Origin of the sequence: Agrobacterium sp. SORGH_AS_0745 (assembly GCF_030818995.1) — a bacterium.
GTDB lineage: Bacteria > Pseudomonadota > Alphaproteobacteria > Rhizobiales > Rhizobiaceae > Agrobacterium > Agrobacterium tumefaciens.
The window spans coordinates 1,960,096-2,017,766 of record NZ_JAUTBI010000001.1 but is presented as its reverse complement, the minus strand read 5'-3'; the positions used below and the strand labels follow the sequence as shown (position 1 = coordinate 2,017,766).

Annotated in this window: 51 protein-coding genes and 3 pseudogenes (2 of these 54 only partly in view); 30 read left to right on the top strand and 24 right to left on the bottom strand. The window is 58.7% G+C overall.

Annotated elements, in window-relative coordinates:
• The 5 genes in view from QE432_RS09140 to QE432_RS09120 are tightly spaced (at most 31 nt apart) and all read left to right on the top strand, a layout consistent with a single transcriptional unit that may run on beyond the window.
• Positions 1-237 carry the 3' portion of an IclR family transcriptional regulator gene (locus QE432_RS09140; RefSeq protein WP_306623862.1) on the top strand. Its footprint begins 627 nt before the window's first position, so 237 of the gene's 864 nt are visible here — the last part of the coding sequence; its start codon lies beyond the left edge, outside the window; the stop codon is at positions 235-237.
• Positions 234-1,403 (top strand): acetyl-CoA acetyltransferase, encoded by a 1,170-nt coding sequence (locus QE432_RS09135; protein ID WP_003517520.1) that lies wholly within the window; start codon positions 234-236, stop codon positions 1,401-1,403. The genes QE432_RS09140 and QE432_RS09135 overlap by 4 nt, the downstream gene beginning before the upstream one ends.
• Positions 1,400-3,040 carry an acyl-CoA synthetase gene (locus tag QE432_RS09130; RefSeq protein ID WP_306623859.1) on the top strand — a complete coding sequence of 547 codons (1,641 nt, stop codon included), beginning with the start codon at positions 1,400-1,402 and terminating at the stop codon, positions 3,038-3,040. The genes QE432_RS09135 and QE432_RS09130 overlap by 4 nt, the downstream gene beginning before the upstream one ends.
• A 31-nt stretch (positions 3,041-3,071) precedes the next feature.
• Positions 3,072-3,851 carry an SDR family NAD(P)-dependent oxidoreductase gene (locus QE432_RS09125; protein ID WP_306623857.1) on the top strand — a complete coding sequence of 260 codons (780 nt, stop codon included), beginning with the start codon at positions 3,072-3,074 and terminating at the stop codon, positions 3,849-3,851.
• Complete coding sequence (locus QE432_RS09120) at positions 3,848-4,741, top strand: DUF296 domain-containing protein (protein ID WP_306623855.1); 894 nt, start codon at positions 3,848-3,850, stop codon at positions 4,739-4,741. The genes QE432_RS09125 and QE432_RS09120 overlap by 4 nt, the downstream gene beginning before the upstream one ends.
• A gap of 38 nt (positions 4,742-4,779) precedes the next feature.
• Here QE432_RS09120 and QE432_RS09115 read toward each other — a convergent pair whose 3' ends face one another.
• Together QE432_RS09115 and QE432_RS09110 are read right to left on the bottom strand one after the other, a co-directional pair.
• Entirely contained in the window at positions 4,780-5,187 is a 408-nt protein-coding gene (locus tag QE432_RS09115; RefSeq protein WP_003508265.1) for a PPC domain-containing DNA-binding protein, read from the bottom strand.
• Positions 5,174-5,740 (bottom strand): DUF296 domain-containing protein, encoded by a 567-nt coding sequence (locus QE432_RS09110; RefSeq protein ID WP_306623853.1) that lies wholly within the window; start codon positions 5,738-5,740, stop codon positions 5,174-5,176. The genes QE432_RS09115 and QE432_RS09110 overlap by 14 nt, the downstream gene beginning before the upstream one ends.
• A gap of 160 nt (positions 5,741-5,900) precedes the next feature.
• On the opposite strand from QE432_RS09110, the gene QE432_RS09105 reads away from it, so the two are divergent.
• The gene (locus QE432_RS09105) at positions 5,901-6,419 is read left to right on the top strand and encodes an Lrp/AsnC family transcriptional regulator (protein WP_111802935.1); all 519 of its coding nucleotides are present in this window, start codon (positions 5,901-5,903) and stop codon (positions 6,417-6,419) included.
• A 156-nt stretch (positions 6,420-6,575) separates the two neighbouring features.
• Here QE432_RS09105 and QE432_RS09100 read toward each other — a convergent pair whose 3' ends face one another.
• The 3 genes from QE432_RS09100 to QE432_RS09090 are packed head-to-tail and all read right to left on the bottom strand — an operon-like array spanning position 6,576 to position 10,256.
• The gene (locus tag QE432_RS09100; RefSeq protein ID WP_306623850.1) at positions 6,576-7,253 is read right to left on the bottom strand and encodes a hydantoinase B/oxoprolinase family protein; all 678 of its coding nucleotides are present in this window, start codon (positions 7,251-7,253) and stop codon (positions 6,576-6,578) included.
• On the bottom strand, positions 7,159-8,166 hold the full coding sequence (locus QE432_RS09095; protein ID WP_306623848.1) for a hydantoinase B/oxoprolinase family protein: 1,008 nt from the start codon (positions 8,164-8,166) through the stop codon (positions 7,159-7,161). The genes QE432_RS09100 and QE432_RS09095 overlap by 95 nt, the downstream gene beginning before the upstream one ends.
• Positions 8,163-10,256 (bottom strand): hydantoinase/oxoprolinase family protein, encoded by a 2,094-nt coding sequence (locus QE432_RS09090; RefSeq protein WP_306623846.1) that lies wholly within the window; start codon positions 10,254-10,256, stop codon positions 8,163-8,165. Before QE432_RS09090 ends, QE432_RS09095 begins: the two co-directional genes overlap by 4 nt.
• Before the next feature lie 159 nt (positions 10,257-10,415).
• On the opposite strand from QE432_RS09090, the gene QE432_RS09085 reads away from it, so the two are divergent.
• Positions 10,416-11,090: a TetR/AcrR family transcriptional regulator gene (locus QE432_RS09085; RefSeq protein WP_003517531.1), complete on the top strand. Its 675-nt coding sequence runs from the start codon at positions 10,416-10,418 to the stop codon at positions 11,088-11,090.
• Here QE432_RS09085 and QE432_RS09080 read toward each other — a convergent pair.
• The 3 genes from QE432_RS09080 to QE432_RS09070 all read right to left on the bottom strand — a co-directional run bounded on the left by QE432_RS09080 (position 11,063) and on the right by QE432_RS09070 (position 15,697).
• The gene (locus QE432_RS09080; protein WP_013761249.1) at positions 11,063-11,827 is read right to left on the bottom strand and encodes an IclR family transcriptional regulator; all 765 of its coding nucleotides are present in this window, start codon (positions 11,825-11,827) and stop codon (positions 11,063-11,065) included. The genes QE432_RS09085 and QE432_RS09080 overlap by 28 nt on opposite strands.
• A gap of 169 nt (positions 11,828-11,996) precedes the next feature.
• Complete coding sequence (locus QE432_RS09075) at positions 11,997-13,649, bottom strand: hydantoinase B/oxoprolinase family protein (protein WP_306623844.1); 1,653 nt, start codon at positions 13,647-13,649, stop codon at positions 11,997-11,999.
• The gene (locus tag QE432_RS09070) at positions 13,646-15,697 is read right to left on the bottom strand and encodes a hydantoinase/oxoprolinase family protein (RefSeq protein WP_065688954.1); all 2,052 of its coding nucleotides are present in this window, start codon (positions 15,695-15,697) and stop codon (positions 13,646-13,648) included. Before QE432_RS09070 ends, QE432_RS09075 begins: the two co-directional genes overlap by 4 nt.
• Before the next feature lie 476 nt (positions 15,698-16,173).
• Here QE432_RS09070 and QE432_RS09065 point away from each other — a divergent pair, with 476 nt between their 5' ends.
• From QE432_RS09065 to QE432_RS26705, 4 genes are all read left to right on the top strand, one after another.
• Positions 16,174-17,703 carry an ABC transporter substrate-binding protein gene (locus QE432_RS09065; protein ID WP_174041101.1) on the top strand — a complete coding sequence of 510 codons (1,530 nt, stop codon included), beginning with the start codon at positions 16,174-16,176 and terminating at the stop codon, positions 17,701-17,703.
• A gap of 126 nt (positions 17,704-17,829) precedes the next feature.
• Positions 17,830-18,777: an ABC transporter permease gene (locus QE432_RS09060; protein ID WP_111782661.1), complete on the top strand. Its 948-nt coding sequence runs from the start codon at positions 17,830-17,832 to the stop codon at positions 18,775-18,777.
• Positions 18,774-19,616, top strand: coding sequence for an ABC transporter permease (locus QE432_RS09055; RefSeq protein ID WP_035199211.1), 843 nt, complete (start codon positions 18,774-18,776; stop codon positions 19,614-19,616). The genes QE432_RS09060 and QE432_RS09055 overlap by 4 nt, the downstream gene beginning before the upstream one ends.
• Positions 19,617-19,633: 17 nt before the next feature.
• Positions 19,634-21,457, top strand: coding sequence for an ABC transporter ATP-binding protein (locus QE432_RS26705; protein WP_306623840.1), 1,824 nt, complete (start codon positions 19,634-19,636; stop codon positions 21,455-21,457).
• 171 nt (positions 21,458-21,628) lie between these two features.
• On the opposite strand, the gene QE432_RS09045 is transcribed toward QE432_RS26705, so the two are convergent.
• From QE432_RS09045 to QE432_RS09015, 7 genes are read right to left on the bottom strand one after another with little or no spacing between them, the layout of a single operon-like run.
• A complete protein-coding gene (locus tag QE432_RS09045) occupies positions 21,629-22,957 on the bottom strand; it encodes an NAD(P)/FAD-dependent oxidoreductase (protein WP_111782660.1) in 1,329 nt (442 codons plus the stop codon).
• Between the two features lie 3 nt (positions 22,958-22,960).
• Entirely contained in the window at positions 22,961-24,421 is a 1,461-nt protein-coding gene (locus tag QE432_RS09040; RefSeq protein WP_306623837.1) for an aspartate ammonia-lyase, read from the bottom strand.
• A gap of 1 nt (position 24,422) precedes the next feature.
• Entirely contained in the window at positions 24,423-25,739 is a 1,317-nt protein-coding gene (locus QE432_RS09035) for an NAD(P)/FAD-dependent oxidoreductase (protein WP_306623834.1), read from the bottom strand.
• 45 nt (positions 25,740-25,784) lie between these two features.
• Positions 25,785-26,531: an amino acid ABC transporter ATP-binding protein gene (locus QE432_RS09030; RefSeq protein ID WP_306623832.1), complete on the bottom strand. Its 747-nt coding sequence runs from the start codon at positions 26,529-26,531 to the stop codon at positions 25,785-25,787.
• Positions 26,528-27,340, bottom strand: coding sequence for an amino acid ABC transporter permease (locus QE432_RS09025; protein WP_003517556.1), 813 nt, complete (start codon positions 27,338-27,340; stop codon positions 26,528-26,530). Before QE432_RS09025 ends, QE432_RS09030 begins: the two co-directional genes overlap by 4 nt.
• Before the next feature lie 2 nt (positions 27,341-27,342).
• The gene (locus QE432_RS09020) at positions 27,343-28,059 is read right to left on the bottom strand and encodes an amino acid ABC transporter permease (protein WP_003517557.1); all 717 of its coding nucleotides are present in this window, start codon (positions 28,057-28,059) and stop codon (positions 27,343-27,345) included.
• 18 nt (positions 28,060-28,077) lie between these two features.
• Positions 28,078-28,911: a transporter substrate-binding domain-containing protein gene (locus tag QE432_RS09015; RefSeq protein ID WP_013761261.1), complete on the bottom strand. Its 834-nt coding sequence runs from the start codon at positions 28,909-28,911 to the stop codon at positions 28,078-28,080.
• A 175-nt stretch (positions 28,912-29,086) separates the two neighbouring features.
• On the opposite strand from QE432_RS09015, the gene QE432_RS09010 reads away from it, so the two are divergent.
• Entirely contained in the window at positions 29,087-29,857 is a 771-nt protein-coding gene (locus QE432_RS09010; RefSeq protein WP_306623831.1) for an IclR family transcriptional regulator, read from the top strand.
• On the opposite strand, the gene QE432_RS09005 is transcribed toward QE432_RS09010, so the two are convergent.
• The gene (locus QE432_RS09005; RefSeq protein ID WP_306623830.1) at positions 29,851-30,552 is read right to left on the bottom strand and encodes an SDR family NAD(P)-dependent oxidoreductase; all 702 of its coding nucleotides are present in this window, start codon (positions 30,550-30,552) and stop codon (positions 29,851-29,853) included. The two genes, QE432_RS09010 and QE432_RS09005, sit on opposite strands and share 7 nt — an antisense overlap.
• 15 nt (positions 30,553-30,567) lie before the next feature.
• A complete protein-coding gene (locus QE432_RS09000) occupies positions 30,568-31,890 on the bottom strand; it encodes an NAD(P)/FAD-dependent oxidoreductase (RefSeq protein WP_306623828.1) in 1,323 nt (440 codons plus the stop codon).
• A 365-nt stretch (positions 31,891-32,255) separates the two neighbouring features.
• Between QE432_RS09000 and QE432_RS08995 the strand changes: the two genes are divergently transcribed.
• The 11 genes from QE432_RS08995 (at position 32,256) to QE432_RS08945 (ending at position 45,026) form a co-directional block, all read left to right on the top strand.
• Positions 32,256-33,044, top strand: coding sequence for a GntR family transcriptional regulator (locus QE432_RS08995; protein ID WP_003517566.1), 789 nt, complete (start codon positions 32,256-32,258; stop codon positions 33,042-33,044).
• Between the two features lie 30 nt (positions 33,045-33,074).
• On the top strand, positions 33,075-34,190 hold the full coding sequence (locus QE432_RS08990) for an ABC transporter ATP-binding protein (RefSeq protein WP_013761266.1): 1,116 nt from the start codon (positions 33,075-33,077) through the stop codon (positions 34,188-34,190).
• Entirely contained in the window at positions 34,187-35,116 is a 930-nt protein-coding gene (locus QE432_RS08985; RefSeq protein WP_013761267.1) for an ABC transporter permease, read from the top strand. The genes QE432_RS08990 and QE432_RS08985 overlap by 4 nt, the downstream gene beginning before the upstream one ends.
• 11 nt (positions 35,117-35,127) lie before the next feature.
• Positions 35,128-36,009, top strand: a complete 882-nt coding sequence (locus tag QE432_RS08980) for a carbohydrate ABC transporter permease (protein WP_013761268.1) — start codon at positions 35,128-35,130, stop codon at positions 36,007-36,009.
• 60 nt (positions 36,010-36,069) lie between these two features.
• Positions 36,070-37,599 carry an extracellular solute-binding protein gene (locus QE432_RS08975; RefSeq protein WP_003517573.1) on the top strand — a complete coding sequence of 510 codons (1,530 nt, stop codon included), beginning with the start codon at positions 36,070-36,072 and terminating at the stop codon, positions 37,597-37,599.
• A 70-nt stretch (positions 37,600-37,669) separates the two neighbouring features.
• On the top strand, positions 37,670-40,000 hold the full coding sequence (locus tag QE432_RS08970) for an alginate lyase (protein ID WP_306623826.1): 2,331 nt from the start codon (positions 37,670-37,672) through the stop codon (positions 39,998-40,000).
• 18 nt (positions 40,001-40,018) lie between these two features.
• Positions 40,019-40,768 carry an SDR family NAD(P)-dependent oxidoreductase gene (locus QE432_RS08965; protein ID WP_065660135.1) on the top strand — a complete coding sequence of 250 codons (750 nt, stop codon included), beginning with the start codon at positions 40,019-40,021 and terminating at the stop codon, positions 40,766-40,768.
• Between the two features lie 16 nt (positions 40,769-40,784).
• Positions 40,785-41,954 carry an SGNH/GDSL hydrolase family protein gene (locus QE432_RS08960; protein WP_306623824.1) on the top strand — a complete coding sequence of 390 codons (1,170 nt, stop codon included), beginning with the start codon at positions 40,785-40,787 and terminating at the stop codon, positions 41,952-41,954.
• Entirely contained in the window at positions 41,951-42,985 is a 1,035-nt protein-coding gene (locus QE432_RS08955; RefSeq protein ID WP_025596067.1) for a hydroxyacid dehydrogenase, read from the top strand. The genes QE432_RS08960 and QE432_RS08955 overlap by 4 nt, the downstream gene beginning before the upstream one ends.
• Positions 42,982-43,779 carry a sugar phosphate isomerase/epimerase family protein gene (locus tag QE432_RS08950; RefSeq protein ID WP_025596066.1) on the top strand — a complete coding sequence of 266 codons (798 nt, stop codon included), beginning with the start codon at positions 42,982-42,984 and terminating at the stop codon, positions 43,777-43,779. The genes QE432_RS08955 and QE432_RS08950 overlap by 4 nt, the downstream gene beginning before the upstream one ends.
• Entirely contained in the window at positions 43,779-45,026 is a 1,248-nt protein-coding gene (locus QE432_RS08945) for a glucarate dehydratase family protein (protein ID WP_025596065.1), read from the top strand. Before QE432_RS08950 ends, QE432_RS08945 begins: the two co-directional genes overlap by 1 nt.
• A 196-nt stretch (positions 45,027-45,222) precedes the next feature.
• Here QE432_RS08945 and QE432_RS08940 read toward each other — a convergent pair whose 3' ends face one another.
• The 3 genes and pseudogenes from QE432_RS08940 to QE432_RS08930 form a co-directional block, all read right to left on the bottom strand.
• A complete protein-coding gene (locus QE432_RS08940) occupies positions 45,223-45,522 on the bottom strand; it encodes a DUF982 domain-containing protein (RefSeq protein ID WP_019566350.1) in 300 nt (99 codons plus the stop codon).
• 73 nt (positions 45,523-45,595) lie between these two features.
• Positions 45,596-46,072: pseudogene (locus QE432_RS08935) on the bottom strand (Hsp20 family protein).
• A 319-nt stretch (positions 46,073-46,391) separates the two neighbouring features.
• Complete coding sequence (locus QE432_RS08930) at positions 46,392-47,618, bottom strand: benzoate/H(+) symporter BenE family transporter (RefSeq protein ID WP_306623821.1); 1,227 nt, start codon at positions 47,616-47,618, stop codon at positions 46,392-46,394.
• Between the two features lie 115 nt (positions 47,619-47,733).
• Between QE432_RS08930 and pdxR the strand changes: the two genes are divergently transcribed.
• The 7 genes and pseudogenes from pdxR (at position 47,734) to QE432_RS08900 (ending at position 54,444) form a co-directional block, all read left to right on the top strand.
• On the top strand, positions 47,734-49,224 hold the full coding sequence (gene pdxR, locus QE432_RS08925; RefSeq protein ID WP_025596062.1) for a MocR-like pyridoxine biosynthesis transcription factor PdxR: 1,491 nt from the start codon (positions 47,734-47,736) through the stop codon (positions 49,222-49,224).
• Positions 49,225-49,419: 195 nt separating this feature from the next.
• Positions 49,420-49,524: pseudogene (locus QE432_RS08920) on the top strand (hypothetical protein); the annotation flags it as partial.
• Positions 49,522-49,608: pseudogene (locus QE432_RS26700) on the top strand (transposase domain-containing protein); the annotation flags it as partial. The pseudogenes QE432_RS08920 and QE432_RS26700, both read left to right, overlap by 3 nt.
• Before the next feature lie 148 nt (positions 49,609-49,756).
• The gene (locus tag QE432_RS08915; protein ID WP_210248665.1) at positions 49,757-49,906 is read left to right on the top strand and encodes a hypothetical protein; all 150 of its coding nucleotides are present in this window, start codon (positions 49,757-49,759) and stop codon (positions 49,904-49,906) included.
• A gap of 832 nt (positions 49,907-50,738) precedes the next feature.
• Entirely contained in the window at positions 50,739-51,992 is a 1,254-nt protein-coding gene (locus tag QE432_RS08910; RefSeq protein ID WP_306623955.1) for a glycosyltransferase family 4 protein, read from the top strand.
• Positions 51,989-53,272 carry a glycosyltransferase family 4 protein gene (locus QE432_RS08905; protein ID WP_149916331.1) on the top strand — a complete coding sequence of 428 codons (1,284 nt, stop codon included), beginning with the start codon at positions 51,989-51,991 and terminating at the stop codon, positions 53,270-53,272. Before QE432_RS08910 ends, QE432_RS08905 begins: the two co-directional genes overlap by 4 nt.
• Positions 53,269-54,444 (top strand): glycosyltransferase, encoded by a 1,176-nt coding sequence (locus QE432_RS08900; protein ID WP_025596058.1) that lies wholly within the window; start codon positions 53,269-53,271, stop codon positions 54,442-54,444. The genes QE432_RS08905 and QE432_RS08900 overlap by 4 nt, the downstream gene beginning before the upstream one ends.
• Here QE432_RS08900 and QE432_RS08895 read toward each other — a convergent pair.
• The 4 genes in view from QE432_RS08895 to QE432_RS08880 are tightly spaced (at most 7 nt apart) and all read right to left on the bottom strand, a layout consistent with a single transcriptional unit that may run on beyond the window.
• Positions 54,408-55,016, bottom strand: coding sequence for an acetyltransferase (locus QE432_RS08895; RefSeq protein ID WP_025596057.1), 609 nt, complete (start codon positions 55,014-55,016; stop codon positions 54,408-54,410). The two genes, QE432_RS08900 and QE432_RS08895, sit on opposite strands and share 37 nt — an antisense overlap.
• Positions 55,017-55,019: 3 nt before the next feature.
• Positions 55,020-56,297 carry a hypothetical protein gene (locus tag QE432_RS08890; RefSeq protein WP_025596056.1) on the bottom strand — a complete coding sequence of 426 codons (1,278 nt, stop codon included), beginning with the start codon at positions 56,295-56,297 and terminating at the stop codon, positions 55,020-55,022.
• Entirely contained in the window at positions 56,294-56,995 is a 702-nt protein-coding gene (locus QE432_RS08885) for a YdcF family protein (RefSeq protein ID WP_035202464.1), read from the bottom strand. The genes QE432_RS08890 and QE432_RS08885 overlap by 4 nt, the downstream gene beginning before the upstream one ends.
• 7 nt (positions 56,996-57,002) lie before the next feature.
• Positions 57,003-57,671, bottom strand: partial view of an MraY family glycosyltransferase gene (locus QE432_RS08880; protein WP_025596054.1) — the 3' portion only. It continues 477 nt past the right edge of the window; 669 of the gene's 1,146 nt are visible here — the last part of the coding sequence; its start codon lies off the right edge, out of view; it ends in the stop codon at positions 57,003-57,005.

Sequence of the window (57,671 nt, the reverse complement as noted above, 5' to 3'; positions counted from 1 at the left end):
TCTAATTCCTGGGGTATTGGCGTTGCCATCCGCGCGCCTGATGGCGCTGTGGCGGGAGCGCTGAGCATTGCCGCTGTGGACAGCCGCATGCGGCCGGAGCGCCAGCCGGAACTGGCAGCGCTGCTGCGCGAGGAAGTAACCCGCATCGAGACACGCATCGCAGAAATGATGGCCAGCCGCGCCCGCACGCGCGGTGAAGGCGACACGAAACGGCAAACGAGGAGAACGAGCAAATGAGCAAAGCGCAGATCGTCGGCTGGGCGCATTCGCCTTTCGGCAAGTCGGCCCTTGAAAATACCGAGCAACTGATGGCTTCGGTCGTGGCGCCGGCCATAGACCATGCCGGCGTCGATGTCAGCGATATCGACGGCATTTTCGTCGGCGTGATGAACAATGGCTTCTCGAAACAGGATTTTCAGGGCGCCCTGGTGGCGATGGGCGATGAGCGCCTCGCCTATACGCCAGCTGTGCGTTTCGAAAATGCCTGCTCAACAGGATCGGCCGCCCTCTATAGCGCCATGGATTTCATCGAAGCCGGGCGCGGCCGCATCGCACTCGTTGTCGGCGCCGAAAAAATGACGGCGCTGCCGACCGCAGAGGTGGGCGAAATCCTGCTCTCCGCCTGTTACCGTGCGGAGGAGGCCAATATTCCAGGCGGGTTTGCTGGCCAGTTCGGCCGCATCGCACAGGCCTATTTTCAACGTTATGGCGACCGCTCGGAAGAGCTGGCGATGATTGCCGCAAAGAACCACGCCAATGGCGCGGTCAATCCCTATGCCCATATGCGCAAGGATTTCGGCTTCGATTTCTGCAATACGGTTTCGGACAAGAACCCCTACGTCGCAGGCCCGTTGCGCCGCACCGACTGCTCGCTGATTTCTGATGGCGCTGCCGCGATCATTTTGGCCGACGAGGAAACGGCAGCCACACTCAACCGCGCCATCGGTTTCCGGGGCCGCAAGCATGTCAACGACATCATGGCATTGAGCCGTCGCGATCCGTTGGCCTTCGAAGGCGCGCGCCGCGCCTGGGCCGGCTCGCTGGAACTTGCCGGCGCAACGCTCGACGACCTTTCTTTCGTTGAAACGCACGACTGCTTCACCATTGCCGAACTTATCGAATATGAGGCCATGGGGCTTGCGAAGCCCGGTGAAGGATATCGCGTTGTCCAGGATGGAACGGCCCTGAAGACCGGACGCCTGCCAATCAACCCATCGGGTGGATTGAAATCGAAAGGTCATCCCGTCGGGGCGACCGGCGTTTCCATGCATGTCATGGCGGCGATGCAATTGATGGGCGAGGCAGGCGACATGCAAATTCCCAATGCCTCCCTGGCTGGCGTGTTCAACATGGGTGGCACGGCGGTTGCCAATTACGTCTCGATCATGGAGCGTGTGAAATGACGATGCAAAGTGCCGTGCAGCATCCCGCGGGCGGGGTTGCGCCCTCCTCCACGCGGGTGATGAACCTCTCGCATTTCCTGACGCAGGCGGCACGCCGCAACCCGGACCATATCGGTTTCGTCTGGGGTGAAAAGACTTGGAGCTGGGCTCAAATGGAAGCCCGCGTCGACGCCATGGCCCATGCGCTGGAGACTGAATTCGGCGTCAGAAAGGGGGACCGCATTCTAGTGCAGTCCTCCAACAACAACCAGATGTTCGAATCCATGTTCGCATGCTTCCGCGTGGGTGCGGTGTGGGTGCCGACCAATTACCGTCAATCGCCTGATGAAGTTGCCTATCTGGCGAAGGCCAGCGGCGCGCGCGGCATGATTTGCGCCAGTGCTTTTCCCGATCATGCAAAAGCCAGCCATGAGGCGGGCACGATCGATTTCAGCATCGCCATCGGTACGGCTGAGTTCGGTGAGGATTACGATGCCATCGTGACCCGTCATATGGGGCACAAAGTCAAAAGCCAGGCAGTGGATCGGGATGACCCGTGCTGGTTCTTCTTCACCTCAGGCACCACCGGCCGGCCCAAGGCTGCAGTGCTTACCCATGGCCAGATGGCGTTCGTCATCACCAACCATCTCTGCGATCTGATGCCCGGCACCGGACCGGACGACGCCTCCATCGTCGTTGCCCCGCTTTCACACGGTGCGGGCATTCACCAGCTGGTGCAGGTGGCGCATGGCGCGAAAACCGTGCTTCCGGCGGCGGAAAAGCTCGATGTGCCCGCCGTCTGGGCGCTGATCGAAAAATGGCGTATCACCAACGCCTTCACTGTACCAACCATCCTTAAAATGCTCGTCGAAGACCCCTCTGTGGATCGTTTCGATCACTCCTCACTGCGCTATGTCATCTATGCCGGTGCGCCGATGTATCGCGCGGACCAGAAGCGCGCGCTTGCAAAGCTCGGCCCGGTGCTGGTGCAATATTTCGGCCTGGGTGAAGTCACCGGTAACATCACCGTGCTGCCGCCTTCGTTTCATAACGCCGAGGACGGTCCGGAAACGCGCATCGGCACCTGCGGCTTCGACCGCACCGGCATGGAAGTGCAGATCCAGAACGATGCTGGCGCGGAGGTTGGCGCAGGCGAAACCGGCGAAATTTGTGTAATCGGTCCCGCCGTTTTCGCCGGCTACTACGATAATCCCGAGGCCAATGCCAAAGCCTTCCGCAATGGCTGGTTCCGGACGGGCGACCTTGGTCATCGCGATGAGAACGGCTTCCTCTACATCACCGGGCGCGCCTCCGACATGTATATTTCCGGCGGCTCGAACATCTATCCGCGTGAAATCGAGGAAAAAATCCTCACGCATCCCGACATCAGCGAGACTGCGGTTCTGGGTGTGCCGGACGCGGTGTGGGGCGAGGTCGGTGTGGCCGTTTGCGTGGCCCGCGAGGGCGCGGATATCGCCGCTATTGATCTGAAGGCCTATCTGGAAGGAAAGATGGCCCGCTACAAGCTGCCGAAATCAGTGGTGTTCTGGGATGCCATGCCGAAATCCGCCTACGGCAAGATCACCAAGAAAATGATCCGCGAGGAACTGGAGAAACGCGGTCAGATGCCGGCTTTCGAAGAGAAGCGGACAGGCTGACAGGCGTGACATTCAATCGGGAGGAGACGGTATGACACAAGAGAAAACAGGTACAAAAGGGGCCGTCGCGATCACCGGCGGTGCATCCGGCATCGGTTTCTCCACTGCGCAGCTCCTGATGGCGCGCGGCTGGCAGCCATGGTTGCTGGATCTCAAGCGCGAGGCGCTGGATATAGCCTGCGAAAAGCTCGGTATCGATCTCTCGCGCGGCATCGTCTGCAACGTTGCGGACGAGGCATCGATAGAGATGGCTTTCGCCGTCCTGACCGCGGGAGATTCCGATCATGCGGTTGATCTGGTCGCCGTCGTCAACAGCGCGGGCATCGGTATCGACAAGCTGTCCGTCGACACAAGCGTCGAAGAATTTCGCCGTATCGTTGATGTCAATCTCGTCGGCAGCTTCGCGGTAGCGCGCACTGCCGCACGTTACTGGCTGGAGCGCGATCTTGCCGGCTCGATCGTGAATATCAGCTCTGTTTCCGGCATGTGTGGAAATCGTGGCCGCAGCGCCTATGGCGCTTCGAAGGGCGGCGTCAATCTTCTGACGATGGTAATGGCAAACGAGCTGGGGCAATCAGGCATTCGTGTCAATGCAATTGCGCCCGGTCCGGTCGATACCCCCCTCACCCAGGCAGTTCATACTGAAAATGTTCGCGACCAATGGCATAGCCGCGTTCCGATGCATCGCTATGGCAGGACGGACGAGATCGCCTCTGCCGTGGCCTTCCTCGTGTCGGATGACGCAAGCTACATCAACGGACAGGTGCTTGCCGTGGATGGGGGCTTCATTACCGCGGGGCTTGCGGTATGACGGAGACAGGCACGCAAGAGCTTCCCCGCCACATCGTCCATCCCGGACCGATAACGCCTGAACGCTTTCGCGCCGTCGGCTGCCATGCCTATCCTGTTACTCTGACGGTCCGGTCCGGCGTAAGCGCCAACCAAGCGATTGCCGATGCCTTCGCGGAGTTGGGGTTCGAAGGTGGTTACGTCAGACTGAAGAACGTACCGATGAAACGGTTGCATTATGTCATGCCGGCAGCCGCACCGGATGACGCACATGCCGCATGGTATAGCGAAACCTTTTCCATGCCGGGTGGCACAATCATCGATGCCGGCCTGCATATGGGCCGGCGTGATAGCGCGCCGTTTCTGCATTGCCATGGTTCATGGAAGAGTGCCGACGGCGTTGTCTCCATGGGGCATCTACTGCCTTTCGAGACCGAATTTGCTGTAGAAACAACGCTTGAAGCTCTGGCGCTGGATGGAGCGATCCTCGATGTGCAAAAGGATGAGGAAACCAATTTCCCCCTTTTCACACCCATCGCGCAACAGCGCCACCAAAAGGGTTCGGGTCTTCGGGCACTTTTATGCACAGTGCGCCCCAATACCGATATATGCACGGCACTCGAAGAGGTCTCTACCCGGTTTGGCCTGCGAGAAGCCGAAGTCAATGGAATTGGCAGCCTGGTCGGTGCGGATTATGACGACGGAACAATCCTCACTGCCTACGCGAGCGAAATCCTCATAAACAAGGGCCGTATCGGCACGGCCGCGTCGGGAGACCGACAAGCAATGCTGGATATTGCGATGGTGGACCTCACCACACATATCAGCGGCGGGCGGCTGGTGCGCGGCAAAAACCCGGTCTGCGTTACTTTCGAGCTACTTCTGACCGAAAGACAGGGGCACGCCGCATGAGTTGCGCTCAGCAACTCACCGGCCCGCCTGACGACAACTCACGCCGCCTGCGGCTTTTCCGCAGGCAACCACTCTTCCAGCGTCACTTCAAAAGTCATGCAAACCGGGTTAGCTCCGGCGATGAAGGGACCGCCATAAACCGAACCTTCGGTATCGGCGACGACACCGGTCAGCGAGGCGCGCAGCGAGCCGTCGGGCTGGGCACGCACTTCGCCGGCAATGGAGACGATTTCCACGGCGGGACCGCGTATTTGCAAGAACGCGCCGCTGCGGGTGCCGAGACAGGCATCGACCAGACTGCCCAGCGCGCCGCGCACAAAGGCATTTCTGAAACCTTCGGCAAGGCACAGTTTTTCGACACCGAGAACAAGGTCTTCATTGGGTGCGATGCGGGCATAGGCCACACGCCCCATGGATCCGATTTCGACAGTGTTATGCGTGTTCATCGGCGCGCTCCGTACGGTTCCTGGGTTGAAGAAGGGGAATGTTGGTTTCAGGGTCGAAGGACTGCTGCAGCACGAAACTGTCGAGTGACGTCACCAGGGCGGAAACGCCGCTCTCGCCAACAATACAGGATTCAGTCAGCAGATGGCCGCCCTTGACCACACCTGCCGCGGTGCGCATGGCGGCATGGCAATGAACAATCGGCTCGCCCTTCATGCTGCGCCCGAGCATAGCATTGCCGAAGACAAGCCAGGCCGCACCGGCGTCGATGGGTTTCGTATAGGCAATGACCGCCTTGCCGGAAGGGTCGGGCGGGGCGACGCAATAGGACAATATGTCGAAATAGCCGCCGAGAATGGTGAGCGAGGCATTCTCAATGCCGTTTTCGAAAAGCGGCTGCACGATTCCATTGTAAAGACTGCGGCCCGCCGCAATGAACAGCCGCACGTGGCGCGCGGATGGCGAGTGCAGGCTGTTGATGCGCACCGGCGAGGAAATGCCGGGGTGGATCAACGTTCTAGGCCTTGGAAAATGATGTTGTTCTACGGGTGCCACGCCTGCTCCTCCCTGCTGCCTGTACCTTGCAGTACGGTACTTAAAAATGAGCGGAAGGTGCTTTCGAATGCCAGCACCAAACCGCCCGTCTGAAAACATTTCTTTCGCAGTCTGCCGCAGTGACGGCAGATTTTTGCAACGTATTTTGTGGAGACCGGGGATGACGAAACCGCTGGACAGAATTGACCGCAAGATATTGCGCACCCTGCTGGAGAACGGCAGGTTGAGCAATGCGGAGCTTTCGGAAAAGGTGGGGTTGTCGCCCAGTCCCTGCTGGCAGCGTGTCAAGCGTCTGGAAGACGAAGGGGTCATTCGCGGCTATACCGCCATTCTCGATCAGGCCAAGCTTGGACTGACCGAAACTGTTATCATCGAGGTGATGCTGGAGCGCCACGACGACGAGGTTCTGGAACGCTTCGGGGAAGCGATGGCCGCTCTTCCGGAGGTGCTGGAAGCCTATCTGACGACAGGCGAATATGATTATCTCATCAAGGTGGCGGTGGCAGGAACCGCAGGCTACGAGCAGTTTCTGCGCCGGAAGCTCTACAAGATCGAGGGTGTACGCCACTCCCGATCCTGTTTCGCACTTAAATGCCTCAAACACACATTATCAGTCGTACCCGATCCCGAACCTCCTTCAATGGAAGCGACCGCCACCGGCCGCGCCCCGGCAAGATAGCGGCAGCCGATTGCTGGTAAAAAGGTAGTAGTCGCGTTTGCGCCCCCCCTTCGTTCCTCAGCTGGTGGCTGAACCGACTTGAAATTGTCGTTTCGGGGCAATGGCGTGCCGCAGAAGATCGCAGATGTCCAAGGTATACGGGAGACTGTAGCGTCTCTATTCGATCTGAACCGGAACCCTCCCCCAGCCGCCGCCGCCGGGCGTTTCCACGACGACCGTTTCTCCAGACGAAAGCGTTACCGAGCCTTTGCCGGCTAGCGGTGTCGCAATGCCGGCCGCATCTATGGCCGAGTTTTGTCCCGTCGCGCCGGCGTCACCGCCATGCAGACCGTAAGGACCAGTGATCCGACGGTCGGATTGAAGCGAAACACGCGCCTCGTGATCCACCGCTGTAATGGCGCGGATCAGGCCTTCGCCGCCGGCATGGTGCCCCGTCCCGCCCGATCTCTGGCGCAGCTCGTAACGTTCGATACGCAGCGGATAGCTGATTTCAAGCGCCTCGATCGGGGTGTTGAGCGTGTTCGACATATTGGCGTGCACGCCATGCATGCCAGCACCATAAGGACGGCCGCCCTGCCCCCCGCCAATCGTCTCGATATAGGTATAAGGCCTTCCGCTTCGGGGATCACGTCCACCGATGCCGATCAGGTTCATCGTCCCCTGACTGGCGGCAGCGATGCGATCGGGCGCGATAAGCGCAAAGGCGCGCAACACAGTGTCTGCTACGCGTTGCGTGGTTTCAGTATTGCCCGCGCAGACGGCGGCCGGCGGCTGGGCATCGAGGAAACAGCCCTGCGGAATGTGAATTTCGACTGGACGCAACACCGCCGGCATTTGGCGGAAGTGTTGCGTCGGTCAGTATCTTGATGGCGTAGAACACAGCCGAGTGTGTCATCGGCTTGACCGCATTGACATTGCCACGCCGCTGCGGCGCGGTTCCTGCAAAATCGAATACCAGACGGTCGGGCGCAACATCGACGGCAACCCTGATCAGGACTTTCTCCGGGCTTGATCCATCGTCATCCAGCCAGTCTTCGGCCTCGTAGCGGCCGGTCGGCAACTCAGCGAGGCGCTTCAGCATGCGCCGCTCGGAATAGTCAAGAATGGCCGACAGGCCCTGTTTGAACCCATCGACACCGAAACGCCCCACCATTTCCTGCAGGCGGGTCTCCCCGATCCTGAGAGCCGCCAACTGGGCATTGAGATCACCGCGCCTCTCTTCCGGCGTGCGCACATTGGCAAGCACCATGCGCATGATACCGGCCTGTTCCGCACCTCCGTCGTAAAGTAGGACTGGCGGAATGATCAGTCCCTCCTGGAATATCTCTGTTGAGCTGCCGGGCATCGAACCAGGCTCCATGCCTCCGACATCCGAATGGTGCGCGCGGCTTGCCACGTGCGCAACGAGTTCACCTGCGGCGAAAACGGGAGCTATCAACGTGATGTCGGGCAGATGCGCGCCGGCAACAAAAGGGTCGTTGACGATGACGACATCGCCTTCCTTGAGCGGTGGCAACTGTGCAAGTGTCGGCGCAACGGCCCTCAGCATGGAACCAAGATGCACCGGTACGTGCTCGGCCTGCGCGACCAGCTCCGCATTCGCGTTGAAGATTGCGCAGGATGCGTCCATGCGTTCTTTAATGTTGGGCGAAAAGGCAGTGCATTTCAGCACGACGCCCATTTCCTGCGCGGTTGCTTCCAGGGCATTTCGCAGAACTTCGAGACGGATCGGATCAAACATGGTCATTCTGCTACCTCAACGATCAGACTGCCTGATTTGTGAACCGTGAGACGGTCGGCAGGATAAAGAACGGTTGTCGAAGAAACTTCCTCGATAATGGCGGGGCCGAATATCATGTTGCCAGCCTTGAGCTTTTCCCGGGCGTAGACCGCCGCCCTATGGAAGGCGCCACGCGCGCCGCTATCGCCAGGCTCGTAATAGACCGGGCGTTCGCCGGTCAGGGCATCGTCGTCGGGCACCGGGCCTCCGTCGTCGAGTTCGGGAAGCACCGGCGTTTTGATGCGGCCGATACCTGTGACGCCGAAGCCGGCGATCTCGATTGCGGCGTTTTCGTCAGCATGACCGAAGCGGGCCCGGTGCGCGGCGTGAAACCGGCGAGGAAGGTCGGCCCACCAACAGGGTTCGCCCGGATTCACCGTCACTGACAGTTCAAACGACTGGCCCTGATAGCGCATGTCGATGCGTATTTCCACGTCGCGCCGGTCCGGCTCGACGCCATCATGATCGAGATGGCCGTCGGCGCGGTCAGTCAGGCGCTTGATGCGCAAAGCCGCTTCAGCTTCGCCATTGGCGGCATAGGGGACGACGTGTGTTTCGACGAAATCGTGGCGCAGGTCTGAAATCAGCTGTCCCAGCGCACAGAGAATGCCAGGGGTCGGCGGCACCATTACACGCGGCATCTTGAGTTCGCGGGCTACGGGGCTGCCATGCATCGGTCCCGCACCGCCGAATGGCACAAGCGCGAAATCACGTGGATCATAACCACGTTCCACGGAAACAACGCGGATGCCCCGAACAATGTTGGCATGGGCTACGCGCAATATTCCTGCCGCCGCCTCATAGACATCAAGACCAAGTGGTTGGGCAATGACATCGTTGATGGCTTTATGGGCCCCATCCAGATCAAGTGTCATCGAACCGCCCAGACGCGATTGCGGCGAGAACCGCCCCAGCACAAGATTGGCATCGGTAACTGTCGGCAACGTTCCACCGCGACGATAGCAAACGGGGCCCGGCACCGCCTCGGCGCTCATCGGCCCCGCACGCAACGCCCCACCGTCATCAATCCAGGCAATGGAGCCACCGCCCGCACCGATAGCATTAATATCGATAACCGGCAGGCGGATCGGCACGGTTTCGAGACTGGCCGAACGGGTAATTTCCGGCCGTCCAGCCCGGATGAGACTGATATCCGTGGACGTTCCACCAATATCCATGGTGATGATATCGGGAATACCTGCCAGCATAGCCACATGCGCGCTGGCGACCACCCCACCGGCGGGGCCGGATAGAACGGTATGGACGGGCTTGAGGCGCGCTCCTTCGAGGCTCATCAGTCCACCGGCCGCATCCATCACCATAACCGGACGGTCGCGGCCAAGGCCCAGCCCTTCCTTCTCATCCTGCAACATACCGGAGAGCGAAGACAGATAACGGTCCATGACCGGACGAAGATAGGCATTGAGCACCGCCGTCGAGCCGCGCTCGTATTCGCGGAATTCAGCATTCACCTCGACCGAAGCGGAAATTGCCACATCTGGGAGGACTTCAGCCAGAATATCGCGCGCCCGCAACTCATGGGAGGGATTGGCGTAAGAGTGGAGAAAAAGGATGGCGACGGCCTCGACGCCAGCCGCCTTCATCGCTTCACCAGCCGCGCGCACATCGGCCTCGTCGAGCGGCTGCAACTCTTTTCCTGTCGGCAGAATACGGCCCCGCGCCGTAAAACAAAGTTCGCGCGGCACCAACGGTTCAGGCTTCACCCTGGTCAGATCGAACAGCGTCGGACGGTTCTGGCGGCCGATTTCAAGGAGATCGCGAAAGCCGTGATTGGTGAGAAATGCCGTCTTTGCGCCATTGCGCTGGATCACGGCATTGGTTGCCGTTGTCATGCCATGGCCGACATACGCAACATCCGCACCGCTCGCGCCCTGCAGGCCCAGGGCGTTTCGCAGGCCTTCAAGCGTGCCGAGCGCACGGTTGACCGGCGTGGTCGATACCTTCGAGACGGTGATGGTTCTCGTCGTCTCGTCATAGGCAATGCTGTCGGTGAAAGTTCCGCCGACGTCGGATGCGACACGTATATGCGGGGTCATAACTGCCTCTTGTGTAACAGTACCGTTGTCGTTACAAAAACAGAAGCAACGGGAGCTGTAAAGAGGTGTTGGCGACAACGCTGCAAAATTCGTTCCCTGCCGAAGAGAGGACAAGACGAGGCAAAGATGATATTCACCGGCCACGGAAGGACGACATGAATGAACGACAGGCCGCAGGCAACAAAGGTGAAGGAAAAGCCGCCAGGATCACACGCGGCGCGCACTTCGCGCACCCGCAAGGCCATTCTTGTGGCTGCGGCAGGCGAATTCGTTGCGCACGGTCTGGAAGGTGCAAATATCGAGGCCATCGCCCATTCGGCTGGCGTTAACAAGGCACTTGTCTATCGGCATTTTTCCCGCAAGGAAGTGTTGTTCCGGCATGTGCTGGAAGACGCTTACCGGGCGATGCGCGATGCAGAGGAATCGCTGGCGATGCCTTCGGATCCGGTTGCTGCGCTCGACCGGCTTGTGGAGTTCACCTTTGACTACTACCGGAACAATCAGGGCTTCCTGACGCTTGTTGGCATCGAGAACCTGCACGGTGGCGAGAACATCCGCGAATCGGAGCCCGAAACGGTATATGCGGGAAATATTTCCCGGATGGTGGCGGGGATTCTGGAGCGTGGCGTCACAGCTGGCGTTTTTCGCCCTCGGTTGGACCCTGTCGAGTTATGGCTGTCAATCTCGAATCTGTGCTGGGCCACGGTCTCCACGGCACACACCATCCGCTTTACCTTCGGGCGGGACGTTCTTGCTGAACCGGCGCGCAGCGCGCGCCTTGCCCATATCCAGGAAATGATCCGGCGTTACGCGTTGAGGCCGGACCACTTGTAGGGCAGTGCTTCAGACATCAGCGCGACGCAGCGCTGTGCCTCGTCATCCGAAACGCTGTTGGCCAGCGCAAGCAGAGAAACCCCGGTTTCGCCATAACGATTGTCACCGGGCGCGGGCGCAAAGGAAAGCGTCCAGACCTCGTACCCCGCCGCCTTGCGCGTGCCGATCACATAGCCTTTTTCGAGGAACATCTCGATCTCGGCGCGGATGGTATCCGTTTCGATCTGCCATTGTTCGTAATGCGGGGCGTTGATTTCGAGGATGCGTTCGCGGGATTCCCTGTCCAGCCGCGCCATCATGCAAACCCCGGCATGGCCGATACCGAGCGGCAGACGCCCGCCCACGCCCGAAAGCAAGGGTTGGACCGGCGCCGCGCTCAGCTGGAAATCGAGGCAAACGGATTCGAAACCCGACCGCGCCATGAGAAAACTTGATATGTTTGTGCCGGCGGTGATGGAAATAAGCGCCGGACGGAAAAGATCGACCAGATCACCAATACCTGGCACGCGCTGCGCCAGCGCATAAATCGCGCTACCCAGCCTGTAGTTGCCGCGCCGACCGCTCTGCTCAACAAAACCGTAATGAGACAGTCCCGTCAGAGCCCGATGCACCGCCGATTTAGCATCACCGATCCCATCTGCGATTTCAGCAAGGCTCATGCCGCCGACACCCGCATTGCCTAGCGCCAGAAGAATTTCCGCACCGCGTTCGACATTGCTGGACGATTGCTTTGCCATGCTGTCCCCTGGGTTTCGGTGAACATATCATTCATTAAAATCCGATAATTGGAACTGGATTAGGCAATATGGCATGGGTAGTCAAGCGGGTTAAAAAATTGGAACCTCAAGCCGCTCGCCCAAAGAAGACCCGGCTCCCTATGGAGGGAAACCGGGCCAGCTTGGGAAATCAGAGCCCGTACACGGATTTGGCCGCTTCGGAGGAAATGCGTCCGTCACGGACGTCGGCTGCAATGGATGCCGGGTCGCGCATGGAGGGCTCGCCATATCCGCCGGCACCGGGCGTTACGATCTCGAGAATGTCACCCTTGAAGATGTCGCCGGCACCATTCACCAGCCGCTCGGGCGCACCGAGAATGGTAAAGGAGCCAAGACCACCTGCAAGACCACCGTCCAGACCCCAGGGGCGCGAGACGAAGCGGGAGCCACCGATGGAGACCCGGCAGTCTGCTTCTGCGCGATACACGCGGCGAAGCCCCATGCCACCCCTGAACTGTCCGCCACCACCGGAACCGTCGACCAGTTCATAAGCAACCAGCGTCAGCGGATACTCGGTTTCAAGCGATTCCAGTGGCAGGTTGGACGTATTGGTCATGTGGACATGCACGCCGTCCAGACCATCCTTGTTATGCCGCGCCCCGAAGCCGCCACCGATAGTTTCGAGATAGACCCAGAGGCTGCCGTCCGCGCGTGCACCAGAGAAGCTCGCAACCGCGACAGATCCGTTGCAGGCCGCGGTGACGCGGTGCGGAACCACCTTCGCGAGTGCGCCATGGATGAGATCGACCACGCGCTGGCATGCGGCAATGCGGCCATCGACTGCGGCCGGGTGAGCGCAATTGAGCAATGTGCCCTTTTTCGCCGTCACATGGATGGGCCGGGCCAGACCGGCATTCGGCAGGACGGTTGGATCAACAACGGTCTTCACCGCATAATAGACTGTGGAGAGGAGAGCGGTATAGACCACGTTCAGACCCGCGCGAACCTGCGGCGGGCTGACGAAATCAAGATGCATCTCGTCACCCTTGACTGTAATTGTCACCGAAAATTCGAGCTCGTCCCGCAGCGATTCCGCATCGAACATATCCGAAAAGCTGTAGGTGCCATCCGGAATGGAAGCGATGCCGGCGCGCATCTTGCGTTCGGCATAGTCCATCAGTTCGCGACCAGCTGCGAGAACCGTTCCGGTGGAATACTTGTCGCAGAGTTCCTTGAGGCGCGTCACGCCAAGGCGGTTCGCTGCCATCTGGGCGCGCAGGTCCGACATTCGCTCATGCGGTACCTGGCAGTTCAGGAGAAACAGCTTCTGGATGTCTTCCTGAAGAATGCCCTTTCGATAGAGGCGAACCGGGGGAATGCGCAGGCCTTCCTGATATATGTGGGCATGGCCGCGATCTGCGAAGTCGGAATGGTGCGCTGTATTGATCGCCCAGGCGATCAACTTGCCGTCCTGGAAAATCGGCTCCGCCAGAACGATATCCGGCAGATGGGTGCCGCCACCCTCATAGGCGTCGTTGCCGATAAACACGTCGCCGGGAGCAAGACTATCCGCGCCCACATGCTCCAGAATGTACGGAATAAAGCCGATAAACGAGCCGAGATGCATCGGGATATGTTCGGCCTGGCAAAGCATTGCCCCCCTGGCGTCGAACAGTGCCGTCGAGCAATCGCGGCGTTCCTTGATATTGGTGGAATAGCTGGCACGAACGAGCGCCTCTCCCATTTCCTCGACGGTGGAGGCAAATGCGCTGCCGATGACCTCGACAGTTATCGGATTGAGTGCTGCAGCAGGGTTCTGTGCGATGGCTGCATTCGTCATCATTTTCCCTCCACGATGAGGTTGAGATAGGCATCGACCGTAGCGACATATCCAGGCGGCAGAACCGTGGTCGAATCCATCTGGTCGATAATGGCAGGACCGGCGACGACGTTACCGGGTTTCAGAAGATCGCGGTTATAGAGCGTCGCCGCAGTAAAACCGCCGGCTTCGGCCATCCAGACATCACGCTTGCCGGAGATCGCAGCAGAGGAATCCTCGCCCTCCATCTCGCGGGCCTTGAACGCTGCTTTTTCGACGACGCCGCTTGCGACCAAACGATAGGTAACAAGCTGCACCGGCTCACCTTCGGCGATGAAGCCATAGAGCTGGCGATGCGCCTGCTCGAAACGCTCCTTGACGAGGCGGAAGGTTTCCTCGGTGATCGGGCCTTCCGGCAAGGCGACTGCGATCTCGTAATTCTGGCCGGCGTAGCGGCAATCGACGGTGCGGGTGACAACGCGGGCGGCTGGTGCGATTTTCTCACGCTCGAACCAGGCATTGGCTTGAGCAGAAATGCCATCATACAGCGTGGAGATCGTTCCCGACGCCACCTGGTCGAGACGATGCAGGACAGTTGCCGAGAAGTCCGTTCTCAGATCCGTCATCAAGAGGCCAAGAGCGCATAAGACGCCCGGGGTCTTCGGCACGACGATGCGCTTCATGCCCAACTCACGGGCCAGACGCACGGCATGCACCGGACCCGCTCCGCCGAAGGCGACCAGCGCGTAGTCACGCGGATCATGGCCACGCTGGACCGAAATCACGCGAATGGCCTTGGCCATGTTGGCCGTCACGATGTCGAGAATGCCGTTCGCGGTTTCCAGAACGCCCATATTGAGCTTTTCCGCAAGCCGCTCGACGGCCTTTACCGACAGCGAACGGTCAATCTTCATTCGGCCGTTGAGCAGATATTCCGGGTTCTGTGTCTGAAGTACGACATTGGCGTCAGTGACCGTCGGCTCGTCATTGCCAAGGCCGTAGCAGGCCGGACCAGGATTGGCGCCTGCAGAACGCGGACCGACTTTCAGGTGATTGCCGGAATCGATATAGGCGATCGAGCCACCACCGGCCCCGACCGTGTGTATATCGAGCATCGGAGCCTTGATCGGATAACCGTGGACCACCGACTCGTTCACCACTCGGCACTGACCATCAGCAAGCAGTGCAACGTCAGAGCTGGTACCGCCCATGTCAAACGTGATGAGGTTGTCGATGCCGGTCATGCGACCAACCGCCTGGGCAGCGACAACACCGGTCGAGGGACCGGACAGAACCGTGCGTACCGGCATTTCGGCAGCAGTATCAAAGCCGATAACGCCGCCATTCGACTGGGTGAGCTGCGGCGCAACCGTGATGCCGAGATCGGTGAGCTTGCCGGACAGCGATTTCACATAACCCTGCATGACGGGGCCGAGATAGGCATTGACGACCGTGGTCGACAATCGCTCGAACTCACGGAATTCCGGCGCGATACGGTGTGACAGCGAATGGAAGGCTTCAGGAAACTCATCTTCCAGAATGCGGGCCGCGATCTTCTCATGCTCGGCGTGCATGAAAGAATACAGAAAATTGACTGCGACCGCCTTGACGCCATCGGCCTTCAGAGCCCGCACCGCTTCGCGCAATGCGGTCTCGTCCAGTGGTGTTTCAACAGTGCCAGTGGCCAAAACACGCTCTTCAATACCGAAGCGCAGGTGACGCTCGACCAGAAGTTCAGGCTTATCTGCCTGGAGATCATAGAGGTCCGGGCGTTTCTGACGGCCGATTTCCAGCAGATCGCGGAAACCACCGGTCGTCAGAAGCCCTGTTTTTGCGCCACGACCCTGAATGAGCGCGTTTGTGGCAACCGTTGTACCGTGACCGACATAAGACACGTCCTCGGCCTTGATGCCTACGCGCTCGATGCCATCGGCCACCCCCTGCGTGATCCCGCGCGAAGGGTCATCCGGTGTCGATGAAACCTTCCAGATCACCACCTCGCCCGTCTCATCCTCAAACAGACAAACATCGGTAAAAGTACCACCGGAATCCACGCCAATCCGCCATGCCATGGCTCGCTCCTTCTTCTGGATGTCATAAGGCAACGCCTCATCTGGAGGTCGTGCGACACTGCCTTGATTGCATGCGCCGCCCGCTGCGAAAGCCAAGCCTTCGGCCCCGGAGAAACGGCTGCCGGGCAATCCGGGCCAGTTGTTCAGACCCTATGATCGGCTTCATTCCCTTGTCAATCTCAATTCCATTATTACGACCAGAATATTTCTGGTATTCCTATAATTAGATTATAAGACAAAATTACGCCGGACGTTAAAAAATTTGGGTTCTTATTCCGTTATTTGACACAAAGATTTCCCAATGAATTAATTAATGGAATTTCGCTTGACACCCGGAAAAGGCTCTCTTTATTGTTTTCGATATCGACGGGACCAGATCACGCCCACCGGGACCGACACTTTTCCGGAAAGGTGGCGCGCCGAAATCGTCCACGCCGGCTGGCAAGCATGTATCAACACATAATGGGGAACTAACCATGATACTCGATCGCCGTACCCTTCTGAAATTGACCGCCGCTTCAGGTGCCGCATTTGCCATCGGAGCGTCCAGAACCTTTGCGCAGGCCCCTTCCGACACATTGCGCATCGGCCTTTCCACCTATCCCGCTCATCTGAAACCGTGGGTGAATGTCGGCTATGCCGGCCAACTCGTTTCTTCGCTGATCAACCGTTTCCTCATGGCCTACACGCCAGAAGGCAAACTTGTGGGTGAATTGGCCGAAAGCTTCGACCGAGAAGGCGACCGCGCCTGGGTGATCAAGCTGAAGGATGTTAAATTCTCCGACGGCCAGCCCGTCACCTCGGCCGACATCGAATGGAATATCGAGAAGATCAAGGCGGAGGGCTCCGGTGCCTATACCCGTGATGCGATGCTCGAAGTCGAAAAGGTCGAGATTGTTGATGACCGCACCTTCAAGCTCCTGACGAAATCACCGAACGCGGCGCTGCCGGCGCTCTTCGCCAACCCCTTCCTGCAGATCATCGCCAAGGGTTCGACCGACAAACAGGACCATGGCATAGGCGCGGGCCCGTTCACGCTGGCCAATGCAGAAAAGGGCGTAGGCCTCGATTTCGAAGCCTCCCCGCATTATTTCAAGGACGGCTTGCCGCATTTCAAGAAGGTTCGCGTCACAGCCTACGCCGACGAAAACCTACGTGTTGCAGCGATCACTGCGGGCGATGTCGATGTGATCGATTACGTTCCGTGGAGCGCAATGGACCAGCTCGACAACGACGCCAGTGTTGCGCTTGAGACAGCTGCCACAGGCGCATTCATGTTCCTGTCGTTCAACGGAGCTGGTGCATTCAAGGACCAGCGCCTGCGGCGCGCCGTTTCCCTCGCCATTCGCCGCGAAGAGATCGTCAAGGGCGTGTTCTTTGGGCGCGGCGCGGTTCTCGAAGGCGTGCCGCGCTCGTCCGCGACGCCGTTCTACAACGCCGAACTTGCCAAGGGGCAGAGCTACGACCCCGACCGTGCCAAGGCGCTGATTAAGGAGGCCGGTGCAGAAGGTGTGACCGTCAATTTGCTCTCGACCGCGCAGTACGGCATGCACCGCGATACCGCCGTCATCGTCCAGGGCCATCTGGCCGAAGTCGGCATCAACGTGACACTGACGATGCCCGACTGGTCCACCCGCGTTACCATGGGTAACCGTGGCCAGGGCGATTTCGCCATTCAGGGTCTCGGCCTCGACACCTTCGATCCGGATGCGACAAGCGCCCTTATTGACCCGACGCTGTCGCCGACCTTCTTCCGCTCACGCAATTTCGAGGTTCCAGGCCTGACCGAGTTGCTCGCCAAGGGCCGTGCGGAGTTCGACCTGGAAAAGCGCAAGGCGATATATGCCGAAGTCGACAAGCTCGTCATCGAATACACGCCTTTTTGCGGTCTTTCCTACCGCGCCACCGGCTTTGCCCACCTGAAGCGCGTCAACAATTTCCATATGCTTCCGGACCAGATTTCTCCCTTCTCCGGTCGCCTTTTCGACGAGCTTTCGCTGTCGTAACATCTGGAATTAGCCCGGTCGGCACTCGCCCGTCCGGGCATCCGTTTCTCATCTTCCGTGCGGAAGAGGCCTGAAAGGCAAGTATTTTCAGGCTGACGTTGCATGGCTGACTGCCGGAGGGTCTTCATGTTCTGGTTCCTGCAGCGAATTGCCATTTCTCTGGCACTGCTCTGGGTCGTTACCAGCCTCGTCTTTCTTTCCATTTATATGGTGCCAGGCGATCCGGCTGAACTGCTGCTTTCAGGAGAAGGTTCGACGCCCGACGCGGCTTCGGTTGCGCAGTTGCGCAACGATCTGGGCCTCGACCGGCCGATACTGACGCAATATGTCGATCGGATGTCCGGCCTCATTCGCTTTGATCTCGGCAACTCGATGATCGACGGTTCACCGGTCGCACCCGAAATTGCCAAACGCCTGCCGCGTACACTTGAGCTGATCGCAGCCGCCGCGATCCTCAGTTTGATCATCGGCGTACCGGTCGGCGTTGCAGCAGCCTTGCGACAGGGCGGTAGTTTCGATCGCGTCTCTAATTTTCTTGCCGGTTTTACCCAGGGCATTCCCGTTTTCGTCGCCGGTACATTGATAATTCTGGTCTTTGCCCAGATGTGGAAGCTGGTGCCAGCCGGTGGATACGTCAATATTTCAGACGACCCAGGCAAGCATCTGATCCTGCTGGCGATGCCCGCCTTCGCCATCGCGCTCGGTCTTGCGGCGATCGTCGTGCGCATCGCGCGTGCCTCAGTGCTCGATGTTCTGCCGCTGGATTATGTCCGAACCGCGCGCGCCAAGGGTCTGCCGCAACGGCGCATCATTGCCCGCCACGTGCTGCGCAACGCGCTGATGCCGGTCATCACGGTCTTCGCGCTCAATCTTGGCGGCCTGTTCGGCGGCACGGTGCTGGTGGAATATGTCTTCAACTGGCCAGGCTTGTCCGGCATGCTGGTCAGCGCCGTCAATTCCCGTGACTACCCCACAGTTACTGCGGTCATCCTGGTCATTTCGGCCCTGTTCATCACGCTCAACCTCATCGTCGATATTGTCTACGGTGTCACCGATCCGAGGATTCGCAAATGACGCGCTCGCTTCGTCTCGTCTGGCCGCTGCTGCTCGCGCTCATCGCACTGATATGCCTGCTTGCTCCAGTACTGCCCCTGTCAGATCCCCTGAAGATGACCATGGGTCAGCGGTTCGCCGGGCCATCTTCAGCTTTCCCGCTCGGGCAGGATGAAATGGGCCGCGACATTCTCTCCCGGCTGGTCTTCGGCATCCGTATCTCGCTGTTTATCGCCCTCTCGACCTCCATCCTTTCGGGCGTCATCGGTACCGCATTCGGCATTATCGGTGGTTACATGCGAGGTTTTCCGGAAATCCTGACGCTCAGGGCCATGGATGTCGTGCTCTGTTTCCCCCCGCTTCTCCTCGCCATGCTCGCCGTAACCCTTTATGGGCCAGGCCCGATGACACTGATCCCCGTGCTTGCCGCAGTGTTCGTTCCCGGCTTCACCCGCATCGCCTATGCCAGCGTGCTTACCGTTCGCTCGCAGGATTATGTCGAGGCGGTACAGGCCATGGGTGCCAGTAACATCCGCATCATGTTGAAAACCATTTTGCCCAACATCATGGGACCTCTTCTGGTTCAGGCCAGCTTCGTCACGGCGGCGGCGGTTGTGCTTGAATCGGGCCTGTCCTTCCTTGGTCTCGGCGTCGTCCCTCCCTCGCCCTCACTCGGGCTGATGATCGGAACCGGCCGGGCGGCTATCGCTCATCAGCCCATGCTGCTTGTCTGGCCCTGTCTGGCGCTGGTTGTGATGATCCTCGTGCTCAACGGGGTCTGCGATCTGCTGCGCGACTGGCTCGATCCGCGTTCGGCGGCAGGAGCCGTCCTTGCGGGCGGCGGCAAGAGCGGCGTATGAAACAGGAAAAAGTGACAATGACCGAAACCACGCCTCATCCTGTCCTCTCCATCCGCAATCTCAAGGTCTCATTCCTGCGCGACGGCACGTTCAACCCGGTGGTTCACGAGCTGAACCTAGACATCCGTGCTGGTGAAACACTTGCGATCGTTGGAGAAAGCGGTTCCGGCAAGAGTGTTACGGCACTGTCCGTGATGCAGCTTCTGCCGGAAAAGACGAGCCGCATCGAAGGCTCGATCAAGCTCGACGACGAAGAACTGATCGGCGCTTCCCCTGCTCGCATGCGTGAAATCCGTGGCAACCGGGTGGCGATGATCTTCCAGGAACCGATGACGAGCCTCAATCCGGTACTGACCGTCGGGGAACAGATCGCGGAAGCCCTGATTGCCCATAACGGTATTTCGAAAAGCGTGGCACGGACGGAAACTTTGAAACTGATGGAGAAAGTGCGGATTCCCTCCTCTGCCAAACGTATCGACGATTACCCGCACCAGTTTTCAGGAGGCATGCGCCAGCGCGTGATGATTGCGATAGCACTTGCCTGTCGCCCCGCCCTTCTGATTGCCGACGAACCGACCACGGCGCTCGACGTCACCATTCAGGCGCAGATCCTCGACCTCATCAAAACCCTGCAGGAAGAGGAAGGCACCGCTGTGCTTTTCATCACCCATGACATGGGTGTCGTCGCTGAAATCGCCGACCGTACGCTGGTGATGTATCGTGGCGACCAGATTGAGACCGGCACGACATCAGAAGTCTTTGCCAGCCCGCAAAAGCCCTATACGCGCGCCCTGCTTTCCGCGGTGCCGCAACTCGGTTCGGCCGGCGAAGATGGCCCCAGTCCTTTCCCGATTATCGACATGGAAACAGGACAGGCACTGCCACAGAAGAAGCGGCCCGATACCATCGACGCGGCGAGTGGCAAGCTTCTCGATGTCAGGAACCTGTCGGCGCGGTTCGAGATGCGATCCGCCTTCACCCGGATGGTGCACTCGCGCGTGCATGCGGTCGAAAATGTCAGCTTTTCGCTCTCGCGGGGTGAAACACTTGCGCTGGTAGGTGAATCGGGCTGCGGAAAATCGACCACTGGCCGCTTGCTGGCCGGGCTTAACCGGCCGCATTCCGGTTCAATCCATATCCACGGCGCGGATGTTGGCTCCTTCACCAGATCGGACCTGTCCCGTCAAGTTCAGATGATTTTTCAGGACCCATTCGCCAGCCTCAATCCCCGCCTAACGGTTGAAAACGCCATCGCGGAGCCTCTTTTGATCCATGGGTTGGAAACGCCCCGCAATGCCCGAAAGCTTGCGCGTGATCTGCTTGGCGAAGTCGGTCTGGCTGGGGCGATGGCGACCCGTTATCCGCATGAGTTTTCCGGCGGGCAACGCCAGCGCATTTGCATTGCAAGAGCGCTGGCGCTCCAACCCGAACTCATCATTGCCGATGAGGCGGTTTCGGCACTCGACGTTTCAGTCAAGGCTCAGGTGGTAAACTTGTTACTGGACCTTCAGGAACGACTGAAACTCGGCCTGCTGTTCATTTCCCACGACATGGCAGTTGTCGAGCGCATGAGCCATCGCATAGCTGTAATGTATCTCGGCGAAATCGTTGAGACCGGACCGCGCGAAGCTGTTTTCTCCAATCCGCAACATCCCTATACCCGGCGCTTGCTATCGGCCGTGCCGCTACCAGATCCCTCACGCAGGCATATGCGGCGCAAATTCGCTGATACAGAGTTGCGCAGCCCAATCCGGCCGAAAACCTTCACGCCGCCAAACCGCGAATATCGCGAAGTTACACCCGGCCACATGGTTCAGGTGTGGAATGAGGAGTGGGCCTGATCTGGCCCTGCGCTTCCATATCAGCCTGGACGACCTGACGGGAAACCTGGAAGTTTTCCGAGCAGTAAGATGTCTGCGGGATGACCGGCGCGGCAAGTATCAGCCCGCCTGTAGCACGTCTCGCAGAAGCGGGACCGCGCACCGGGCGCCATCTCTTGATCTTTAAGAATCTTACCGCAAATTCTCCAGCGAGCGGTGCAGTCGCCCGAAACGCTCCAGACGGAAAGGTGCTGGATCGACGCATGGCTTGGAGCCTGCCACCAGATCAGCCGTCAGCGCTCCGGCACCGGGGCCGATACCGAATCCATGGCCGGAAAATCCGACGGCCAGATAAAGGCCGGGAATGGCACTGGCAGCAGAGATCACCGGAACGGCATCCGGCGTGACATCCATGAGGCCGCCCCAGGTAGCCGTGATGCGGGCATTTGCAAATGCCGGGAAGGACTTGGACAACTTGTGGATACCTTGGGAAATGAGCTTCGATGACGGAACGGGATCGAGAATGCGGATCTGCTCGAACGGCGTCACAGCGTCACTTTTCCATTGGCGGGGCATCGCCATTTCCCGCAGGAACTGCCCGCCTGTCCGCAAGCGTAATGCCCGCCAGTTTTTAACGAGCGACGGCAGGTAGTCGGCAAACAGACGGAAGCTATCCGGAGTGACGGGCGCGATATCCGCGTTGCGCTGCGCTACCGTGAAGCCGCCATCATGACGGCGACGGAAGGCGAAATCGTTACCGCCCACCGGCATATCCGTCATGCCATCAACAGCCGACAGACGCGCGACGCTGCCGAGGATTTTGAGGATCGGAATATCAAGTCCCATATTGCCTGCAAAAAGCCTGGACCAGGCGCCACCCGCCAGCACGACGGAAGAGCAGCGGATTTCGCCATGTTCCGTCACCACACTGCTTACCTTCCCGGCGGAGCGTTCGATTGACCGGACCGCACAGCCCGTGAGGATATGGGCACCCTTTGCGGCAGCACCGCGTGCCATGGCGGGAACCGCCATGAACGGTTCGGCCTTGCAATCGCTCGGAGTGTGCATCACGGCCTTGAACTGCCTGCCCATGCCCGGCACCAGCGCGTGCATTGCCTCACCGCGCACAATGCGCGAGTCGAGACCCACTGCGGCGGCATGTTGGAGCCACTCCTCGTAAAAGGCGACGTCAGCGTCCGTCTCGCACAGATAGGCAATGCCGCACTGGCGCAACCCGGTTTCGGCGCCGACCCGCTCGTTCATGCCTCTCCAGAGCCTCAAGCTTTCCATGGAAAGCGGCAACTCGGCCGGATCACGCCCCATCTGGCGCACCCAACCCCAGTTCCTAGACGATTGCTCACCAGCGATCAGCCCCTTTTCACAGACGGCAACGCTGATGCCACGCTCGACCAGCGACAACGCTGTCGATACGCCGATGATGCCGCCACCGATAACTACGACATCCACGTGCGCAGGCAGGGTCTTCGACGGCAAGACGGCATCAGGAATTATTCTGGACATTTTTTAGCGCCTGTTGAGGGTGGACGTGCGGTTGCGGAAGCTGGCGATCCGTTGCTCGGTCCGGTCTGGGTCTGCGAATGCTGCAACATCGGAAAAAAGCAGGTCGGCCTCCGCTCGCGTCATCAGTCCACAAGCCACGGAAGCCTCCTGGACGGACAGGCCGTTGGTGGCCGCATGCTTGGCGACGGCAGATGCCGCCGGATAGCCGTAAATCGCCACGAGTGCTGTCGACAGGGCAAGCGATCCGGATGCATCTTTGAGGCCGCGCTCCGTATTGACGTTTATCCCCGAGATACAATGGGAGACAAAAAGCGGGATCGCGCGTCGCATCAAACGAATGCTTTCGCTGATGGCTTCTAGAATGATCGATTCCCATACATTGAGGTCAAGTTCACCCTCGGCGGCGCGGGTGACTGTGGCATCATTACCGATCACACGGAAGGAGACCTGCATCATCATTTCAGGCATAACCGGATTGACTTTGCCCGGCATGATCGACGAACCCGGCTGCACCGCCGGAAGGGTGACCTCGGCAAGCCCCGCCCGCGGTCCTGATGACATCAGGCGCAGATCGGCCGCAAATTTCGACAGGGTCAGGGCTATTGCTTTCAATGCGGCTGAAATCCTCACCCAATCGTCGGCATTTTGCAGCGCATCAAAAAAATTCTCCTCCGGCTGATAAGATTTGCCGGTCAGTGCCTGCAATTCCTCGAAGACGAAGCGGCGATAGGCTTGCGAGGCGCCAAAGGCAGTGCCGACGGCAGTGGCGCCAAGCGGCAGCCGCAGACAAACGTCTTCCAGACCAGACATCCCCGCCATCTGTCGCTCAAAGGCGGCTGAATAACCTGAAAACTGCTGACCGAAAGTGACAGGCAGCGCATCCTGCAAGCAGGTTCGGCCAAGCTTGACCACGTCGCGAAAGGCATTCTCCTTGACCCGAAGAGCATCGACGAGAGAGCCCAGACCTGCGCGGAGGCCAGCCAGTTCACCCCCGACCGCCATTTTCATTGCCGAGGGAATGACATCGTTAGTGGATTGCGCCATGTTGACATGGGTATTGGCATGAACGGGATCCTGTCCCTTCCTGCCGGTCAGAATTTCACTTGCCCTGTTGGCCAGGACTTCGTTGACATTCATATTGGCCGCAGTGCCGCCGCCGCCATGATAGATATCGACAGGAAAATCCTGCCTGCCTGGCATTATGGCGTATTCGCTCGCAGCCATTTCGATTGCCCCGGCGATCTGCGGATCAAGGTCGCCGGCCCTGCAATTGGCCCGTGCGGCAGCCTGCTTTATGGCAACAATCGCCGGGATGAAGCCTTCGATATCGGCGATCGTCCGGCCAGAAATCGAGAAATTCTCGACCGCGCGCGCCGTCTGGATGCCATAGGCCAGGGCGGCCGGCATCAGCCGTGTTCCGAGCGCATCTTCTTCCAGGCGCATTTCCGCTTGCCCTTCATCCATCTCAACGCCCCGGCCGGTCGAGGAAATCGCGCAGACGATACCATCCGGTAAAGGCAGGCAGGAACCATGGCTTGCCGGAATAGAAAGGAACGGCGGTGAATTTTTGCCGGTCGAACGCCGATTTGGCGTTTTGCTCGCCCAGGATCTTTCGCGCCGTCTGATAACCGAGATAGGTCATCAGCGCGACACCGTTGCCATTGCAACCCACCGCAAAGTTCGCCCCATCGCGCTCACCGATATGAGCGAGCTTGTCAACCGTCATGGCGACACTTCCGACCCAGGAATGGGTGATCTTGACGCCAGCGAGCTGGGGCCAGACAGCCAGCATCCTGGCATAGATGTGCTTTGCGGCGCGCCTTTCCGACATTTCGAACACACCCGGGCGCGAACCGAACAGCAGCCGCGTCCCGTCCGTCGACGGTCGGCTGAAGATGAGATCCCGGCGGGTGTCCGAAATCATGCGGCCCTGCGGGATAAGCTCAGCCATCAGATCGGCCGGCAACGGCTCGGTAGCGATCTGATAGCTCTTTACGGGCACGAGCCGGCGCGCCAATTCCGGCGTCGCATCATCCGCCGTATAGCCATTGGTCGCGACGATCACATCCTTCGTGTGGATCGTCCCACGCGCCGTTGGCACAATCTTATCGCGGTTTGGCCCGTCCTCAACGACGCCAGCACGGGCGTGGGAACGCAGCATGACACCGGCAGCCTTGGCCCGCCCGCGCAGCGCCTTGTGGTAAAGTCCCGGATGCAGGCCGCCATAGTCATCTATCAGCATACCCCCGTGATAATAATCCGAACCGATGGCCGCGCGCTGCTGATCTCGATCAAGGAAGCTGACCTTCACGCCAGTCTTTTCGGCAAGCAGAGCGCCGTGGCGCTTCAGCGTCACGTAGTCTGTTGCGGTGTGGGCGCCAAAGAAGCGACCAGTCAGCTTCAGCCCGGCATCGAGCTTCTCCGTGTCGATTAACATTTTCAGATATTCGAAGCTTTCGTTACTTTCGCCGATAAGCCGGTTGATCAACTCCGGGTCAATTCCCTTGATCGCGCCGCCAACGACGAGCTTCTGGCCGCTGGACACCATTCCGCCGGACCTCGTCGAGCAGCCGGAACCGAGCCGATCACTGTCCAGCACGACAACGGAGCGTCCGGCACGCGCAAGGTGGGTTGCGGCAGCAAGACCGGCATAGCCGGAGCCGACCACCACGACGTCGGCATACTCGGGAACGGGTTCGAGATTCGTCTCCGGCTCGGCCTCCTCCCACCAATAGGGAGCTTCCTTGAAATCGGCGGCGTAGATATCGTCAAACTTACGCATTGCATACCGGGCCGCTGAGGCCCGCCTTTCAGGAGTTTTGGGCAATCACAGAACCTGGCCAAGAAACTCGCGTGTGCGCGGATCTTTTGGATGGTCGAACAGCTCGACGGGTGGGGCACTTTCAACAATCACCCCCCGGTCGGTGAAGCAGACGCGGTGCGAAACCTCACGCGCGAATTTCATTTCGTGGGTGACGAGGACACAGGTCAGCCCTTCCTCAACAAGCTCGCGGATCGTAACGAGAACCTCCTTGACCGTTTCCGGGTCCAGGGCGGCAGTCACCTCATCGAAAAGAATGACTTCCGGCTGCATGGCAAGTGCGCGGGCAATAGCCACGCGTTGCTGCTGGCCGCCGGAAAGTTGGCCAGGATAGCTGTCGGCCTTTTCCGACAGGCGCACCTTGGCGAGAAGCTTCCGGGCGCGATCCGCGACCTCTGCCTTGTCATGGCCGAGCACTTGGATCGGCGCCATCATGATGTTTTCCAGGGCGGTGCGATGCGGAAAGAGATTGTACTGCTGGAACACCATCGCCACCTGGTGGCGCAATGGCCGCATTGCCTTCTCGGTGCGCATCTCATGCACCTTGTGATTTCCCACCCGGATAAAACCCTCATTGACCGGAATCAGGCCGTTGATGCAGCGCAAAATGGTCGACTTTCCGGAACCGGACGGTCCGATGATGCAAACAGCCTCCCCCTTGCCGACGCTGAGGGAAATTCCTTTCAGGACCTCGAACGTGCCGAAAGATTTCCGGATGCCATCGATCTCGATCAGGGCGTTGGAGCGGTTCATAGATTGTCTCCTTTAACCGCATGCTCCAGGCGCCGCGCGAAGATCGCGATCGGGTAGCAATAGGCAAAAAACAGGAAGAGGATGGTCAGATAAAAATAGACGAGCGCCCGTTCGCTCTCCATCGCCAGTGAGGTGTTGAGGATGGTCAAGACGTCCTGAATACCCGTGACCGTGGCAAGCGCGGTTGCAATCATCAGCAGGGCATAGAGGTTCATCCAGCCAGGTATCATCCGGCGCAAGGCCTGGGGAAGGATGACGTAACGATAGATCTGCAGCTGGGTGTAACCGAGCGAACGGGACGCCTCCCATTGACCGCTATGGATCGACTGCACTGCGCCGCGAATGACTTCGGAGAAGTTCGCCGCCGTCGGTAACGCCAGCCCGATGACCGCCTTTACGAAAGGCGGGAAAGGAACGACGAAGCCGAATATCTTCATCTCGAAAGGAAGAATGTAAAGCATCGCGAAAAGCAGGACGAGCCAGGGCGAGTTTCGCAGGAAATTCATGACGAAAAATGCCGGCAGGCGAATGAAGGGCGATTTTGCGAGCGTCGCAAGCCCCATCACTGTGCCAAGGGTAGTCGCCACCGCCATGGAGGCAATCGACAGCAGGATGTTGAGGATGAAGCCGCCGCTTATCGGCCAGCCGGAGCCGGAGCCTGTCAGGAGCAGTGGCAGGCGCACGGCGACGCGGTTCCAGTGTTGCGCGCCGCCGGCGAGTGCATCGATCGCAATCCAGATTGCCACCGCAAGCGCGATGAAAAGCAGGACGGCGCGTTTCTTGTTTTCGTAAGTCATGGTGGAGACCATGGTCAGTGTCCCTTTCCATAACCGGGGAAAGCCATCCAGGCTTCGAGCCTGGACATTGCAAATGTCAGGATGGATACGAGCCCCACATAGATGACGAGCACGAGGATCATGACCTCGAGTGTGCGAAACGTGTCGTTGTAGATCTGGCCGGCGTAATACATCAGTTCCGGCACCGTAATGACCGAAGCCTGAGAGGTTGTTTTGAACAGGTTGGTGAGAATGTTGGTAATCGCCGGCAGGCTGATGCGCACAGCGATCGGCGCCTCAACTTTCCAGAAACGCGACCACCGGCTGTATCCGAGCGACCGGGCCGCTTCTATGATCGACCGCGGCATGGTTTCGATGCCGGACCTGAAAGCCTCGATCGCCAGCGCTCCGCCGAACAGGCTGAGCGAAATCGAGGCGCAGGCGAATGCACTCAGTAGCGGCATCTGCAGACCGGTGGAGGGATCGGTGACTTTCAACCCCAGCGTCGACAGCGTGAAATAGGCAAAAAGCATCTGCAGCAGTGGCGGCGTGTTGCGGAACACCTCCACGAACAGCTCGATGATGGCATCCAGCCAGAAAATCCGCAAAGTCAGCGCAAGCGCACCGAGAAGGCCGATGATGATCGCGGCACTGGATGACAGTGCCGCAAGCTTGAGTGTGTTGAGGACCCCGGTGAGCAGCCATTGCTGATAGGCTGGATCCGTAAGCCAGGAATAATCAAGACCGAACAATAGCTGCTCCAGACCCTATCAGTTCAGTTTTGCTTTGGCAGCCTTGGCGCGCTCGGCAATGTAATCGGCGTGGGGAATATTGAACTCGGTTTCCCAGGCGATCATCTTGCCTTCGGCTTCCGCCTTGGTGATGGCCTTGTCCACGGCCTCCTGGAACGCCTTGTCGCCTTCGCGGATACCACCTGCCATCGGCAGATACTCATAGGTGGGGACGGCGACCTTGTAGCCCTTCCAGTCCGCTTCCTGAACCTTAAGGTCAAGGGTCATCTGGTCGAAGACAAAACCTACGCAACGATTGTCGCGCAAAGCGCGCATGGCCTCCGGTTGGGTCTTGAAGGCAACGAGCTGGATTCCGAATTCCTCGGTCATCTTCTTGTTATAATAGGATCCCTGAATGCCGCAGACCGGCTTACCCTTCAGTTCCTCCCATTTGCTGGTGGTCGCTTCTTTGGCCATCATGACGGCCGGGCCTGGCGACGACACGTAAGCGGTGGTGAAATCGATGACCTTGTCGCGCTCCGGCGTGACGCCAAGCGTCGCGAAAATCGCATCGATACGACCAGCGGTCAGGAACTCGATACGATTGGCGGCAACGACCGGCACAAATTCGATCTTGTCTGAAGACCCCAGAAGTTCCTTGGCGACGTATTTCGCCAGTTCGACTTCGAAGCCGATGATCTCACCCTTGTCGTTGAGATACCCATAAGGTGGATAATCGTTCTTGACGCCGACGATCAGCTTGTCGCGGGCCTTGACGTCATCAAGCGTACCGGCGAGCGCGGCACTGGCCGCCAGCATGCCCAAGGCCGCCAGGGCGGTAGTTGCGAGAATGTTTGCTGCTTTTTTCTTCATTTTGTTCCCCTGTTTGTTCAAGCGGGTCTGGCGTTCTCGAAACCCGCAGGTCGTCTTCAAAATCAAGCTGCCTACAAAATATTCACTTATTTAATCTGCTCAATTTTGGTCATTGAATACGCAGTTTTCTCATTATACAAGTTATTGAGATATTATTTTCATAATGTGAGACGATATGGCCAAATCCACCCAATCCTCCTCTGGTGGCGCGCAGCTTCTGGATCGAGCAGTAGCTCTTCTCGATCTTGTTGCAGACGGCGGCGTACAAGGCGTCACGCTCAAGGAACTGACGAACAGATCCGGACTCAACACGGCTACCTGCCACCGCATCCTCAACACGCTGGTCGGCCACAAGCTCCTCGCCCGTGACGACAGGAAGCGCTGTTACCGGCTGGGCGCGCGTATGGCGATTTACGGTGCGCGCGCCGCACGTGGACCTGGCATCATCAGCCGCTGCGAAATGGCGCTGACCCGCATTCGGCGCCGAACCGGCGATACAATCCACCTGATGGCCCGGCTGAACCACGATTCCGTTTGCCTCGACAGACGCGACGGAGAATGCGTGGTGCCGACACTGACCGGCTCGATCGGTGGTTCGGTCCCGCTTGGCGTCGGTCCAGGCTCAATTGCCATGCTCGCCTTCCTCGAAGAGGACGAACAGGAATTCATCATCCGCGCCAATATCGAGCGCTATGCCGCCTACCGCGATCTCACCGCCGACAAAGTGCGCCGACTGATCGCTGAAACACGCGAACGCGGTTATGCAATCGACGTCGGCGAGCTTATCCCCGGGATTGCCGGCGTTTCCGTGCCGATTTTTTCGGATGGTACAACGCCAAACGCTTCCCTGGGCTTCACACTTTTAAGTGCCAAGCTGGAGCCCGGCACACTGGAGCAATATGCGATGCTGCTGAAGGACGAAATCGCGGCGATCGTCGATCAATAGCTGTCATCGAGCAGGCAGTTGACCCAGAATTCCGAAACACTGGCGCGGTTCGGCAAACTGACGACATGCAGGATGGAGCTGGCAATATCTTCAGGTTGGGTCAGGGTGTCCGACGGCGTCGCGCCTGCCAGAGGCAGCCCCATATCAGTCGCAACGAAACCCGGACATATGGCGGTCGCCCTTACACCCTTGTCGAAACCGGCATGACGGATTGCATGCGACAGGCCAAGGGCTGCGAATTTCGAGACCGAGTAGGCGCCAGACACGGCCGATTTGACCCTTTTCCCCGATAGCGAGGCGATAATCGCCACGCGACCTGCTCCGGACGCGATTAGCGGGTCCCAGCAGGCCTGCACAAGGCGCCGCGGGCCATTGACGTTGACGTCCATCAATGAGGCGAACTCCTCGTCAGTCGCTTCCACCACGGTCTTGCGCACCATGACGCCGGCGTTGGCAACAACAGCATCGATGCGCCCGAACCGTGCCAGAACGGCAGCCGCCCAGTCGACAGGCGATTGCGGGGCGAGCGCGTCATAGGCCTGCACGTGGACTAACGCTGGATCTGCCCATTCCGGCAGTAGCGGCGTGCGCATTCCAAGCGAGACCTTCCAGCCGGCCTCCATAAAGGCCCTGCCGGTGGCAGCACCGATACCGCGATTGCCTCCGGAAATGAGGACGGTTTTCCTGTCGGTCATATAGGTTTTCCTTTCTCAGGCATGGGGAAGAAGGGTGGCGCCTTCCTTGCGGGTTGCACGGTTTTCCTGCATGCGAAAATAACGAAGGCGCAGACCGGGCGCGAAGGACATCAGCAACGGCGCCTTGTGCAGCGGTTCGACTTTCAGGGAGAGGTCCTTGTCCGGCACGCCCAGCGCCCATTCTGACAAGACGCCGCCAAGCATGGAGCCGGTTGGCACGCCGCGGCCAGAAAGTCCCGTACAGGCAACGATGCCGGGCGCCAGATCATAGAGCCTCGGGACAGTGCGCATCTGCATGTCCAGTTCGCCGAACCAGAAATATTCCCAACGGATTTCCTCGCTGATCTGCGGATGAAGGAATTTCAACCGGTCTTTGAGAACCTGCCGGGTATAGTCAGGGTCTGCGCCACGCTGGCCCATGGGGAACATGGAGGCAACAATGCGACCTTCACGGTTGTATTTGTAGACATAGATATCGCCGCGCCCATCATGCATGGTCGTATTGTGGGGCAGGACTTTTGCGCGCGTTTCCGGATCGAGCGGCTGGGTGGCCGCGAGAAATACTTTCTTGATGCGGAAGCTTTTATCGAGGTTTTTCCAGCCACCGACGGTGTAGGCGCCGGTCGCGAAGATCACCTTTTCAGCCAGCACAGTGCCCCGGGGCGTTCGCACGGACCATTTCCCGGCCTCTGGCTGGACATCCTCGACCGGGGACGCGGTAAACACCTGCCCGCCCTCTGCGATAACGGCGCGCGCAAGGCCACGTGCGTATGAAAGCGGGTTCAAATGACCGCCCTCCTCGTGATACCAGGCGCCATAAAAACGAGGGCTGCCTGTCAACGCTTCGACCTCGTCCCTGCCAATGACCCGGCAGCGCGCGCCAGCGCCGGCATATGCATCAGACTTCATCTGCAGCGTGGACATGGCGCCGGGACGCAATGCGCCCATAACATAACCATTCTGGACCCATTCGCAGTCGATTCCGTAGGTCGAGATCATCTCGACGACGCGATCATTGGCCCGCGTCTGGCGGTGAATAAGACGCTCCGCCCAGGGCTCGCCCAGAATTTTCCCGAGCGACGGCAGGCTGTAATAGCTGAAGGTCGGGGTGCAGTGGCCGGCATTGCGGCCCGAACCGCCAAAACCTGCCTCTTGCGCTTCGACCAAAGCAACTTTGACGCCCCTGCGCGCAAGCTCCAGCGCCGTCGTCAATCCGGTATATCCCGCGCCCACGACACAGACGTCCACATCGACACGGCCTTCGAGCCTCGCGGTTTTCGGTGCGGGCGCTGCGGTTGCAAACCACAAGGTTTGGTCAAAAGGTGAAAATTTTCCCAAATTCGTTCTCCTCAAGGCACACGAAGGTAATCCGGGAACAGCGCAGTTCCGGGAAAAGATGTCTCGACATGGATTACAGATGAGCACTGCTGATTTTCTACGCGTGCCAGATTTTACAGCAAATCGTCAATCGCAATCTCATATTACGACCGTCATGGCGTTGTTTTTTCATATAGTGATTTTTTTACCGTGCGACGAGCGGCAAGCATGGATCGGCAGATAGCCAGACAACACCGGCCACTGCCGGACGCATTGAGATCGGACCCGATTATTCAACCGCCAACACGAGACTGCCCAGGGCTTGACTCGCGGAAAATCAAAAGATATGTCACTTTCAATTCTAATATATCAGTTAGGCATTTGATATGTCTGTTACCCTTGAATTCCCATCGTTACCGCTGTCCGAACTCGTCACCCCGCAAGACCTGCCGGCTGACGGAAACATGACCAACAGGATCCATGCCTTACTTCGCAAGCTGATTGTCGAGGTGAAGCTGCTCCCAGGGCGGGCGCTGTCGGAAAAGGAGATCGCGACACTGCTGCATGTCAGCAAAACGCCCGTCCGCGAGGCGATCATTCGCCTTTCCGAAGAAGGTTTCGTGACTGTCGTGCCGCAAGGTGGCACCTACATCTCGCCTATCGACGTTCAGCGGTACATGGAGGCCTGTTTCATCCGGTTCAAACTGGAAGAAGGCGCTGTGATCGAGGCCACCAAGCGGCATTCGCTGGAAGACATCGCACGGCTGAAAACCTGTCTGTCGCAGCAGCGCACTGCTGCCGCGGATGAGGAATTCACCAACTTTTTCCTGCTCGACGAGGAATTCCACCGCACGATCTTTTCGGCAGCTCGCCTTCCTGGAGCCTGGAGCGTGGTAAATCAGGCGAAAGGCGAAATGGACCGAATGCGACACCTGAAGCGCGTTTTTGCAGTCCGTCGCACCGAGAAGGTTATCGAAGAGCACGAAGCAATCGTGAACTCAATCGAATCCGGCGATGTCGAAGCGGCAAGAGAGGCCGTACAGCGCCATCTCGGATCACTCGAAACAAAAATCGCAGAACTCTCCAAGAACCCGAAGATCTGGACCTTCATCGAGCAGGTCAACACGCGCGTCACGAGGAAGCGCGCTTCACGGGGGCAGAAGACGCCTGACTGAACATTCAAGGCTTTTGAGGAGGGGCCTTTCATGTCCGCAGTTCAAATCAACGACGTCGTCAAGCGCTATGGTGCCCTTGAAGTCGTCCACGGTATCAATCTTTCCATACAGCCGCAGGAATTCGTTGTCCTCGTAGGTCCTTCGGGATGCGGAAAGTCCACCACGCTGCGCATGCTCGCCGGGCTGGAAGACATTTCGGACGGCACCGTTTCAATGGACGGCCGAGTGGTCAACAAGATCGCGCCCAAAGACCGCGATGTCGCGATGGTGTTTCAGAACTACGCGCTTTATCCACATCTGAGCGTGGCCGATAACATCGCTTTTGGCCTGCGAGTCAGGGGCGAAAAGCGAGCGGTTATCGACAAGGCGGTGGCAGAAGCTGCACAGATCCTCGGGCTCACCGAATATCTGGGCCGCAAGCCGGCGGATCTTTCCGGTGGCCAGCGCCAACGTGTCGCCATGGGTCGTGCCATCGTGCGCAGGCCGAAAATCTTCCTGTTCGACGAACCTCTCTCGAACCTCGACGCCAAGCTGCGCACCCACATGCGGGCCGAAATTAAACTGCTGCACAAGCGGATGAACGCCACCAGCATCTACGTGACGCACGATCAGGTCGAGGCAATGACACTTGCGGACCGCATCGTCATCATGAATGGCGGCCATATCGAGCAGGTCGGTTCGCCGATGGAGGTTTTCCTCGAACCGGCCAACACGTTCGTCGCAAGTTTTATCGGCTCACCGCCCATGAACCTTCTGGACGGGACGATTGAAAAGCAGGATGGCACCGTAAAGGTCAAAATCACGGGTAGTGCCGGACAACGCTTCAGCGTCCCGGAAGCATTTGCGAAAAATGCGACGGAAGGACAGCAGGTCAAACTCGGCCTGCGACCCGAAATCATGTCGGTAGAGACCGAAGACAGTCGTGAAAACCTCAATTGCAGCATCGACCTCGTGGAGCCCTTGGGCGCGGAGGCTCTGCTCCACGGCAGGGCTGATGGCCAGCCATTTATCGCCAAGGCGGAAACACTTTACGGCGATCATACTCTCAACGGCGTCACCCGACTTGGCATCGATACCACACGCATCCATGTCTTCGATGCGGCAACCGGAAGGTCGCTGAAAACCCCAAGCGGGGCGCGACCATGAAAAAGGGTTTTCAGGAACGCCTTCACGATCTCCAGGAAGATGTTCGCCGTGACTGGCAGCTCTACCTACTTCTCGCTCCGATGATTATCTGGTTCGCCGTCTTTCTCTATAAGCCCATGTACGGGCTGGTCATCGCGTTTCAGGACTTCTCGATTTTTCGCGGCATTGCAAAGAGCCCGTGGGTCGGTTTTGAAAACTTCGCGGAGCTCTTTCACAATGACATGTTCATCCGCGCCTTCTGGAACACCCTAAAAATCAGCGCTCTCGGCCTGATCTTCGCGTTTCCGGTACCGATCATCCTGGCCTTGATGTTCAACGAGGTTCAAAACAGCGTTGCCCGAAGCTGGGCCCAGACGATCGTTTACCTGCCGCATTTCATTTCGGTGGTGATCGTGGCCGGCATCGTCATCAACTTCCTGTCGCCGTCGATAGGCATCGTCAATCTTCTGCTGAAAGGCCTTGGATTCGAGCCGATATACTTCCTGACCCAGCCGGAATGGTTTCGTCCGATTTATATCGGCTCGTCGGTCTGGAAGGAAGCGGGCTTCGAATCCATCGTCTATCTCGCCGCCATCGCTGGCGTGAGCCCGACGCTTTATGAATCCGCCCGGGTGGACGGGGCATCGCGCTGGCAGATGATGTGGCGGATCACCCTGCCATGCATCCTGCCGACAATCGTGATCATGCTGATCATCCGCATCGGCAATCTGGTCGAGGTCGGGTTCGAATATATCATTCTGCTCTATCGGCCATCCACCTATGAAACGGCAGATGTCGTTTCCACCTTCATTTACCGCACCGGCTTGCAGGGTACCCAATACGATCTCGCGACGGCCGCCGGACTGTTCAATGCGGTTATCGCTTTCGTCCTCGTCTATTCGGCAAATCGCATCAGCCGAAAAGTCTCGTCGACATCGCTTTGGTGAGGAGCTGAAAGATGGCAAACTTCAATCTATATTCCCGCGGCGACAGGATTTTTGGCTGGGCAAATGCCATTCTTCTGGGTCTGTTCGTTCTGTCGACGCTTTATCCCTTCATCTATGTGCTGTCGGTCTCGCTATCTTCTGGGGCCGCCGTCACGGCTGGCCGTGTCACGCTATGGCCGGTCGATGTGACCCTTGCCGCTTACGACAGGGTATTGTCGGACAGGATGTTCTGGGTCGCCTATGGCAACACGTTCATCTACACCTTCGGCGGCACGCTGATGAGCCTGCTGATCATGATCCCCGGAGCCTACGCCCTTTCACGCAAACGCCTGCGCGGCCGCACTTTCTTCAACATCGCCATCGCTTTTACGCTGTGGTTCAACGCCGGCATGATCCCCTTCTTTCTGAACATGCGCGATCTTGGACTTCTCGACAGCCGCTTCGGCATCATCCTCGGATTTGCGGCAAACGCCTTCAACGTCATTCTGCTGCGCAACTTCTTCGAAGCGGTGCCAAAGTCCTTCGAAGAGGCCGCCAAAATGGACGGCGCAAGCGAGTTGCAGCTGCTGTGGAAGGTGTTCATTCCGCTTTCCAAGCCAGCAATCGTGACCGTTGCGCTGTTCTGCGTCGTTTCGCGGTGGAACGGTTACTTCTGGGCGATGGTCTTGCTGCGCGGCGAGGAGAAGATCCCGCTTCAGGTCTATCTGAAGCGCGTGATCGTCGATCTTAACTCAAACGACGAATTCGCATCGAGTCTGCTCACCGCCCACTATTCGTTCGAGACGGTAACATCCGCGATCATGATCGCTTCCATCATTCCCGTCCTCATCATTTACCCCTACGCGCAGAAGTATTTCACCAAAGGAATTCTGCTGGGCGGAGTGAAAGAGTAGCAGCACAAGGGAGGAGAACCTGTGAGAGCACTACGAAAAGGCACGCCCCTACTGGCGTTGATGACAGCCGCAACCCTGGCCTTGCCGGCATCGGCGCAGGATTCAGGGAAAATTTCCAAGGATCCGCTGGAGCTTACGATCCACTTCCACTTCCGTGACAAATACGTCTACTCGGAAAAATGGCCGGTGGAGCAAAAGGCCGCCGAGATCACCAACATTCATGTCCGCAACGTGGCGTCGCTGGCGACCACCAGCAGCCGCGATGCATTCAACCTTCTGATCGCCTCGGGCAACCTTCCCGACATCGTCGGCGGCGACGCCACGGGCGGGCTGAAGGAAGACTTCATTCGCTACGGGTTGGAGGGCGCATTCATTCCACTCGATGACCTGATCGAGGAAAACGCCCCCAACCTCAAGGCATTCTTCGACAGCCACAAGGAAATCCGCAACGCCATCTCCGGACCGGACGGCAAGCTCTATTTCATCCCTTACGTCCCTGATGGCAAGTTCTCGCGCGGTTGGTTCATCCGCCAGGATTGGCTCGACAAGCTTGGGCTGAAGCAGCCGGAAACACCGGAAGAGGTCTACGAAGTTCTGAAAGCCTTCCGTGACAAGGACCCGAACGGCAACGGTCTCAAGGATGAAGTTCCCTACTTTGCCCGTGAGGAAATCGATGCGGTCCGCCTTATCAATCTGTGGGATGCGCGCGTGTCCGGATCCGAGCGTTATGGCGACTTTGCCGTTTATGACGGACAACTTCGTCATCCCTGGGCGGAGGAAAACTACAAGACCGGGATTTCCAACGTGGCCAAATGGTACAAGGAAGGCCTGATCGACAAGGAGATTTTCACCCGCGGTGCTCGCTCGCGTGAATATCTGCTGGGCAACAATCTCGGCGGCATGACGCATGACTGGTTCGCCAGCACCTCGACCTACAACGACGCCCTTTCGCCAAAGATCAACGGTTTCGCGCTAAAGCCGATGCTGCCGCCAAAGACGGTCTCGGGCCAACGGTTTGAGGATTCCCGTCGGCTGCGTGTCCAGCCCGTCGGCTGGGCTATTTCGGCGACCAACGAACACCCGGTCGAAACAATCAAGTATTTCGATTTCTGGTTCTCTCAACAGGGGCGCATCCTGTCGAATTTCGGCGTCGAGGGCCTGACCTACGAGATGGTCGATGGCAAGCCGCAATTCAAGAAGGAAATCCTCGACAACAAGGACCCGGTGAATGCCCAGTTGTGGGCGGTCGGTGCGGCGATCCCGCGCGGATACTGGATGGACTACGAATATGAGCGCCAGTGGACAAACAAGATCGCGCTTGAAGGCATCGATATGTACGACAAGTGCAACTGCCTCAAGGATGAGTTCATGGGCGTTTCCCTGAACGCAGAGGAAAAGGCGACATTCGACCGCTACTGGCCGAGCATCCTCACCTACATGACCGAGATGCAGCAGACCTGGATACTGGGTGCCCAGGACGTCGATGCCGGCTGGGATGCCTACAAGAAGCGCCTCACGGCCCTCGGTTACGACGAGGTGATCAAGATGATGCAATCGGCCTATGACCGCCAGTACAAGGCCGCACAATAAACCTTCGACCGTGATGGCGGCTTTGTCGCCGCCATCCTTTCCCTTCTGTTTTCATAGGAGTTAGAGCGCAATGTGTCCCTCTGCCCCGGCCATCTCCCGACAGACACTTCTCGATGAACCCCGGCCGGGTTCATTGACCATTGGCTACGAGCCGAGCGAAGAAGTACCGCCGACGGAGAACCCTCCGCGCTTTTCATGGCTGCCCGACATCGACGACGGTGCGCGCTACGTATTGCGGATTTCGTCCGATCCCGGTTTTGCAGACAAAAAGACACTCGTCTTTGAAGATCTCGCGTGGAATTTCTTCACGCCGGACGAAGCCCTTCCGGAAGGCCGCTATCACTGGTGTTACGCGTTGTGGGGCCAGACGTCCGCGACGCCGGATTCCAACTGGAGTACCGTGCGCAGCTTCGAGATCGGCGCTTCGCTGCCGAAAACGCCGCTACCCGGCAGGAAGGCGCGTCATGCAGCCGCGCATGCCAGCCATCCACGGCTCTGGCTCAATCCGGAAAAGTTGCGCTGCTTCTCGGAGGCGGTGGCAAAGGACCCCAATCATTGCAGCTGGTCCGAGTTCTACGAGAAATCGGTAAAACCCTGGCTTGAGCGGCCGGTCATACCGGAACCTCAGCCTTATCCCAACAATATGCGCGTCGCAGGACTCTGGCGACAGATGTATATTGATTGCCAGGAAGTGATCTATGCGATCCGGCACCTGGCTATTGCCGGTCGGGTGCTCGGACGCGACGAACTACTCGATGCGTCGCGCAAGTGGCTGCTGGCAGTCGCTGGCTGGGATCCGAAAGGCGCGACCTCGCGGGCCTATAATGACGAGGCGGGGTTCCGCGTCGTCGTGGCACTCGCCTGGGGCTATGACTGGCTATACGATTATCTGAGCGAAGACGAGCGCGAGACCGTACGCTCGGTTCTTCTTGAACGAACGCGGGAGGTCGCCGACCATGTTATTGCCCATGCCCGCATCCACGTGTTTCCCTATGACAGCCATGCCGTACGTTCGCTTTCGGCAGTATTGACGCCGGCCTGTATCGCACTTCAGGGCGAAAGCGATGAGGCGGGCGAATGGCTCGATTATACCGTTGAATTCCTCGCCACCCTCTATTCTCCCTGGGCTGGAACTGACGGTGGCTGGGCGGAAGGGCCACATTACTGGATGACCGGCATGGCTTATCTCATAGAGGCCGCCAATCTGGTCCGCTCCTATATCGGTTACGATCTTTATCAGCGGCCATTTTTCCAGAACACGGGGCGCTTCCCGCTTTATACCAAGGCGCCGGGAACCCGTCGCGCCAATTTTGGCGACGACTCCACGCTTGGCGATCTTCCCGCCCTGAAACTGGGTTACAATGTTCGGCAATTTGCCGGCGTTACCGGCAACGGCCATTACCAATGGTATTTCGATCACATCAAGGCCGATGCGACGGGCACAGAAATGGCCTTCTACAATTACGGCTGGTGGGACCTGAACTTCGACGATCTCGTCTATCGTCACGACTATCAGCAGGTGGAAGCAGTCTCGCCTGCAGACTTGCCGGCACTCGCTGTTTTCGATGATATCGGTTGGGCGACCATCCAGCAACATATGGAAGACCCGGAACGGCATCTGCAATTCGTCTTCAAATCCAGTCCCTACGGTTCGCTAAGCCACAGCCATGGCGACCAGAATGCCTTTGTCCTCTATGCCTACGGCGAGGATCTGGCGATCCAGTCCGGCTATTACGTGGCGTTCAACTCGCAGATGCATCTGAACTGGCGCCGTCAGACACGGTCGAAGAACGCCGTCCTGATCGGCGGCAAGGGACAATATGCGGAAAAGGACAAGGCACTCGCGCGTCGTGCCGCCGGCCGTATCGTATCGGTTGAGGAAAATCCGGGACATATCCGGATCCTCGGAGATGCGACGTCTGCCTATCAGGTCGCGAACCCGCTGGTTATGAAAGCGCAGCGCGAAATGCACTTCGTCAACGACAGCTATTTCGTGATTGTCGATGAGGTGGAGTGCTCCGAGCCCCAGGAACTGCAATGGCTTTGCCATACCACAGGGGCACCGCAGACCGGCAAGTCGAGCTTTCGCTACAATGGCCAAAAGGCGGGCTTTTACGGCCAGTTTGTCTTCTCGTCAGCCGGCACACCGCAGATCGCGGCCGTCGAAGGTTTTCCCGACATTGATCCCAAGGAGTTCGAGGGTCTTGATATCCACCATCACGTCTGCGCCACGGTTCCGGCAGCAACTCGGCATCGGCTGGTCACCCTTCTGGTGCCTTACAGTTTAAAGGAGCCGAAGCGCATCTTCAGCTTCATAGACGATCAGGGTTTTTCGACCGACATCTATTTCAGCGACGTCGACGACGAGCGTTTCAAGCTCTCCCTTCCCAAGCAATTCTAACCATACGAGGTTCTTCAAATGCAGCGTTTTACCAATATGACCGTTGTTGTAGCCGGCGCCGGCCGGGATATCGGCCGGGCATGCGCCATTCGTTTTGCGCAGGAAGGTGCAAATGTCGTCCTCACCTACAATGGAGCCGCTGAAGGTGCGGCCACGGCTGTTGCCGAAATCGAAAAGCTTGGCAGTTCGGCTCTGGCGATCAAGGCAGACCTGACAAACGCAAGCGAAGTAGAGGCTGCCATTTCTGCTGCCGCAGACAAATTCGGTGAGATCCATGGCCTCGTCCATGTTGCGGGTGGGCTTATCGCCCGCAAGACAATCGCTGACATGGACGAAGCCTTCTGGCATCAGGTCCTCGACGTCAACCTGACGTCGCTGTTCCTGACAGCAAAGGCCGCACTGCCCAAAATGGCAAAGGGCGGCGCGATCGTAACCTTCTCGTCGCAGGCGGGCCGTGACGGCGGTGGGCCGGGCGCGCTCGCCTATGCCACTTCCAAGGGTGCCGTGATGACTTTTACCCGAGGACTTGCCAAGGAAGTTGGCCCGAATATTCGCGTCAACGCCGTCTGCCCCGGCATGATCTCCACCACCTTCCACGACACCTTCACCAAACCCGAAGTGCGTGAAAGGGTGGCAGGCGCCACATCGCTGAAGCGCGAAGGCTCAAGCGAAGACGTTGCCGGTCTGGTGGCGTTTCTTGCGTCCGACGATGCCGCTTATATCACCGGCGCCTGCTACGACATCAATGGCGGCGTCCTGTTCTCCTGATATCCGGTAAAAAACCATGTCCGTATCGTTACCAAGGGCGAGCCGGATTGCCGTTCTCGGCACTTCGCTCGTCCAACAGAACCATATTGGGGACGCGTCCTCGCTGGCCACATCGGCCCGCGGCTGGATGAGTTGGGCCGAGGTATTGTCGCATGGCAGGCTTTGCTGCCCTGTCCACCATGATCCATCAGCACCAACAGGCTGGGAACCGAGCAATCGACCGGGTGTCAGCCGGTTCTTTTCCGGCCTCAATTTCGGAGTATCCGGCCAGAAGGCAATCGAGATCGAACGGCGGCTACCGCGACTGCTGCAATCGGATTTCGATCTGGTCATCGTCGATGCCGGCACCAACGACATGATGGTGGAAACACGCCAGACGATTGCCGATACACGGGCGCGGATCGTTTCGGCTCTGCTCGACGCAGGCAAAACCGTCATCCTGCTCCCGATCCTCGCCCGTGGCACCGGGAAATGGCCGGCAGGCGGTGCGGAGCGGGCAAAAGCGCACTGGATCAACCGGCAGAGCATCGAATTTGCCGCAGATAATGCCAATTGCCATGTCTTCGACTGGAACTCGGCATGGGTCGATCCCGGAAGTGAATTCGGCGAGCCTCATCCCGGCTATTCCGACGACGGCACCCACTTTGCGGTGACAGGCGCTTTTGCCGTAGGAAAGCTGCTTGCCACCTATCTGGAGGCGATCGTGCCGCGAGCGCCGGCCCGTATCCTGACGACAGACGATCGTTTTGACCCGGTGAACAATCCAGCAGGCAATCTGGCATCTGATTTTTCAGCCCTGACAGTCACGGAAACAGGTGAACAAAGCCACCGTCTCGGCGGGCGGCTTGTCCATCCGGGCACAGGCTTATGGGTGGAGGCCATATGCGATGTTGATGTGCCGGCGCATTGCGACGTACTCGGAATATCGCTGCGTCTGAAAGATGCTGCAGCCGAAGGACAGGAGGCGGTAGCACTTGCGCCTTTCCGTGCCGAAGACGGCACATTTTTTCCTTTCCCCGCCACCCAATGGACAGGGGCGCTCAGAACTCCTCCCCTGAAACTCAGGCCAGGTGAAGCCCCTCCCGAAGTTTTTCTCGATGTGATCCTGCCGCCCGGTTCTCAACCGATCGAAATCGACGTCAACCGCATCGAGGTTCGACCTGTTTCAAGTCCGGTACGCCAATGAGACCATCTCAAGACAAACCACGGCTGTTGATCGCCATGCGGAACGAGCTTCCCGAAGGTTTCTTTGGTTCGCGCGAATGGGCACGTATGAATGCCGTAACCGACATCATACCGGGTTTCCCCTACACGGATTTCGACACGGAAGCGGGAGCAGAAGCGTTGGCCGAGGCGGACATTCTCCTCGCCGCCTGGGGCACGCCATCCCTGACACGCGAGCGCCTCGCCCGTGCGCCAAAGCTCAGGATGGTCGCTTATGCCGCGTCCTCGGTGCGCGCTGTTGCCCCCGCCGAATTCTGGGAAACATCCGATATTCTTATCACCACGGCGGCATCGGCCATGGCCGTGCCGGTTGCCGAGTTTACCTATGCGGCAATCATCATGTGCGGCAAGGATGTGTTTCGTCTGAGAGACGAGCATCGGGTAGAGCGCGGCACCGGCGGTTTTGGCAGCAGACGTGGCATGAGCCTGCCCTATCTCGGCAATCATTCCCGCAAAGTCGGCATCGTCGGCGCGTCACGGATTGGTCGGCTTGTCATGGAGATGCTCACGCGCGGAAAATTCGAGATCGCCGCCTACGACCCTTTTCTTTCGGTGGAAGACGCGGCCGCAATTGGTGCTACAAAAATGGAGCTCGACGAGCTTCTCGCCTGGTGCGATGTGGTCTCCCTGCACGCGCCGATCCTGCCTGAAACCCGCCACATGATTGGTGCCCGCGAACTGGCGCTGCTGGCGGATCATGCGATCTTCATCAACACGGCACGGGGCTGGCTGGTCGATCACGACGCATTGCTGGCCGAGGCACTTTCCGGGCGGCTGCGTATCCTGATCGATACACCGGAGCCGGAACCCTTGCCGACGGATAGCCCATTCTACGATTTGCCCAATGTCGTGCTTACCCCCCACATTGCCGGGGCGCTGGGAAATGAATTGCGGGCGCTTTCCGATCTCGCCATTACCGAGATCGAACGTTTCGTCGCGGGGCAAGCCGCGCTTCACCCGGTCCATAAACAGGATATGGAGCGTATGGCATGAGCGTTTTCGATTATTGTTTTTCAACGCTTGGCTGTTCCGAACTTAGCCTGCACGAAGCGGCCGATCTGGCACAGAGGCATGGCATCGGGCATGTGGAGTTGCGCATGCTCTCCGGTACGGTCGACCTCATCCCGGCACTCACTGCCGAATTTGCTACTCCTTCCAGATTTGCAGCCTTTCTGGCCGAAAGTGATCTCGAGGTTGCCGCCCTAAACACATCCATTCGGCTGTTCGGCAGCACCGATCTTTCCGCCATCGAGCCCTTTATAGACTGGGCGGAAGCAGCAAACATTTCCTATCTGCGCATCTTCGACGGTGGCAAACAGTTGGGACAGGATGAGATGACGCAGGCAGCGGGCCTGTTGGACAACTGGCAATCGCTGCGACTATCACGCGGTCTGAATGTCGACCTCATGATCGAAACACACGACGCGCTGGCTGATTTCGAGCAGCTTCTCGCCTTCATCGCGTGCGTGCCAGCATCGAAGCTCTTGTGGGACACTCACCACACCTGGGCCAAAGGCAGCGATCTCAAAATCCTTTGGCAACACATCGCACAAAATGTCGTCCATCTGCACGTCAAGGACAGCACCACGGACAGCGATGGCCGACGACGCTACGTATTGCCCGGCCATGGCGATTTCCCCATGGCGGAACTGCTTTCGCTTTTACAGTCGGATGAACGACATATCCCTCTCAGTCTGGAATGGGAACGCCACTGGCATCCCGAACTGTCCCCGCTGGACGATGCGCTAAGGGCTGCGCGCAGCTGGTGGCGACAAGGAGCTTTTTAATGCGCATAGCCGAAATTCACCTCACACCGGTCGCCATTCCCGACAGACCGCTACTGAACTGTAAAGGCGTGCATCAGCCGCATGCGTTGCGCACCGTCATCGAGGTCATATGTGACGACGGTACGGTCGGCCTTGGCGAAAGTTACGGAAGTATCAAGGCGCTGGATGGGTTGCGACGGGCGGCCCCTGCCCTGATCGGGCTCGACCCGTTTCATCTTCACGAGCTGAAATCTCGCGTCATCACCGCATTGCCCGGCAGTGGCGGCATCAATGCCAAATCGGCGGTGGCCGATCACAAGTTGACGGACGTGGTTGCCTCAGCCTTTGAAGTCCCCTGCCTCGACATTCAGGGCAAGCTTCTCGGGCGGCCGGTCTCGGATCTGCTTGGTGGCGCCATTCGTACCAGCGTTCCGTTTAGCGCCTACCTGTTTTTCAAATTCGCAGCCCATATAGGTGAAGCCCCGGATGAATGGGGAGAGGTTCTTACGCCTGATCAGATGGTTGGCGAAGCCCGCTGGATGGTCGACACATACGGTTTCCAGTCGCTGAAGCTCAAGGGTGGCGTGCTGCATCCGGATCTCGAGATCGAGACCATGCTGAAGCTTCGGGGAGCTTTTCCCAATCATCCGCTGCGGATCGACCCCAATGGCGGCTGGACTGTGGACACGGCCATCTACATCGCACGCAAGCTCGAGAATATCCTTGAATATCTCGAGGATCCGGTCATCGGTATGGATCAGATGGCACAAGTCGCAGCCGCTACGTCGATCCCGCTCGCCACGAACATGATCGTCCTCGAATTCGACCAGATCGCCGCGGCCTTCCGCAAAAATGCGGTGCAGATTGTGCTGTCAGATCACCATTATTGGGGTGGACTGCGCGCCTCGACCCATCTCGGAAAGATTTGCGAGACGTTGGGTCTTGGCGTCTCCATGCATTCCAACTCGCATCTCGGCATCACTCTGGCGGCAATGGTCCATGCTGCCGCCGCAACGCCGAACCTGAGCTTCGATTGCGACACGCATTACCCATGGACCGGTGTCGACGTGATTGAGGGCACGCCGTTCACGTTCCGTGGCGGCCGCCTCGATGTCCCCAATGGGCCGGGACTTGGCGTGACGCTCGATCGGCAAAAACTCACCGAACTTGCGGCACTTTACGAACAGACCTCGATGAAAGAACGCGATGATACAGCCTATATGAAGCTCTTCGACCCAGCCTATGAAAGACGTGTGCCACGCTGGTGACGAGAAGATGCAATGTTACACTCTCGTCAACCTCGAGGCAGCACACCTGTCCTCCTTACCTAGACCGTGACAGTCTTCGCGGTAATCGCTTTCGCAGGGGCGGCAAATCAGCTCGCTAGGCATTCTAGAGCCCGTGCACGATACCGCCCCCGCATAACGGACAACTAGCCGCTACACATTTATAACCGTGTCTATCTCAATTCACATGCGGATCTCTGTCGCGCAAAAGACGAGACGCGGCGATGACACCATCTTCCGGTGCAAGCAGATCGTGTCTTTCGGCAAAGGCCACGAACAAACCGCGGGCGGTCTCCGCTTCAATCTCGCCGCGCAACGCGGCAGCGCATGCCTTAAGCGCAATGGAATGTGCGCTATCTCGGTTTGTTGCGGGCCACTCGGAAAGATGTCGGTATGCCTCCAGCACGTTTCGAACCTCCGCTGGAAAGCCGAGACCGACAAGAATGAAAACAGGCTGTCTGAACATATCGGGTTTCATTGCTTTCTCCTTCCCATCCCGGATATTCGTGGGCGCCATCGCGACGGCGCCCCTGTTCATCCAACAATGTAAATCAAGCCGCCTTCTGTGCTTCGATCTGGCCCGGGGCATTTGTCGGCACCAGAACCGCATCGGTCTGGATGTCGATTTTCCGGGGCTTCAGGGCCTCCGGGATTTCGCGGACGAGATCGATCGAAAGGAGACCGTTTTTCAGTTCGGCGCCGCTCACTCTGACATGATCGGCGAGCTCGAACCGATGCTCGAACGGACGGGCCGCAATGCCGCGGTGCAGTTAGCCCTCCGCGGGTGTCTCCTGTCTCTTGCCTGTCACGGTCAGGAGATTGGACTGAAAAGTGATGTCGATCTCGTCCCGTGTAAAACCAGCCACCGCAATAGAAATCTGATAGCTGTCTTCGGCCGTCCTGATAATGTCATAGGGCGGCCAGTCACTGATCGAGCGGGTGCGCTGGGCGTTTTCGAGAAGATTGAAGACCCGGTCGAATCCGATGCTCGATCGGTACAACGGTGCATAGTCGTAAGATGTTGCCATAACCATATCCTCCTTGAAGCAACATGGGTACCAAAGCGCCAAAAGCGGCGCTTCCAGCACGGCCAGTCCTGTCATCAGCGACTGGCGGCTGACGATTTGGTTTTTCGTGTTTTCAAAATCAAGAGGCGAAGCGAACGAAATTTGCTTTCGCGCTTCTATTAAATGTGGCTCGTGTAAGACACGACCAAACTCTTCCAGCCACGCCAATAATTCTATGGGTTGTGAGCGGATAGGACAGCGGCGCTGTTGCCGACATGCCCATGCGCTACCCAACTTCGGATGGGGATGACTGATGTGGTCATCGAGGTAACTTGGGCCGTCACTTCGCCGTTGCCTCGCTCACGGTCAAATCGGCGCGGCGACGGCGCGGCAGCCGCCCATTCAGGACTAGGTGGGCGCCGAGACCGATCACCAGACCCCAGAATGCGCCGCCGATCCCAAGCAGCGTAATATTAGCGGCGGACGCCAGGAAGGTGATGAGCGCCGCTTCACGCGATGTCGGATCGGCCATTGCTCCGGCGAGGCTGCCGCCAATGGTGCCGAGCAGCGCCAGACCGGCGAGCGTCGTGATGAATGTCGCCGGGAAGGCCATGAAGACGGCGGCAAGCGTGACGCCGAACACCCCGACCAGCACGTAGAAGCTGCCCGCCGCAATACCCGCAATCCAGCGTTTGCGTGGGTCTTCATGCGCGTCCCTGCCGGTGGCAATTGCCGCCGTGATGGCCGCTATGTTGAAGGCATGGGAGCCGAACGGCGCCATGAGGAGGGAGCCGAGGCCCGTCACGGTGACAATAGGATTAGCACTCGTCTTGAAGCCGTCATTCCGCAACACCAGCATTCCCGGCATATATTGGCCGGTTAGCGTAATAAGGAACAGGGGCAAGGCGACGGACAGAAGCGCATTCAGCGAAAAGACCGGCATAGTGAAGACGGGTGCGGCGAACTCCAGTTTCAATCCTGAAAGATCGACCCGGTCCTGCGTCAGCAGGAAGACCATCCCAAGAGCGAGGAGGCCAACCACGGCATAGCGCGCGGAGAAGCGCTTCAACACGACATAGGCAACTATCAGCATTCCAACCAGAAACGGATCAACGTTTGCACCGCCAAATGCACCGATACCGAATGGCAGCAAAATGCCCGCAAGCAGGCCAGAGGCGATGCCCGGCGGGATCAGCCGGATCACCTTCTCGAAATAGCCCGATAGCCCAAGCCCGACGAAGGCGGCGGCCGAGATCATGTAAGCGCCCACCGCCTCCGCATAGGGCGTTGTTGCCAATGCGGTGACAAGAAACGCCGCCGCTGGCGTGGACCAAGCGGTGATTATCGGTTCGCGAAATCTCCAGCTAAGGAATAGTCCCGTCAGCCCGACGCCTATTGAAACCGACCAGACCCAAGATGCCGCCAAATCCGCGCTAAGGTTGGCAACCTTTGCGGCCTGAAAGACAAGAATGAAGGTGCCGCCATAGTTGACGATAACCGAGATCAACCCTGCCACGACGGGATGGGTTAGATCGTTGAGACGGATGGCTGATGAACTGGAGAGCATGGTCGTAACGAAACTCCTGAAGGGTTTGGGACCGCGAAGGCAATGAATTGCCTTGACAACTAGCCTTCCAATGGCCTGACGTGCCCTTCCACTTTTCCAGAGAGGCTCAGACCATTTGTTCAAGCACTCCCAACTCGAATCCGTGAAGGCATTGCTTTCCCATCCCGCAAATGCGGCGATGCCGCTTTACGCACGGATTCAGCGGGCCATCCGGCAGTTGATCATCAATGGTGCGCTTGGGCCAGGCAGACCGCTGCCAGCTTCGCGTGCGCTCGCAACATCGCTGGGGGTGTCACGCGACACGATCGAAGCGGCTTACGCGCAGCTTCACGCCGAGGGCTTCATCGATCGCCGGGTCGGTAGTGGCAGTTTTGTGGCCGAAATCACGGAGTTCACACCCGGCCATCGGGTTTCCCAGCGGGACGCGCTCGCGCGCAGCCAAGCCCCGAACCTTAGCAAGCGCGGCAACGGCATGTTCCGAGGCGGTGGGGTCCGCGAGATGCTGATCCCGCGCCCCTTTGCGCACGGTGTGCCGGAAATTCGCACCTTTCCACTGCCGCTGTGGGAGAGACTGGAACGGCAGGTACGCAAGGAGGTTGGCACGCAGGTTCTGCATCACGGCGATCCGCAGGGTACCGAACCGCTGCGCCGCGCTATCGCCGACTACGTGAACCTTGAGCGCGGAGCTCGCGCCACCGCCGACCGCATACTGGTGCTAACCAGTTCGCAGCAGGCCATGTCACTCTGCGCCAATATGCTGCTTGATCCTGGTGATAGGATATTCATCGAAGACCCGGCTTACTATGGCGCGCGCAAAGCCTTCGATGCAGCGGGATTGGAGTGCGTTCCCATCAGAGTTGATCGACAGGGCCTCGTTGTAGAAAAGATAATGGCCGAACCGCGCAAGGCCAAAGCCATCTTCCTGACGCCTTCACATCAGTTCCCCACCGGCGCGACGCTGTCGCTGGATCGTCGGCTCGCCCTGATCGAATGGGCCGCCCGACATCGGGCATGGATCATCGAAGACGACTACGACAGCGAGTTTCACTATGCCGGCAAACCGACGGCCTGCGTGCAAGGCCTAGATCCGCACGACCGCACTATCTATATCGGCACGTTCACCAAATCGCTCTTTCCGGGCTTGCGGATCGGCTATGTCGTGTTGCCGCCGCAACTGGTGAAGCCTATGACCGTGGCACGCACGCTTCTGGACGGCCACACGGCCCCCATGGCGCAACTGACACTGGCGCGGTTCATTGAAGGCGGGCACTTCGGCGCATATGTTCGCACCATGCGCGGTATATACGCCAATCGACTCGACGTACTTGCGGGGCTGGTCAAAAAGCACCTGTCAGATTTTGTCGAACCGCACGTACCGATCGGCGGGCTGCAAATGCCCTGCCTGCTGATCGCCAATATGTCCGAGCGCGCCGCCATCGATGCGGCGCGACGCGTCGGTGTCGAACTTCTCGGATTGTCGGCGTTGCACGCCTCCGGCGAAGCCAGCAGCGGTTTCCTCATGGGGTTTGCCGCCTATACGCCGACCGAGATCGAGGCTGCGGTCAAGAAGCTATCGAATGCACTCCGGGTGCTATCAAGATCATAGATAGACCGTTTTCCTCCTGAACCGAGCGGTCTGCCCAACTCGCAGCAAGTGGAGGTAAATAGTAACTGCACCCATGAGCAGTATTTGTGAAACACTGCCGTGCGAGGGTCGGCCGGCGACCCACCTATCAGGACCTTTAAGGAGATCGGCAATGGCAATATCGGCCGCACCGCACGCATTCCAGAATTCTGAAAACGAAGGCGCAAACCCATCGAACCGATCCCCTCGGAGAAGTTCATGAGTCAGGCCGTGCTCGATGCCGAGGGATCGGTGCTCACCAACAAATATGTCGAGGGCTATCTGACCGCGACGCTGACTGCCATCGTCAATGGTCATCCTCAGAGGCAGATTGGTGCACTCCTGCCGTGGAATTACCGAGGGTGATGTATACCTGAGGGCTTCTGACTGCCGTAGGCTATAGCTGGCTGTGAAGTATGGCAGCTTCGCGCGTTGGGACAGATAAATACTCATGCGCAATTTGACTTCAATCGCCATCGTCCCACCCTCAACCTGGCTCGTTGGGAAAAGCACAATGATGATAGGCTTTCGCATAGTTTTGGCGATTTCTGCAATCTTCACGGCAGGGCAGGCTATTCCGGCGGTGCCCTTCCTGAATGCCACATGTCCGGGCAATATCGATGTCCACGCCGATGCCGGTGGTCCGGTTTACTTGAATGGCTAGGAAACAAAACTCAAAGTCGTCAATGAAAACTTCTATGAAGCGACAAAAGGCGACGTAACGCTGTCCATCAGCATCAATCCTGACGGCACCCCTTCAATTTCCTATGAGAAGAAGGGCGGTGGAAATGGTATCTGCGCAGTGAGGAGTGGCTCGGCCGCCGGGGCCGTCAATAAGCCATCTGCGATGCCAATGGGCACCGGTGCAGTTATTAGGCCGGGCAACCGTCCGGCGTATTGTCAGGGCGAAGTGTCGGGATTGTACGGCGCCAAGCCCAGTTACATCAAAACCGCGAAACCCAAAAAGACCGGATCTCGACGGCCAATCCGAGCCGTCGTCCGTTGCGTGGGGCAGCCATTGGTGTCCAGTCACCCATTACGACGGTGACCGGACGATCCACGGCTGGTTCAATGCAGGCTATGTCCGCGACAGCGAGTGCCACTGATAGCTGCAGAGCCCACGTTGGCTGAACGAAAGTCAGTCAAGGACGGTTGTAGCGGTGTTATCAGGACACCGCTTTCGATTGGCACTAGAAAATTGGCTACTTCTTCAACAAGCTGACCTAAGTAGACGCCGGTTGTTTCTCACGGCCGGCGTCCGATCCGCTTCGACCGCCCTGCCATTTATTGGCTGGGGCATTTTTATGGAGTCGCTAACCCATAAGGGCGTCATCTGCGTTTCAGCTACCAAAAGGATAGTACGGCGCCAACTTCGGAGTATTGGACACTCCGTATCGTGAGCCCCCTAGTCCTTACGACCAGCTTGCCGCCTGTTTTCACGTCGCCAAGAATGCTCCTTCAGACGGGACGCATGGCGGGGGAAAAAAAGCGTGAGGATGATCTTCCTGAACAGATACGGTTTCCCCGACCAGTCGGCGACAAGCCGGATGATATCGTCGATCGCATTTTCGCTGGCGCAACGCGGCATGAACGTGACCGTCGTTGCAAGTCGCGAGATACACAATCATCCCGGCAGCGTGTTGCCGGCAACCGAGACCGTTCGGGGTGTCGAGATCAAAAGGCTCGCAAGCGGCCGCTTCGGTCGGCACAGCCTTGTGCGCCGCAGCATTGATTACCTTCTTTTTCAGGTGCTGGCATTCGTCTGGCTTCTGCGCAATGTCGGGGCAACGGATATGGTGGTTGTCTGCACCGATCCTCCACTCCTCTCCGTGACAAGCGGCATCGCGATCCGCCTCAAGGGCGCGTGCATGGTGAACTGGATCATGGATCTTTTTCCGGAGACCGCGATAGAGCTCGGTTTTTTCAGGAAGCGCGCAAGATGGCTTGCGGCATGGCTGACGCTCGCGCGCAACTGGTCGCTGCGGTCGCCCGCAATGGTGGTTTGCCCAACCGACAAGATGGCGGAATTCCTTTTCAAACAAGGCCTGACAGAGGATCGCATCAGCGTCCTGCATCACTGGTCGGATGGCGAGGAAATCTATCCCGTCTCCCCCAGGGACAACAGCCTGCGCAAGGCGTGGGGACTGCAGGATAAGTTCGTCGTCGGTTATTCGGGAAACTTCGGGCGGGCGCATGAGTTCGGCACCATGCTGGCAGCGGCGAAACGTCTCGAGCACCGGCCGGATATCCGCTTCCTGCTCATTGGTGGTGGACACCAGCATGCGGGCGTCATGGCCGCCGTTCAGGGTCTCGGTCTTCAGAACATCATCTTCAAACCGCTGCAACCGGTTGAGAACCTTGCCGAAAGCCTGAGCGTTGCTGACGTGCATCTGGTCTCGCTGCTGCCGGAACTGGAGCATTGCATCATTCCAAGCAAATTTTATGGCATTCTGGCAGCCGGCCGGCCGACGATCTTCGTCGGCGATCCCGATGGGGAGGTGCCGCGCGTTCTCAAAGCCAAGGGATGCGGCAGCAGCGTCGAAATCAGCGAGACCGATAAGCTCGCCGCCATCATCGAAAACCTCTGTGACGACCCGGAGACCCTGAAAGCGATGGGGGATGCGGCAAGGCGGCTGCTTTGTGCCGAATATTCCCGAGAGAAGGCGGCGGACGCATGGGCGGCGCTGATTGCCGGGTTGCAGACTGTCGAGCCTTACAGCCCCCCTATCGCTCAAGGTATCGCGCCATGAAAGACAAAGTCGTCGTCAGCCAACTCGGCGCCCGCATGCATTATGCCGTGCCAAGAATATTCGCATCCGCTGGCCGCCTTGCACATTTTTACACGGATATATGCGCGACGAAAGGCTGGCCCCGCATCGTCAATTCGCTGCCGGCCACCCTTTATCCCGCCCCTGTCAAACGCCTGGCCGGCCGGCTGCCCAAAGGCGTGCCGTCAGCGCTGACGACGGTGTTTTCCAGCTTTGGCCTCCGTTCCGTGCTGCGCCACATGCGCACGAAGGATGTTGTCGAGGAAACCTCGCATGCGATCTGGGCCGGGTCGATTTTTTCCGAAATGGTCGCCCGGCGCGGCTTCCATGGGGCCGCCGGGCTTTACGCCTTCAGCGGCGACGCACTCGAACAGATGCAGGCCGCAAAGCAGCAGGGGCTGTGGACCGCAGTCGAGCAGATGATCGCGCCGCGCGATGTCGTCGAAATGCTTCTCAATCAGGAAATGAAGCGGTTTCCCGCATGGGCAGGTCCCGTGCAGGACAACCCGCATGCGCGTCTCTTCGCCGACCGGGAAAAAGCCGAGTGGCGCCTTGCCGATGTCATCGTCTGCCCGTCGGAATTCGTCCGCAAGAACGTCGTCGCCTGCGGTGGGCCGGAAGACCGGTGTGTCGTCGTTCCCTATGGGGTCAATGCGGCGGCTGCCATCGACAGACCGGCACGCATGCCGGGGCCGATCAGGGTTTTGACCGTGGGCGAAGTCGGGCTGCGCAAGGGCTCGCCCTATGTCGTGGAAGCCGCCCGACTAATGGAAGGTTCAGCCCGTTTCCGCATGGCGGGCCGCGTTCGCTTAGGCGAAGACGTCAAGCAGCAGATTTCGCAATGGGTCGAGCTGCGGGGGATCGTGCCGCGCTCGCAGATCGCCGAGGAATTTCGGTGGGCGGATGTCTTCCTGCTGCCGTCGCTCTGCGAGGGTTCCGCGACCGCCGTCTATGAAGCGCTGGCAGCGGGCCTGCCCGTCATAACGACCGAAAACACCGGCAGCGTCGTTCGCGATGGCGTCGAAGGTTTCATCGTTCCCGTCTGCGATCCCGAGGCTATAGCGACTGCGGTGCGCGCGCTCGCCGACAATCCCGAACTGCGGCAGAGCATGTCCGCCAACGCCCTGTCGCGCGCGGCCGAACATACCGTGGAATCCTATGGCAAGCGGCTTCTTGCGGCCCTGTCCGGCCCGCATCTGTCGCGCTCGCCAACTCTTTGCATGACGGACGATGCGCGGTACCTGGGGAACTACGAGATATGAAGATCATCCACGTCATCGCTTCGATTGATCCCAAACATGGCGGCTTGCAGGCCGTTGCCATGCGCCTTGCCGCCGCACAGACCGAACTGGGTCTGGATGTGAATATCGTCAGCTATGGCGACGCCGCCATCGAGGCGCAGGTCAAGGAAATCGGCAGCAGCATACCGCATTTCGAGAATATCCGCTGGCATCTCCTGCCGCCCCCCGGCAGGCTGGAGACGCTGTTCTGCTTTAAAGGTCGGCGGGTGCTGAACGACGTGCTGAAAGATGCATCCTTCATGCATATTCACGGGGTATGGGAGCCTTTTTTGCTCTACGCTTCCAAGCTTGCCCGCGCCGCTGGCGTGCCTTACTGCGTTTGCCCGGCCGGCATGCTGGATCACTGGAGCCTTGGGCAGCGATCGTGGAAAAAGAAGATCGCCCTCATGCTCTGCTATCGCAAGATGCTGAACGAGGCCGCCTTCCTGCATCTTTTGAACGTCGATGAGGTGGCAGCCGTCGAGACGCTGAATTTTCAGGCGCGAAATCTGATCATACCGAACGGGGTTTTTGCCGAGGAATTCGATCCCCTCCCAGCCCGAGGAAATTTCAAGCACAAAATCGCTCTGGCGCACGGCCGGCGTTACATTCTATTCCTGTCACGCCTGCACATCAAAAAGGGTATCGACATCCTTGCCTCGGCCTTTTCGGCTATATGTGACACCTACGTCGACGTTGATCTCGTCGTCGCAGGCCCGCCTGGTGGAGCAGAGGGCCACTTTATGCACCTGGTGAAAAAACTTAACATCCGGCACCGCGTCTTTATGGTCGGAGCGATCTACGGCGAAGCGAAGCTCGAAGCCATGGTCGATGCCGACTGTTTCTGCCTGCCAAGCCGACAGGAGGGTTTCAGCATGGCGATCACCGAAGCGCTTGCCTGCGGCACGCCCGTGGTGATCACCGACCAGTGTCATTTTCCCGAAGTTGGTGTCGTTGATGCCGGGCTGATCGTCTCGGTGGACGCGGCCGAGGTTGCCAAGGCACTGGCAAACATTTTGAGCAATCCGGCCAGGGCGAGGACGATGGGCGAAAACGGTCGCCGGCTTGTGCTGGAGCGATTCACTTGGCCCGCCATCGCCAATGCGACGCTCGAGGGTTATCGGCTGAGTGCGCAGGAAGCCGCCGCTTCCTGACGACGGGAGCCGACGGGCCTCGCCGGATTGCCGACATAGATCGTCCACGGCTCCAGAGACTTGGCCGTGACGGCGCGTGCCCCGAGCACTGCCCCCCGGCCGATGACGACACCGGGACCGACGAAGGCTTCCGCAGCCACCCATGCATCTTCCTCGATCACCACCGGCCGCGTTACGAGGGGAAACGCGCTGTCCTGAACGTCATGCGACCCGGTGCACAGATGCGCGCGCTGCGAGACGGAGGCATATGGGCCGATGGTGATGGTGTCGACATTGTAGCAGATCACGCCGGGTCCGAGAGATGCATGACGCTCCATGACGAGGTGGCCGGGCCACCACACGATTGCCTTGGAATGCACCATTGCGGTGTCATGCAGGCGCGCGCCGAAACTGCGCAGCAGAAAATTGCGCCAGCGGCGCATCGGCGGCGGCGTCCAGCCGGCAAGAAGCCGCCAGACGATCATCCAGATCAACCGTTTCAGCCGGAAATGCAGTGCAAAGGTCGGACCTCCGAAACGCGGCAGGGGTGTCGTTGCATGCTGAAAGCCAGGATCGTCGTATCGTGAGCGCATCGCCTACCCTCCCACTTGAGACTTCAAAGATGGTATCTCGTATCGCCGCTGCTGCACGCGCGCGGGTATGACCGCAAATGCCAGCGCCGGTGCTGCAAACATCAGCATATGCACCCAGACCATGAGAACCCAGTCGGTCTGGTGCGATATGGCGTGCATAGACGGTATGATCGACAGCAGATAGGTGAATTGCGCCGAAAACTCGCCCGTATTCGCGGTCACCCAGATCCGGCGCACCAGATAGGCGAGCAGGAAAAATTTGAACGCTCCCAGATACCAGAAGGACCCGAACGCATCCGCCATTCCGGTCTCCGTCGTGCCGAGGACGGGATTGTAGTCGCGCGATTGCACCGGCACCGGCAGCATAAAGGATTGCTTGACCTCCACGCCGACGAGTTGTGCGGGCACGAAGTTGAACACCAGCCGGTTCCAATGGAACTTGCCATAGTCGAATTGCAGTGTGTTTGCGGTGTTGTCGATCCGCATGATCGCATTGCGCATCTCGTCGCCGCCGTCGCGGAACACTTTTTCAAGATTGCCGATGAAATCGATCTTCTTGATATCATCCCAGACGGGTGCATCGTTGGCCTTGGTAATGGCGCGGTAATCGCCCATGCTGTTCATCGACAATGTGCCGAGGAAAAGGGCAAGGATGACGAAGATGCGCGGTATCGCCCACTCCTTGTAAAACCACCATGCCAGCGCAAACATCATGATGAGTTCCACCGCTTCGGCGCGCTTTCCGGTGATCACGATGCGATCCAGGTAAAAGACGAGGTCGAACGCAAGCACGATGAGCGCCAGCCAGGAAAACCGCCGCGCAAGGCAAAGCACGGCAATGGCCAGCCCATAGCTCAACAGCCGTGAGAAGAAGATGTACATGACCGGAACACCGGTCATCTGCACCGCAATGGTCAACTCTCCCGGCAGACGGCTAAGCTTGAAATAGAAATAGGCACCGGCAAGCGACAGAACGGCCGCGACGATCAGCAGACGTGTTTCATCGAAATCGATACGGAAGAATGCAAAGGGTGTTGCCGTTCTTTTCCATCCCCACCAGCACATGAAAAGGCACAGCATCATGAACACTGCGGCTCGGGTGAACGCGCCTTCCGGCAGGAAGTTTTCAGACGAGAGGCCAGGAACCTGCGGCAAGATAAAGCTGAACGTGATGACGCCGGTCAGAAACGGGAACTCGTAAATTCGCTCCCGGCGCATCATTCCCCAGAAGAGGAGCAGGACGACACCAGCGAAGAGGCAAAAGACCAGAAGCGTGTTCATGATGAAGCAAGCCCCGCCTGAACCGGCGGCATATCCCGCACGAAACTGCTTCTGATGTCGTAAAACAGCGCCTTGGCGTACTCCTTGAACACCTGCACCCCGTCAGCGTCGAAGGCAACTCGCCACAGCGACACGGTTCTTTGCGCCGGAAGGGAAATCCACTGGATTTGCGGCATGACAAACCGGAAGCGCTTGACCGCACGCCGTGAGTGAAACCAGCTGGTGACCAGAATGGCGCGTTTTGCTCCCATTTCCGTCAGTATCGGCTGTGCGAATGTCGCGTTTTCCCAGGTGCTGAGCGAAAGACATTCCGTCGAGATGGCAGCGACATCCACTCCTGACCGCACCAGCATGTCGCGGATGAAGTCGCAGTCCCCGTAGCCGGTCACCAGAACCAGCGGCGCCTTTCCCTCGTGCCATAGTTTTGCGGCCTGAAGAGCGCGAGGCGGACCGTCACCGCCGAGCACGACGATGACATCGGCTTGCGCCGGCGGATCTTCCACGACGAGAAGCGATCCCGCTGAAACGAGCGCGAGTGCGTAAAGCCCGATTGCACCCAAGATGATGACACCGAGGACAATCGACTTCCGTTTCAACAGCCAGCTGGTTTTCACGCCGCGATAAACGCGCGAACGCCGGGGCCGTCCATTCGCAAAGGGCTTGGGGGGAATGCGCGGTCCGGGCCACGGCGGCTTCATGATGCAATCACTCTTCGTTCGGCGATTGTATTGCTCTTGGCTCCGACACTGCGTTGGCAACCACAGGCAGGCGAACGACCTCGCGATAGAGATCGAAATTGCCCCTGTGAAGCAGCGTTTTCGAGACATAACCCGTTGCGGCAAGGACGAAGGCGGTGTGGAGGGCAATCGGCACGAGAAGGCCGGCGGCCATCACCTCCGCCGGGATACCCGCTTTTATCCCGGCAAAACCAATGCCTCCGCACAGGAAGGAAATGACGATTAGCGTGTTGGTTGCCGCAGCCGGCGTGAAACCATAGTCCAGCAGCAGATGATGGAAGTGCCAGCGATCCGCCGACATGGGACTGCGACCGTGCATGATGCGCCGGACAATCAAGCTAAGCGTATCGGTGATCGGCAGGATGACGATCCACAGCAGTGCCGGAAAGGATACCGAAACGCTTGTGGTTGCAAGCAGGACGATGACATAGGCAATCGTCGCGCCGAGCGCGGTGCTGCCGGCATCGCCGAGGAAGATGCTCGCCCGTGCCCGCCATGGACCGCGCATGTTGAAGACCAGAAAGGCGCAGAGGCATACCGAAAGCGCCTCAAGCGGCGGGATGATATCACCGACATTCGCGAAGACCGCCACGATCATCAACCAGATCAACGCAACGCCAGCCGTGCCGCCGGCAAG

Coding starts and splice junctions, on each gene's coding strand:
- QE432_RS08950 (WP_025596066.1), top strand. CDS start 42,982: ATGAGCGTTTTCGATTATTGTTTTTCAACGCTTGGCTGTTCCGAACTT.
- QE432_RS26705 (WP_306623840.1), top strand. CDS start 19,634: ATGACCGAAACCACGCCTCATCCTGTCCTCTCCATCCGCAATCTCAAG.
- QE432_RS08990 (WP_013761266.1), top strand. CDS start 33,075: ATGTCCGCAGTTCAAATCAACGACGTCGTCAAGCGCTATGGTGCCCTT.
- QE432_RS09085 (WP_003517531.1), top strand. CDS start 10,416: ATGAACGACAGGCCGCAGGCAACAAAGGTGAAGGAAAAGCCGCCAGGA.
- QE432_RS08890 (WP_025596056.1), bottom strand. CDS start 56,297: ATGAACACGCTTCTGGTCTTTTGCCTCTTCGCTGGTGTCGTCCTGCTC.
- QE432_RS09115 (WP_003508265.1), bottom strand. CDS start 5,187: ATGAACACGCATAACACTGTCGAAATCGGATCCATGGGGCGTGTGGCC.
- QE432_RS08995 (WP_003517566.1), top strand. CDS start 32,256: ATGTCTGTTACCCTTGAATTCCCATCGTTACCGCTGTCCGAACTCGTC.
- QE432_RS09120 (WP_306623855.1), top strand. CDS start 3,848: ATGACGGAGACAGGCACGCAAGAGCTTCCCCGCCACATCGTCCATCCC.
- QE432_RS09055 (WP_035199211.1), top strand. CDS start 18,774: ATGACGCGCTCGCTTCGTCTCGTCTGGCCGCTGCTGCTCGCGCTCATC.
- QE432_RS09015 (WP_013761261.1), bottom strand. CDS start 28,911: ATGAAGAAAAAAGCAGCAAACATTCTCGCAACTACCGCCCTGGCGGCC.
- QE432_RS08905 (WP_149916331.1), top strand. CDS start 51,989: ATGAAAGACAAAGTCGTCGTCAGCCAACTCGGCGCCCGCATGCATTAT.
- QE432_RS08900 (WP_025596058.1), top strand. CDS start 53,269: ATGAAGATCATCCACGTCATCGCTTCGATTGATCCCAAACATGGCGGC.
- QE432_RS08910 (WP_306623955.1), top strand. CDS start 50,739: ATGATCTTCCTGAACAGATACGGTTTCCCCGACCAGTCGGCGACAAGC.
- QE432_RS09100 (WP_306623850.1), bottom strand. CDS start 7,253: ATGCCGGCGGTGTTGCGTCCAGTCGAAATTCACATTCCGCAGGGCTGT.
- QE432_RS08945 (WP_025596065.1), top strand. CDS start 43,779: ATGCGCATAGCCGAAATTCACCTCACACCGGTCGCCATTCCCGACAGA.
- QE432_RS08940 (WP_019566350.1), bottom strand. CDS start 45,522: ATGAAACCCGATATGTTCAGACAGCCTGTTTTCATTCTTGTCGGTCTC.
- QE432_RS09070 (WP_065688954.1), bottom strand. CDS start 15,697: ATGGCATGGCGGATTGGCGTGGATTCCGGTGGTACTTTTACCGATGTT.
- QE432_RS09080 (WP_013761249.1), bottom strand. CDS start 11,827: ATGGCAAAGCAATCGTCCAGCAATGTCGAACGCGGTGCGGAAATTCTT.
- QE432_RS09075 (WP_306623844.1), bottom strand. CDS start 13,649: ATGATGACGAATGCAGCCATCGCACAGAACCCTGCTGCAGCACTCAAT.
- QE432_RS08970 (WP_306623826.1), top strand. CDS start 37,670: ATGTGTCCCTCTGCCCCGGCCATCTCCCGACAGACACTTCTCGATGAA.
- QE432_RS09130 (WP_306623859.1), top strand. CDS start 1,400: ATGACGATGCAAAGTGCCGTGCAGCATCCCGCGGGCGGGGTTGCGCCC.
- QE432_RS09125 (WP_306623857.1), top strand. CDS start 3,072: ATGACACAAGAGAAAACAGGTACAAAAGGGGCCGTCGCGATCACCGGC.
- QE432_RS08985 (WP_013761267.1), top strand. CDS start 34,187: ATGAAAAAGGGTTTTCAGGAACGCCTTCACGATCTCCAGGAAGATGTT.
- QE432_RS09090 (WP_306623846.1), bottom strand. CDS start 10,256: ATGACCCCGCATATACGTGTCGCATCCGACGTCGGCGGAACTTTCACC.
- QE432_RS09025 (WP_003517556.1), bottom strand. CDS start 27,340: ATGGTCTCCACCATGACTTACGAAAACAAGAAACGCGCCGTCCTGCTT.
- QE432_RS09060 (WP_111782661.1), top strand. CDS start 17,830: ATGTTCTGGTTCCTGCAGCGAATTGCCATTTCTCTGGCACTGCTCTGG.
- QE432_RS08980 (WP_013761268.1), top strand. CDS start 35,128: ATGGCAAACTTCAATCTATATTCCCGCGGCGACAGGATTTTTGGCTGG.
- QE432_RS09030 (WP_306623832.1), bottom strand. CDS start 26,531: ATGAACCGCTCCAACGCCCTGATCGAGATCGATGGCATCCGGAAATCT.
- QE432_RS09105 (WP_111802935.1), top strand. CDS start 5,901: ATGACGAAACCGCTGGACAGAATTGACCGCAAGATATTGCGCACCCTG.
- QE432_RS09040 (WP_306623837.1), bottom strand. CDS start 24,421: ATGGATGAAGGGCAAGCGGAAATGCGCCTGGAAGAAGATGCGCTCGGA.
- QE432_RS09045 (WP_111782660.1), bottom strand. CDS start 22,957: ATGTCCAGAATAATTCCTGATGCCGTCTTGCCGTCGAAGACCCTGCCT.
- QE432_RS08885 (WP_035202464.1), bottom strand. CDS start 56,995: ATGAAGCCGCCGTGGCCCGGACCGCGCATTCCCCCCAAGCCCTTTGCG.
- QE432_RS09010 (WP_306623831.1), top strand. CDS start 29,087: ATGGCCAAATCCACCCAATCCTCCTCTGGTGGCGCGCAGCTTCTGGAT.
- QE432_RS08975 (WP_003517573.1), top strand. CDS start 36,070: ATGACAGCCGCAACCCTGGCCTTGCCGGCATCGGCGCAGGATTCAGGG.
- QE432_RS09095 (WP_306623848.1), bottom strand. CDS start 8,166: ATGACCATGTTTGATCCGATCCGTCTCGAAGTTCTGCGAAATGCCCTG.
- QE432_RS08895 (WP_025596057.1), bottom strand. CDS start 55,016: ATGCGCTCACGATACGACGATCCTGGCTTTCAGCATGCAACGACACCC.
- QE432_RS08960 (WP_306623824.1), top strand. CDS start 40,785: ATGTCCGTATCGTTACCAAGGGCGAGCCGGATTGCCGTTCTCGGCACT.
- QE432_RS08915 (WP_210248665.1), top strand. CDS start 49,757: ATGATGATAGGCTTTCGCATAGTTTTGGCGATTTCTGCAATCTTCACG.
- QE432_RS09035 (WP_306623834.1), bottom strand. CDS start 25,739: ATGCGTAAGTTTGACGATATCTACGCCGCCGATTTCAAGGAAGCTCCC.
- QE432_RS09135 (WP_003517520.1), top strand. CDS start 234: ATGAGCAAAGCGCAGATCGTCGGCTGGGCGCATTCGCCTTTCGGCAAG.
- QE432_RS09065 (WP_174041101.1), top strand. CDS start 16,174: ATGATACTCGATCGCCGTACCCTTCTGAAATTGACCGCCGCTTCAGGT.
- QE432_RS08965 (WP_065660135.1), top strand. CDS start 40,019: ATGCAGCGTTTTACCAATATGACCGTTGTTGTAGCCGGCGCCGGCCGG.
- QE432_RS08930 (WP_306623821.1), bottom strand. CDS start 47,618: ATGCTCTCCAGTTCATCAGCCATCCGTCTCAACGATCTAACCCATCCC.
- QE432_RS08955 (WP_025596067.1), top strand. CDS start 41,951: ATGAGACCATCTCAAGACAAACCACGGCTGTTGATCGCCATGCGGAAC.
- QE432_RS09005 (WP_306623830.1), bottom strand. CDS start 30,552: ATGACCGACAGGAAAACCGTCCTCATTTCCGGAGGCAATCGCGGTATC.